This is a genomic window from Pseudomonas algeriensis (assembly GCF_048847255.1).
Lineage (GTDB): Bacteria > Pseudomonadota > Gammaproteobacteria > Pseudomonadales > Pseudomonadaceae > Aquipseudomonas.
On sequence record NZ_JBKKRK010000009.1, the window covers coordinates 173014 to 230684 of the forward strand.

The following is a 57671-nucleotide window of genomic DNA, read 5'->3' on the forward strand; positions in this document are numbered from 1 at the left end:
GGCAGCTCGGTCCACGACAGGAACGTCATGAACGCCGGCACGCCATCGCCGGCGGCCTGGCGCATCAGGTACATGCCCATGGCGTAGCCGCCCAGCGCGAAGAACAGGCCGTGGCCCAGGGAGAGCAAGCCGGCGTAGCCCCAGACCAGGTCCAGCGCCAGGGCGACAATGGCGTAGCAGAGGATCTTGCCCACCAGGGTCAGGGTGTATGCCGAGACATGCAGCGGGTTATCCACCGCCAACAGCGACAACACTGGCAGGCTCAGCAGCACGGCGAGGATCACCGCGCCGACGGCGAGGGTGACTTTGGGTCCGGCCTTTTGCGTGGCCGTAAGCATCAGGGGCTGGTTCATCAGTCGATTACCCGTCCTTTAAGCGCGAAGAGGCCTTGCGGACGCTTCTGGATAAACAGAATGATCAGCGCGAGGATCAGGATCTTGCCGAGCACGGCGCCGATCTGCGGTTCGAGGATCTTGTTGGCGATGCCCAGGCCGAACGCGGCGAACACACTGCCGGCCAACTGGCCGACGCCGCCGAGCACTACCACCAGGAACGAGTCGATGATGTAGCTCTGGCCCAGGTCCGGGCCGACGTTGCCGATCTGGCTCAGGGCCACGCCACCGAGCCCGGCGATGCCCGAGCCGAGGCCGAAGGCGAGCATGTCCACCCGCCCGGTGGGCACCCCGCAGCAGGCGGCCATGTTGCGGTTCTGGGTCACGGCGCGCACGTTCAGGCCCAGGCGCGTCTTGTTCAGCAGCAACCAGGTCAGCACCACCACGAACAGCGCGAAAGCAATAATCACAATGCGGTTGTACGGCAGCACCAGGTTCGGCAGCACCTGGATCCCGCCCGACAGCCAGGCCGGGTTGGCGACTTCCACGTTCTGCGCGCCGAACACCAGGCGCACCAGCTGGATCAGCATCAGGCTGATGCCCCAGGTGGCGAGCAGGGTTTCCAGGGGCCGTCCGTAGAGGTGGCGGATTACCGTGCGTTCCAGGGCCATGCCGATGGCGGCGGTGATGAAAAACGCCACCGGCAAGGCGATCAGCGGATAGAACTCGATGGCGTTCGGGGCGAAGCGCTGGAACAGCATCTGCACCACATAAGTGGAATAGGCGCCGAGCATGAGCATCTCGCCGTGGGCCATGTTGATCACCCCCAGCAAGCCAAAGGTGATCGCCAGGCCAAGGGCGGCCAGCAGCAGGATCGAGCCCAGGGACATGCCGCTGAACGCCTGGCCCAGCAGCTCGCCGATCAGGAGTTTGCGCTTGACCTGGCCGAGGCTGGTTTCGGCGGCGGTTCGCACGGCGGCATCGGTTTCGACACCGGGTTCAAGCAGGTTTTCGAGGCGAGTGCGGGCCAGCGGGTCGCCGGTTTCCCCCAGCAGTCGCACGGCCGCCAGGCGCACGGCGGGGTTGGTGTCCACCAGTTGCAAATTCGCCAGGGCCAGGCTCAGGGCGGCGTGGACATCTTCGTCCTGCTCGCCGGCCAGTTGCCGATCAAGGAACGCCAGTTGCGCCGGGCGGGCGCTTTTTTGCAGCTGTTGCGCGGCAGCCAGGCGCACGCCGGCATCGACGGCGAGCAGTTGATGGCTGGCCAGGGCGGTTTCGATCAGCCCTCGCAAGCGGTTGTTCAGGCGCAGGGTCTTGGGTTGGCCATCGACGGTCAACTGGCCTTGCTGCAAGGCGTTGATCAGTTCGACACGCTCAGGCTCCGGCTGCGCGGCCCAGGTTTCCAGGAGCTTGGCCTGCTGGGTCGGGTTGGCGGCGACGAAGTCTTCGGCGTCGCCGGCGTATGAGGCCATCGGCAGTAACAGTGCGATGGCGAGAATGAGGCGGTAAAGGGCGGTGGGCATATGCTAGGCCTTGCGCGAACTTCTTTCTCTGTGGGAGCGAGCTTGCTCGCGATAGCGGTGTGTCAGTCACATGTCTTCTGGCTGATCCGCCGCTATCGCGAGCAGGCTCGCTCCCACAAGGGGTGTGTGCCGGCCCGGGGATCCGGGCCGACACCATGGGCTCAGTTGCTCTTCACCGCATAGTCAGGCTTCTTGTCGTTGCCGGCGATGAACGGGCTCCACGGTTGCGCGCGGATCGGCCCTTCGGTCTGCCAGACCACGTTGAACTGCCCGTCGGCCTGGATCTCGCCGATCATCACGGGCTTGTGCAGGTGATGGTTGGTCTTGTCCATGGTCAGGGTGTAGCCCGACGGTGCGGCAAAGGTCTGGCCGGCCAGGGCTTCGCGGACTTTGTCGACGTCGGTGGACTTGGCTTTTTCCACCGCTTGGGCCCACATGTGGATGCCGACGTAGGTGGCTTCCATCGGGTCGTTGGTCACGGCTTTGTCGGCACCCGGCAAGTTCTTGGCCTTGGCGTAGGCTTTCCAGGAGTCGACGAACTTCTTGTTCGCCGGGTTATCCACGGACTCGAAGTAGTTCCACGCCGCCAGGTTGCCGATCAAGGGTTTGGTGTCGATGCCGCGCAGTTCTTCCTCGCCCACCGAGAACGCCACGACCGGTACGTCGGTGGCCTTCAGGCCCTGGTTCGCCAGCTCCTTGTAGAACGGCACGTTGGAGTCGCCGTTGACGGTGGAAATCACGGCAGTCTTGCCGCCGGCCGAGAATTTTTTGATGTTGGCCACTATGGTCTGGTAATCGCTGTGGCCGAATGGGGTGTAGACCTCTTCGATGTCCTTGTCCGCCACGCCTTTGGAGTGCAGGAACGAGCGCAGGATCTTGTTGGTGGTGCGCGGGTAGACGTAGTCGGTGCCCAGCAGGAAGTAGCGCTTGGCGCTGCCGCCTTCTTCGCTCATCAGGTATTCCACCGCCGGAATCGCCTGCTGGTTCGGCGCCGCGCCGGTGTAGAAGACGTTCGGCGACATTTCTTCGCCTTCGTATTGCACAGGGTAGAACAGCAGGCCATTGAGCTCTTCGAACACCGGCAACACGGATTTACGCGACACTGAGGTCCAGCAGCCGAACACCACGGCGACCTTGTCCTGGGTCAGCAATTGCCGGCCCTTTTCGGCGAACAGCGGCCAGTTCGATGCCGGGTCCACGACCACCGCTTCGAGCTTCTTGCCGTTGACCCCACCCTTGGCGTTGATCTCGTCGATGGTCATCAACGCCATGTCCTTGAGGGACGTCTCGGAGATCGCCATGGTCCCGGACAGCGAATGCAGGATGCCAACCTTGATGGTCTCGGCGGCCTGGACGGTCCAGGTCATGCCCATCGCGGCAATGCTTGCCGAGAGTGTAAAAGCCTTGATCAAGCTACGACGCTTCATTGTGCGATCTCCGTGGACTTATGATTTTTAAGGGCAGATGCAAACGCTGGAAGCGCTTTTGCAAGGGGTGTGCCCAGTTGGAGAAAGGCGTTGAAACGCGGGGATGGCGGCGAGGCAGGAAAATGACAATGCACCATCAGTGACCGTATCGCGGGTGTTGGTGCAATGTGCCGCTCCGCATTGGGGCGTGGATCGGAGTTGACTCAAGGTGAAATTTTCAACTGCCCGACTATGCTGACGCTTCTGCCATTGTGAAGTAGGGGAATCCGTTTGAATGACGCTGGCGTTGCGAACCATTTTCTTTTGGACGAGACGGCTGTTTTTGACGTGCTGCCTGAAGTCAGACGGGCTGAGCATCCCCGATGGATGCATGTGACGCATTTGAGGGAAGGACGGTATTCGCTGATTCTCACCGCTGGTGAACGCCTTCGAAGTAGCACGCTGAGGGTGTCTTCTGATTCAAGGTTATACGTTCGCTTTTCGGCTGCCCTGCCCAGCATCAGTTTGGATGGGCTCACCTGTGCCTTTGTTTTTTTGGATGATGGGGCCCAAGCCGAATGTCCACTTGGCATGTTTCATTTTGGAGGAGGGCCTACGCCGTCGGAATGCAGGACGGTAACGCTGGATCTGGCTTGGTTGGCCGGCAAACGTGGACGTCTCTTGATAGAGTGCGGGCCAGGTGCGCAGAACGATCCTACCGCCGACTGGCTGGCGATATCTGACTTGTGCATCGCCAGGGAGGGGGAGATGAAGGCCCTTCTGGCGAAGACACATCATTCAATGCGCATGAAAAACGAGATAGCGCATTTCAGTAGCGTCTACCGGAACGAGTTCTACTCCAAAGTGCAGGAACAACAGCGTGCTAATGCAATGGGCGTTGCTCGCAACGTGCGCCGATTGGATGGAATGGCCCCTGCGCCAGAGCGTGGTGCGCAGGCTGATGTTGTGATCCTCGAACCGTTCGAAGGTGAGGCAGCCTACTCCTATGCCACTCGTCTCCTGAGGGCGAATGTCCCGCAAACTCCGCCTGATTTCCAAGCGAGGCTGCGCCAGAAAGTCAGGGACCATGGGGAAATAAAAGTCTTGTCGATCTGCAGTGGCGCCGCGCGGATAGAGGCGGGCCTGTCGGCGGCTATTCCCGAAGGGGTGCAGTGGTCGCTGTTGGATATCAATGAGGACCTGCTGCAGATCGCTGCACAGCAGTTTCCGCCAGGCATCAGCCTCGACTTGATCGTGGCGGATGCGAACAACCTGGTGCCTATCGGTGAGCAGTGGGATGTCATTATTTGTGTTTCGGCATTGCATCATTTGGTAGAGCTGGAAAAGGTCATGTTCTTTATCTCCCGCAGTTTGAAAAATGACGGCGAGTTCTGGAGTGTCGGGGAGGCGGTGGGACGTAATGGCAATCGCTTGTGGCCCGACGCGATAGTCGCTGCTGATGCGGCGTTCTCAGCGTTGCCGGCGCGTTATCGGTTAAATGCCGATACCCAGGCCGTCGATGCAGTCATTCCAGACAAGGACCACTCGATTGGGTGTTTCGAGGGGATTCGAAGCGAGGACATTACCGCGCTGCTTGAACGCTGGCTCAAGCCTGTGGATGTTTACCGTACCAACTGCTTCCTCTGGCGAATGGTCAATCTGGCCTACAGTGGAAATTTCAATCTTGAACAAGCGCAAGATCGGGCGCTGGTCATTGATATGGTCCGAGCGGAGCTTGAGCATTTTCGTCATGGCGGGCTGGGGACCGAGCTGTTCGGCGTGTACAAAAAGAAGCATCTTTTCAACGACGGCGCATCAAGCCAATGAAGAAAAGCCCGCCGATGGCCGCGGTAGCGACCCCAATCGGCAAATCCTCCGGCGCGATCAGCGTGCGGGCCGCCACGTCCACCCACACCAGGAACAGGCTGCCGAGCAGCACGCAGGCAGGCAACAACCGACGGTGCTCGGCGCCCACCAGGCGCCTGGCGATGTGCGGCACCATCAGCCCGACAAAACCGATCGAGCCGCTGATGGACACCAGTACGCCGGTCATCAAGGACGCGATCAGGAAAATCCACAGCCGCACCTTCGCCGCGTTCAGGCCCAGGGTCACGGCGGTCTGCTCGCCGGCCATCAGCGCGTTCAAGGGCCGGGCCATGCCCAGCAGCAACACCAGCCCCAACAGCACGCTGGCGGCTGGCACGGCCAGCAGCTCCCAGCGCGCCAGGCCCAGGCCACCGAGCATCCAGAACATCACCGCCGAACTGGCGCGATGATCACCGAGGAATAACAGCAGGTTGGCCGCCGCCATCATCACGAAGGACACCGCCACGCCACACAGCAATAGCCGATCGCTCTCCAGGCGACCGTGGCGGGCAGCGATGGCCAGCACCAGCAACATGCTCAGCAATGCACCGATGAACGCGGCGAGGGGCAGGGTCAGCAGGCCGATGATTTCACCGACATGCAACACCACGATCACCGCACCCAGGGTCGCGCCGGAGGTGACGCCCAGCAGATGCGGATCGGCCAGTGGGTTGCGCGTGACCGCTTGCAGCACCGCGCCGATCAACGCCAGCCCCGCGCCCACCAGGGCTCCGAGCAGCAGGCGCGGGACGCGTATCAGCCAGACGATATGTTCCTGGCCGGGCGTCCAATACACCTCGCCGACACCGAAGGCCTTGTGCAGCAACAGGTCCCAGACCACGGCCACCGGCACCCGCGCCGGCCCGAAGCCCAGGGACACCACGCACGACACCAGCAACAGCGCGCCGAGAATCATCAGCAGGGCGGCGTAGCGACGATCGTTCATTGGCCGTGGAAACCCCGCGCCAGGGTTTGCACCGCCAGCACGTTATCGATGCCCGGGGTGGCCTGCACGTAGGGGATCACGATGAAGCGCCGGTGCTTGATCGCATCCACCGATTGCAGCGCCGGGTTCGCCAGCAAGAACTGCTGCTTCTGCTCGGCACTGACTTCGCCATAGTCGACGATCACGATGACCTGGGGGTTGCGCTCCACCACGTTTTCCCAGTTCACCCGGGTCCAACTGGTTTCCACGTCATCGAGGATGTTGCGTCCGCCGGCGGCGTCGATCAGGGCCTGGGGCATGCCCAGGCGCCCAGAGGTCATGGCGCGATCTTCGCCGCTGTCATACAGGAACACGCGCGGTCTTTGGGTTGGAAGATGCTTGCGCACCTCGGCCACCTGGGCCTGCATCGTCTCGATCAGCGCATCGGCGCGGTCCTGCACGTCGAAAATTTTCCCCAGGTTGCGCAGGTCGTTGTAGGTGTCTTCCAGGGAAGCCGGCGGACGTTTCATCACGAAGGCGCAGGATTCGGTCAACTCGTACACGTTGATGCCCAGTGGTTGCAGGGTTTGCGGGGTCAGGTCGCCGCCCACGCGCATGCCGTAGTCCCAGCCGGCGAAGAAGAAATCGACGTTGGCATCGAGCAGGGTTTCCACCGAGGGGTATTTGGCGGCCAGTTCCGGCAGGCCCTCGAGGATCTTCGCCATCTCGGGTGTCACCGATTTCCAACCGCTGATGCCGCTGTAGCCGACCATGCGCGGCTTGAGGCCCAAAGCGAGCATCATCTGCGTCATGTTGATGTCATGGCTGACGGCGTGGCGAGGGGCCTCGTTGAACACCACCTGGCGATTGCAGCTCTGGATCGTCAAGGGGTAGCGGGTGGCTTCGGCCAGGGCATGGGCACTGCCCAGCAGCAGGGGTAGCAACAGCAGCAAGCGCAAGGTCATGGTTGGGTTATCCAAGTGATTCGTGGGTAGCCGGACAGGGGATGTTCGTCCACCAGGGCTTCGACGCCGAACACCTCGCGCAACAGCTCTGCAGTGAGGACGTCCTTGGGCGTGCCGCTGGCAACGATGCGCCCATGTTCGATCACGTACAGGCGATCGCAGAAGGCGGCCGCCAGGTTGAGGTCGTGGAGGCTGGCGAGGGTGCCGATGCCCAGGCCCTTGATCAGTTGGAGCAATTGCAACTGATAGTGGGGGTCGAGGTGGTTGGTCGGTTCGTCGAGGATCAACAACTGCGGTTGTTGGGCCAGGGCGCGAGCAAGGATCACCCGCTGTTTTTCCCCGCCCGACAACGTGGCGAAGGCATGATCGCCAAAGCCTTCGAGCCCCGCCGATTCCAACGCCTGGAGCACCCATCTGCGGTCTTCTTCGTTGTCGCCATCAAACAAGCCCTTATGAGGCGTGCGACCCATGGCGACCACTTCTTTCACCGTCAGGCCAAAGGCGTCGGGAAACTCTTGCAGCACCACGGCGATGCGCTGTGCGCACCAGCGCGAGGATTGTTGCCAGAGGTTGTGATGCTCGAGTCTGACCTCCCCCTGTTCCGGCCGGCTGAAGCGATAGGCGCAGCGCAACAGGCTGGTCTTGCCGCTGCCATTGGGGCCGATCAATCCGACAAACTCCCCGGCCGCCACCTGCAGCGTGGCGTCACGCAGCTGGAACTGGTGATGGCAATGGCCATGGCCCAGGGGCGTCCAGGCGAGATTGGAAAGGGTCAGGGAGGTCATGCGTTCACTCAAGTTATTGGCTCGCAACCCCAGTCCATTGTGGGAGAGAGCCTGCTCGCGATCGCGGTGGGTCAGCCGATTAAGATGCGACTGACCGATTGCGATCGCGAGCAGGCTCGCTCCTACAGGGGAAGGTATTCATCCTTTGGGAAGCGGGCGCGATTGTAGAGGTTTCGCGCCGCTTTTCGTTAACGCGCGGTCTTCAGCTTGAAGATGAGACGATCTCAGGTTGACGATTCAAGCGTGTGACGAGCCGGTCCAGCAACCACACCACCACCAGCGAAACCCCCACCAGCGGGAACACCACCGCCAGGGCCAGCATGATGAACACCCCGGTCCTCCACGTCGGCAGGTCGTGGCGCAGCGGCGGGACGCCGAACTTGCCCAGGGGCCGGCGCTTCCACCAGATCACCATGCCGCTCACGGCGCTGAGCAGGATCATCAGGCAAACCAGCAGCACAAGGATCTGGTTCAGCGGGCCGAACATCTTGCCTTCGTGCAGCATCACGCCGGTTTCGGTGGCGCGGGCCACGACGCTGTAATGTTCCCAGCGCACATCGGCCAGGACCTTGCCGGTGTATTGGTCCACGTGCAGAGTCGCGTCGTTGCGCGGGTCATCGGCGAACACGGCGATGGTGAACACGCCCGAGGCGGTGGTTGGGAAGGTGATGCTGTAGCCGGGCTCGACCTGGCGTTCGGCGGCGATGTCCTGCACCGCCTGCAGGCTGACGGTTGGCGCGGCGGGGCCTTCGTGCATGCCGCCGTGGGCCATGTGTTCGGCATGGTCGCCGGACATCGGCATCGGCGTGTTCTCCATGGCCCATGGCACGGTCTGGCGGTGAGCGTTGTTGAGGCTGCCGGCTTCGACGTCGGACTTGGGCACGTCATTCCACATCGCCGCCGGGAAGCGGTTCCAGAGGTCCGCGTATTGCTTGCCCCAGAAGCCGGTCCAGGTCATGCCGCTGAGCAACATCACCAGCAGGAACGCGGCGCCCCAGAAGCCGACGACGACGTGCAGGTCACGCCAGAACACCCTCCCGCGCGCGCTCCAGCGCGGCCAGAGGACGCCGGCCGACGACTGCCCGCGCGGCCACCACAGGTACAGGCCGGAAACCACCAGCACCACGCCCCAGCCGGCGGCCATTTCCACCAAGCGGTCACCCACCGTGCCGATCAGCAACTCGCCATGGATCGCCCGGGCCATGGCTTGCAGATTGTTTTTTGCATCCTGCTCGCCGAGTACGTTGCCACGGAAGGGGTCGATGAAGACGTTCAGCTCGTGGCCCTTGTCGATCACCACGAATTGCGCGCTGCGTTCGGCGCTGACCGGTGGCAGGTACTGCTTGACCTGGCCTTCGGGGTAGGCCTGGCGGACCTGCTTGAGCAGATCGTCGGCTGCCAGGGTGTGATGCCCGGCCGGTACGTTCAACAGGTTGCCGTACATCAATGGGTCGAGTTGCGGCTTGAACAGGTAAATGATGCCGGTCAGGGCCAGCATGACCATGAACGGCGCCACGAACAGCCCGGCATAAAAATGCCAGCGCCAGGCCAGGTTGTAGAAGTTCGGTTTCGGTAGGCTCATTGCAAAGCGCTCCGCAGGGCAAATTCGGTTCTTCAAATGGGGGCTGAACGATGCAATCCATGTGGGAGCGAGCCTGCTCGCGAAAGCGGACCAGCCAACAATGATGTGAATGACACATCACTTTCGCGAGCAGGCTCGCTCCCACAGTTTTTTATGTTTGCTTCGGCCAAGCTGTCAGGCGCTCATACCCGCATGCAGGACAGCCTTGGGCTGTCCCGCATGCGGGTGAGCAAGCGTCAGGCTTACGCGTCGAGGGGCGGTGCGCGGGTGCGGGCGCCAGGGAAGAGCGCCGGTCGGGCATGGCCCAGGCGCGGGAAAGGGCTCGTGTAGGTGCGGGTAAACGGTGTGGCGAAGACGGTGAACGTGTGGCTGCCAGGCAACGCGGGGCAGTTGAACAGCAGGCTGCAATAACCGCATTTCTCCCACAGCGCATGATGGTCGCTCTGGGGCGGGCAATCGTCATCTGCTGGCGCTTCGTGCGCCGACATGTCCATGCCCATCTCCATGTCCATGCCTATGGATACAGGCGTGGACATGGACATGCGCTGATCCATCGGCATCGACTGGGAAACCAGCGGGCCGATAAAAATCATCAGCATGGCGAACAGGCTGATCCAGCTACCGCGGGTCAGGCTCAGTGGCTGACGGCGGTGCATGGAAAGGCTGGCGCGACGAAGTTGCATGGGCGGCTATGTCTATTGGGCGTGCATGTGCGTTTGGGTGCCGTCGGGGGCTTTTTTCTGCACCGTGACGTTCACCGTGACATCCCCGGCCTTTTCGAAATGCAAGGTCATGGGGAAACGTTTGCCGTCGCTGAGCAGGCTACGGTCCTTCAGGTCCAGCAGCATTACGTGGTACGCCATCGGTGCGAAGGTCACCGTTGCGCCTGGAGCGATAACTATGCCGTCCACCGGTTGCATTTTCATCAAGTCGTTTTGCATCACATGTTCATGGAGCTCGGCCTTGCCGGCGATGGGTGAGTCGACACTGAGCAGTTTATCCTCGGACCTGCCGCTGTTGTGGATAATGAAGTAGCCGGCGACGGTCGGCGCATTGGGCGGCAATTCCTGGGACCACGGGTGGGCGATCCCAAGCTCCCCGGCCTTGTACTGGTGAGCTTGGGCGAAGCCAACGGGAAGCAGCAGGGCGACCAGCAGGATGAGTCTGTTCAACATGGCAATTCTCCGGAACGATTCAGGGCGCAGTGTGTGCGGAAGAATCAGGCCAGAGGCGAGGCGCGGGGATTTAGACTGGGCCATTGTTGGCGTGGCGTGGGGCTGTCGAGCTTCGAATGGACGACATTGCGATGGGCCAGTTGCGCATCCAGATACAACTGCGGGGCGTGCCCGGCAATCGCCACCAACGGCGCCGGGCCTGAGCAGCACCAGCAATGCTGCATGGTCGAGTGAGGATCCTGTCGCGGCGTTCCCTGTTCGAACTTACCCAGGGAAATCGCCACCATTTTTGTTCCGCCGGAAGAGCAGAAACTGCCCCAGAGCAATTGTTCGGTTGGCGTGTCGGCGGTCGTACCGCTGCCATTGGAAAGCGGCATGGCGAGCATGTTGAACAGCACTGCGAAGCAGGCGATCCAGGCAAATGCAAGCCGTTGTCGGGACATGGGGCAATCCGCTCGGTTGGGCGATCAGGTGGCCGGTATTTAGCCTGATCGGGAGACAGAAGTAAAAAAGCCACGTGCGGTGTAGGGTCGCAGGGCTTGTGAGTAACAGTAGCAAAATATTTTCAGATGAGTGGTGCTGACGGGACAGGCTTGTAGGACTGTGCAGGTTTCTGTCAGACCCACTGCCGCAGCCCCAGCAACACCTCATCCGCCGTCCCAAACTCCCGATCCACCTCCGGCAACATTGGCCGCTTCAGTACCAATACCGGCACTCCTCGCTCCCGCGCCACGTCCAGCTTCGGTTCAGTCGCGGTACTGCCGCTGTTCTTGCTCACCAGCACATCGATCCGCCGCCGTTCGAACAGCTCACGCTCGCCCTCGATATGAAACGGCCCCCGGGCTCCAATCACTTCGCAGCGCTCATTGCCGGGGTAAACGTCCAACGCCCTCAAGGTCCAGAATTGCTCTGGCGGGATTTCATGCATGTGTTGCAGCGGCTCTCGGCCAAGGGTGAATAGAGGCCGGTGGAAGGGGCGCAGGGCCTGGATCAGTTCGGCCCAGTCGGCGACTTCGCGCCAGTCATCGCCGGCCCGGGGCTGCCAGGCCGGACGGCGCAGGGCCCAGCAGGGGATGGCACAGGCGTGGGCCGCATGGGCGGCGTTGTGGCTGATTTGGGCGGCGTAGGGGTGAGTTGCATCCAACAGCAGGTCGATGCCCTCGGCGCGGATGAATTGCGCCAATCCTGCGGCGCCGCCATAGCCGCCGACGCGCACCTGGCAGGTCAGGTCGGTGGGGATGCGGCCGATGCCGGCCAAGCTGTAGATGTGCTGGGGGCCAAGCGTGCGGGCGATGGCCAGGGCTTCGGTGACGCCACCGAGCAGCAGGACACGTTTCATTTCAAGGCTCTTCATGACAAGGCTCCGGCGTGGCCGACAATCCCACCCTGGCGGTCGATGGCGAAGACTTCGACCTGGACCTGGGCCGGTACCACGCTGCGGGCGAAGGCCAGCGCGTGCTCGCACACCGCATCGCCGAGGGCGATGCCGGCGGCGCTGGCCATTGCCAGGGCTTGCTGGCTGGTATTGGCTTGCCGGATGCCCTGTTGCAAAACCTCATCGGCGCCGATGGCGGCGGCCCATTCGGCCAGTTGTGGCAGGTCGATGCTCGAATGGCGGCTGTGCAGGTCCATGTGGCCGGCGGCAAGCTTGCTGATCTTGCCAAAGCCGCCGCAGAGGCTGAGTTTTTCCACCGGTACCTTGCGCACATGCTTGAGCACGGCGCCGACGAAATCGCCCATTTCGATCAGGGCGATTTCCGGCAGGTTATAGACCCGGCGCATGGTGTCTTCGCTGGCGTTGCCGGTGCAGGCGGCGATGTGCAGGTAGCCGTTGGTTTTCGCCACATCGATGCCCTGGTGGATCGATGCGATGTAGGCCGCGCAGGAAAAGGGCCGGACGATGCCGCTGGTGCCAAGGATCGACAGGCCGCCGAGAATGCCCAGTCGCGGGTTCATGGTTTTCAGCGCCAAGGCTTCGCCACCCTCGACATTGACCGTGACTTCGAAGCCACCGGCGTAGCCGCTTTCCTCGGCCAGCCGGCCCAGGTGATCGTTGATCATCTGGCGTGGCACCGGGTTGATTGCCGGCTCACCGACGCCCAGCACCAGCCCCGGTCGCGTCACCGTGCCCACGCCGCGACCGGCGACGAAGCGCACGCCGGGTTCGGCTACCAAGCGCACTTGGGAAAACAGCAGGGCGCCGTGGGTTACGTCCGGGTCATCGCCAGCGTCCTTGATCGTCCCGGCCTCGGCGCCTTGCTCGGTCAATCGGCAGAACTCCAGCCGCATCTGCACCTGCTTGCCCTTGGGCAAGACGATTTCCACGGCGTCGGCCTCGGTGCCGCGCAACAACAAGCGTGCCGCCGCCAGGCTGGTGGCGGTGGCGCAGCTGCCGGTGGTCAGGCCGCTACGCAGGGGGGCGGGTTGTTCGGCGGTTTCGTCACGCATCGAGGGGCTTCGTCAGGTCCAGCAAGGTAATCGGCAGCGCCTGGCGCCAGGTGTCGAACTCACCCAACGGCTGCGCCTGGGCAATGTGGATGCGGGTCAGCTCACCGCCATGGCGTTCGCGCCAGCCCATGAGGGTCATTTCGCTCTGCAGGGTCACGGCGTTGGCGACGAGCCGCCCGCCGGGCTTGAGGTGGGCCCAGCAGGTGTCGAGTACGCCTTCGCGGGTGACGCCGCCGCCGATGAACACCGCGTCCGGCCGCTCCAGGTTTTCCAACGCTTGCGGGGCGCTGCCGCGAATCAATTGCAGGCCCGGCACGCCGAGTGTGTCGCGGTTGCGTTCGATCAAGCCTTGGCGGCCCTCGTCGGCTTCGATGGCCAGGGCCCGGCAACTGGGGTGGGTGCGCATCCATTCGATGCCGATGGAGCCGCTCCCGGCACCGACATCCCACAGCAATTCACCGGGCGTGGGGGCGAGGCGGGCGAGGGTGATGGCGCGCACGTCGCGCTTGGTCAATTGGCCGTCATGTTCGAACGCGGTGTCCGGCAAACCGGCCAGGCGTGACAGGCGCTGTGTCGATGGTTCGGCCCGGCATTCGATGGCGATCAGGTTCAGGTCGGCGACGGTTTCATCGGACCATTGCGCGGCGCAACCGTCGATCCGGCGTTCTGCCGCACCGCCGAGATGCTCCAGCACAGTCATGGCGCTCGGGCCGAAGCCGCGCTCGCGCAGCAAGGTCGCCACCGCGCCGGGGCTGTGGCGATCATTGCTCAGCAGCAACAGCCTGACGCCTGTGGATAAATACCCATTGAGCACCGCCAGGGGGCGCGCCACCAGCGACAGCGTGACCACTTCCTGCAACGGCCAGCCCATGCGCGCCGCCGCCAGCGAACAAGAGGACGGCGCGGGGATGACCAGCATCTGATCACCCGGCACTTGTTTCGCCAGGCTGGCGCCCACGCCATAGAACATCGGATCGCCGCTGGCCAGCACGCACACTGCTTCGCCCTTTCGAGCCAGCAGCGGCTCCAGGGAGAACGGGCTGGGCCATAGCTCCCTTTCGCCGCGAATACACAGTGGCAACAGTTCCAACTGACGAGCGCTGCCCAGAATCCGCGGCGCCCGCAGCAATGCATGGCGAGCCGTTCGGCCCAGGCCCTTGAAGCCATCTTCACCGATGCCCACTACAGTCAGCCAGGGGGTCATCTCTGTTCCTCGAATAAATGGGGTTGTTCGGCGCACTGGTTGCGTCCGCGAACCGGGCCGCCATCATACCGCGCCCTGGCGGATCAGGCGTGGACCATCCCTTGTGGGAGCGAGCCTGCTCGCGATGCCGGCGACACATTCAACACTCATTCTTTCAGGCACACCGCTATCGCGAGCAAGCTCGCTCCCACAGTGTTCGCCTTAACTGAACAGCATTGCTTCCACAGTGGGATGTGTGATGGATACAGGATTTGTGTATGCACGATCGGCAATCCGACCAGCAAGCTTTTCATGACCCCAGGCAAAGCAGGCATAATGGCGGCCTTTCGCCGATGCGGCGCTCCTACTTGCCGGTTATAACTTGAACGAACGTCCGTCCTGCCACGTCATACGCCCCTCGGGTTGCCCCGGGTTGCTGCGTGTCGTCCAGGCGCTGGACGGTGGGATCTGTCGGATCAAGCTCGATGGCGGTTCGATCCAGGCGGACCAGGCCGAGGCCGTGGCATTGGTGGCCGAGCGGTTCGCCGGCGGTGTGATCGAGGCGACCAACCGAGCCAACCTGCAAGTTCGTGGGATCGGCCCCGAGCGCGACGCGCTGATCGAGTCTTTGCTGGCTGCTGGGCTTGGCCCTCGCAATCCGGCCGGCGATGACGTGCGCAATCTCATGCTCAGCCCCTCGGCCGGCATCGATCGGCGGATGCTCATCGATACTCGCCCATTGGCCGAACAGATCCTCACTACGTTGCAAACCCACGAACGTTTCCATGAACTGTCGGCCAAGTTCGCCGTGCAACTGGACGGTGCAGAAGCACTGGCGATGCTGGAACATCACCACGACCTGTGGTTGTCGGCGTTGGTACGCGATGGTGAGCCCTGGCTGGCCTTCGGCTTCGCTGGCGTCCCGCTGGACGAGCCGGCGGGACGGGTACCCCTGGCCCAAGGGCACGCCTTGGTGGTGGCGGTACTTGAGCTGTTCCTCGACCTGGCCCGCCCCGACCAGAACCGCATGCGTGAGTTGCTGGCTGAATTCTCCGCGGATGAATTCGTCACGCTTTTGGCCCGCCGGGTACCGCTGCAACCCTGCCCGGATTGGCGGCGGGTTGCTTCGACCGATGGCCTGCACATCGGTATTCATCCCCAGCATGACGAGGGCGTTTTCGTTGGCGCCGTGGTTCCCCTGGGCCGGCTCGATGCCGCCATGCTGCGCGGCGCGGCGCGACTGGCGCGGGAGAAGGGCGACGGCAGCCTTCGTTTCACCCCTTGGCAAAGCCTGTTGCTGCCTAACGTTCGCGCCGATAACGCCGCCGGAGTACTGGCGCGGCTTCAGGCGCTGGGCCTGTTGGTTTCGGGCGATCAGCCCCTGGCGCAGCTCATCGCGTGCACCGGGTCCAGTGGCTGCGCCAAGGCCATGGCCGACACCAAGGCCGACGCTCACCAATTGGCGGAGCGGCTGCACCGCCGTGGCCAGGCGCTGAACATTCATTTGTCCGGTTGCCCGCGTTCCTGCGCAGCGGCCCATATCGCGCCCGTCACCTTGTTGGCGGTCGCCCCCGGTCGTTACGACCTGTATTTTCGCGATGCGACGCTGCCGGGTTTCGGCGCGTTGCAGGCGCACAATCTGACTATCGAAGCGCTCGACCACTGGCTCGACGCTCATCCCCGGAGCCCCCTTGATGCTTGATTACATCCGCGACGGTCAGGAGATCTATCGCAACTCCTTCGCGATCATCCGCGCCGAGGCCAACCTGGCGCGCATACCGGCCGATCTGGAAAAACTCGCGGTGCGGGTGATCCACGCTTGCGGCATGGTCGAGGCGGTCGATGGCCTGCAGTTTTCCGAGGGCGCGGGCACGGCCGGGCGCCAGGCGCTGGCCGCCGGTGCGCCGATCCTGTGCGATGCGCGGATGGTCTCCGAAGGCGTGACCCGGGCTCGCCTGCCGGCCAACAATCCGGTGATCTGCACCTTGCGCGACGAGCGCGTGCCGGCCTTGGCCCTGGAACTGGGCAACACCCGTTCGGCGGCGGCGCTGGAGTTGTGGCGTCCGCATCTGGAGGGCAGTGTCGTGGTGATCGGCAACGCGCCGACCGCGCTGTTCTACCTCTTGGAAATGCTCGATGCCGGGGCGCCAAAACCGGCCCTGATCCTCGGCTTTCCGGTGGGGTTTGTCGGCGCCGCCGAATCCAAGGCGGCGCTGGCGGCCAACAGCCGGGGCGTGCCGTTCGTGATCATGCAAGGGCGGCTCGGCGGCAGCGCCATGGCCGCCGCGGCCGTCAACGCCCTCGCTACGGAGGTTGAATGATGCAGCAGCCTGGACGCCTGATCGGCCTCGGCGTAGGGCCCGGTGACCCCGAACTGATCACAGTCAAAGCCTTGCGCCTGCTGCGCGAATCGCCCGTGGTGGCGTACTTCGTCGCCAAGGGCAAGAAGGGCAACGCTTTCGGCATCATCGAGGCGCATTTGCAGGACGCGCAAACGTTGCTGCCGCTGGTCTATCCAGTCACCACCGAGGTGCTGCCAGCGCCGCTGTCCTATGAAGAGGTGATCGCCGATTTCTACGACACCGCCGCCGAACAGTTGGCGGTACACCTGGACGCCGGTCGCGACGTGGCGGTCATCTGCGAGGGCGACCCGTTCTTCTACGGCTCCTATATGTACTTGCACGATCGCCTGGCCGAGCGTTATGTCGCCGAAGTCATCCCCGGCGTGTGCTCGATGCTCGGCGGAGCCTCGGTGCTCGGGGCGCCGCTGGTCTATCGCAACCAGAGCCTGTCGGTGCTCTCCGGCGTCTTGCCTCACGACGATCTCAAGCGTCGCCTTGCCGACGCGGACGCGGCGGTGATCATGAAGCTGGGACGTAATTTCCCCAAGGTTCGCCAAGTGCTCCAGGAACTGGGCATGGACGGGCGGGCGCTGTACGTCGAGCGCGCGACCATGGCCAACCAGAAAATCGTGCCGTTGGATGACGTCGAGCCGATGTCTTCGCCGTACTTCTCGCTGATCATCGTGCCGGGCGAACGGTGGCAGGGTTGATGGCCGCCAAGACGCCGGCCATCGTCATCCTTGGCCCTGGCAGCCTGGCGACGGCCCGACGGATCCAGCAGCGCTACCCCGACGCCCTGATCCACGGCCTGGCCGGGCGGGTCGAGGGCGATCGGCAGTACCTGGAATTTGGCGCGACGTTGCGCGAACTCTACCAACAGGACACGCCGATCATCGCCCTGTGCGCGGCGGGCATTGTCATCCGTACCCTGGCGCCGCTGTTGCTGGAAAAAGGCGCCGAGCCGCCGGTACTGGCGGTGGCCGAGGATGGCAGCGCCGTGGTGCCGCTGTTGGGCGGCCTGGGCGGGGTGAATGACATGGCCCGGGACATCGCGGCAACCCTGCGGGTCGCGCCGGCCATCACCACCAGCGGCGAATTGCGTTTCGGCACTTGCCTGCTCAATCCGCCGAGCGGCTACAGCCTCGGCGACCTGGAGCAGGGCAAGCGCTTCGTCTCCGACCTGCTGGCCGGTGAGCCGGTGCGTATCGAAGGCGCGGCGCCGTGGCTGGATCAGGCGCAGTTGCCGCAAGACCCGCAGGCGCGGCGCACGATCCGCGTCGGCCATGCCGAGCGTGAGGCGAGCACTCACGAACTGCTGATCTATCCGCGCAGTGTCGCGGTGGTGGTGAGCGCCGAGTTGGCTGACCTGCCGGGCGCCGTTCGTGCCGCTTTGCAGCAAGCGAACGTGGCGCTTCAGAGCCTGGCGTGCCTGGTGGCAGCGGATACGCTGATGGCCAGTGTGGCCTTGCGTGAAGCGGCGCTTGAACTCGGGGTGGCGCTGCGCTTTGTGGCGACGACGGGCGATGCCGCCACCTTGGCGCGCAGTTCGGTGCCGGCGGCGAACATCCTTTCGGCGACGGACAACCTGGCCATCGCCGTTGCCGTGCAACCCTTGGATGTGGCCCAAATCGGTCGTCCGCGCGGACGCCTGGCGGTGATCGGCCTGGGGCCGGGCGCTGCCGAGTTGATGGTGCCGGCGGTGAAAGCCGAGTTGGCGCGGGCCACCGATGTGCTCGGCTACGAAACCTATGTGCGTATGGCCGGCCCGTTTCGCGATGATCAAGTGCTGCACTGCACTGACAACCGCGAAGAAATGCAGCGCGCCCGACACGCCTTTGGGTTGGCTGCACAAGGCCGTTCGGTGATCGTCGTGTCGTCCGGTGACCCGGGTGTATTCGCCATGGCGGCGGCGGTGCTCGAAGCGTTGCACGAGTCCAGCGATCCGGCCTGGCACCAGGTTGAGCTGGAGATCCTGCCGGGCGTGTCCGCGTCCCTCGCCACCGCCGCCCAGGCCGGTGCGCCGTTGGGGCATGATTTCTGCGTGATGTCGCTGTCGGACAATCTCAAGCCTTGGTCAATCATTGAAAAACGCCTCGACCTGGCTGCCGAAGCCGATCTGGCGCTGGCCTTCTACAACCCGATTTCCCGTGCGCGACCGTGGCAATTGGGGCGTGCGCTGGAGATCGTCGGCCAGCACCGCACACCGCAGACGCCGGTGGTGTTGGGGCGCGACATTGGTCGCCCGGGCCAGACCCTGCGTGTCACCACGCTGGGGCAGCTCACCGCCGAGCAGGTGGATATGCGCACGATGGTCCTGATCGGCTCCTCCACCACCTGTGTGTTCCCGCGTGCATCCGGTGGAAACTGGGTGTACACACCGCGCTGGTATGGGGCCAAACCGGCCTGAACCGCGACACTGTTTTGTGGTAGGGGGAGCTACTGTGGCGAGGGAGCTTGCTCCCGCTGGGCTGCGAAGCAGACCCCGCCCGGCGCTTGGGTGTATCAGATTGATCGAGCCGCTGCTTTTGGGGCTGCTGCGCAGCCCAGCGGGAGCAAGCTCCCTCGCCACAGGATAAAAGTGGGTTTGCGAGTGTGTTCCGATTCTTTTGCTTTAGTTGTCGTCCGTATAAATAAAAGCGCACGTTGTGGTCTTGTATTTTCTTTGAAATGCATTGAAAGCCTTCCCGGTTGAATTGTTGGTTTTTAAGCGTTAGTTTGCCTGCCTGATAAGTGGCTAGCGTGCACTTGTCACGGCTTGGTCTATGTGTAAGTTCTCGCCAAGTTACAAATATCAATGGAATGAGAAGTCGCCGGGTTTCGCTCTGGTGACGGTATTTATTTACCTGTTCTTTTGTGCTGGAACAGGTCATGGAGTGTTTTTTATGCAGGACGCGAATAAGGATAGTAGTGGTGGGGGGGAATTCGGCAATCTTTTCAAACGGGCCGACCTCGAACGAGCCCTGTTGCCCTACCAAAACAACGAGCAATACGACACGGTCATTCGTTACTACTCTGCCTGTGTCGGCATGCCGGACTCCCACAGGCTGCTTGAGCCATTGGGGCTGTTGAAGCAGGCGCTCGCCGAGCTGTTGGGCCGCCGAAGAATCAAGCGCAGCGAGGCTGCATCCATCGTCAGCCGGTCCGGGGCTACAAAGGACGCGCCACAACTGTATAACGAGATCGACCACGAGGAGGCGCGCCTTCGGTTCAGCCTCGAACAAATGAAGAAGCCGCCAATTAAAGTGCCCAAGACCTTGCACTTCGTCTGGCTCGGTGGCGGGCTTGGCGACATTCAGCGCGATTATCTCAATGTATGGCGGCAGGTGTTGGCCGGGCAAGGTTATACGCTGAATCTTTGGTATGACAGCGATGCACTAGTTGCCTGGCAAACCAATAAAATTATTGTCGAAGCCGCGAAGGCAGATGCTCTTTCACACGTAAGTGGCACGGTGAGTGCAGAAAAACTGGCGACGCTTTACGAGGAACGCGCCATTGTACTGAAGCAACAAATGTATGCGCACATCAATGCGGCGGTGGCCAAGGGTGGATCGGCCGATGAAGCCCGCATGGATTTATTGGTTCGCGCCTACGGCCAGGATGCACAGCAGTTGCAGGCATTAAGGCAACGTAACAGGCAGAGCGTCGAGACCATGGCTGAGGGTCCCCTTCAATTGCGTGACCTTGCCGCCAGCGAGGCCCCCCTGCAGTTGCGGGGTATTTATGAGCAGGAGATGCGTTTGCGCGGCAATATGGCTGCGGCGTCCGATCTGGTACGCGCTGAAGTCCTGTTCGACCAAGGTGGAAGTTACACTGATATCGATCATCTTCCCCCATTGGCGGATGTCCTGGGGGGTGTCGATATCAGTGCCCTGGGCTTTGATGCCCGCTTGGGAATCCTGCAGTTGCTGTTGAACAACAACCCACAATGGATGCCCGGTCGTATCGAGTCCTCCAGGTATTACGCCAGCATTCCCGCTGAGCAGCTGTCGGCACTGCAGGCTTTCGCGCAGGGGCGGCCAAGCCTGGGCGAGGTTTTCAAGGCGCCGGCGGATCGCCTCGTCAGGCCCTTCGCGCTGCGCGCTGCGGCAATACGTGAATCATTGACGAATGCGTTCCTGATGGCTCACCCGGGTTCGAGCATCCTGAAAAGTGTCATCGAGCGTTTCCGCTTCAACTATGAGGTGTTGGAAGCTTCCACCCGACTGGCTGCTCAACGTGGTGTTGCATTGAGCAACGCTGGTGAGATGAGTGAATTGGTGCGCGAAGTGCTGGAGACGACGTATGGGCCTTTGGAAGAACTGCCTTCGAAAGACGCGATGTTTGCCGCATTTCTGGCCGATGCCATAGCGACCTATTTTCGCGACGGCATTCATCTTGAAAGCGAAGGGACTATCTACCTCACAGGTCCCGGCGCCATGAAAGATGGCATGGCCGACTATGCCAAAGCGCACTTGGTCCCATTTGTTGCAGAAAAACTGCGTAACGAGGCAGCCATCGCCCCCTATTCAACAGTTAACGGCGTCACTGAAGAAGAGCTGGATCATTCATGGAAGGTCAATGGCGCCGAACCAGAAAAATGGGTCAGCAATGAGTGGGCGCGTTGGAAAGAGAACAAGTATCCACGTTATAACGGCGACATCGCGCAACTGCTCCAGCATTCGACGATCAAGTTCCAACAGGGCTGGCCGCTGATCGAAGGGCGAGCGGTACTGTTGACGGATGTATTGGAGCGATTGGTCGAGGGGCTTGGCGAACCCTTCGTCGAGGCGATGAGCCAGGGGCACGACGGTGAAGTCCGCTTCGAGAAGCCGCTGCCGTTGAGTTTCGATGATCGCCAGCGTATCCGGCGCCAGACAACCGATACGCTGGCTCCGGCATTCCTGAGCGATGCAAAGATGCAGAGCCTGGGGATCGACGACGTACTGGTCGATATCGCCAGCGGCACCCGGCGCTTCATAGAGGCCAGCCCGATACAGCGGCTGTCGCTGGGCGTGTTGCTGGGCTTGGACACCCTGGATAACCCGCGTTTCAATGCTTTCACCAGTGAGTTGGAAAACCTGGCCAACAGCGTTGCCGAACAGGGTATTGCCGGCCGTTACGCGGTTATCGAGCGGCAATTGTTCAAGCGTAAGACGGCCAGCTTCATGAATGGCCTGGTGAGCGACTCGGCGGATGCGCCGCTGCCGTCCGACAGCGCGCTGGAGCTGAAGAAAACGGCCTTGAAACAGGCGCGGACGTTGTTCCAGTGGGGGCGTCAAGTCGCACGGATCCAGAAAGTGGCGACCCTTGAACATCGCCTAAAGGTCGTTGAACGCTCCGCGCAGGTGCTGGACGGATTCGGCCACAACGGCGTGCAAATGATCCCCCAGGATTTGCTGCTCGATAGCGATGGCGAGGCGATTGGCGGGCGCTGCTATCCCCTGGCGTTGGTAATGAGCGCAGCGCTGGCCCAGGGTGAAGTGTCTTCCGGGCACTTGCGCGGACGCTTCTACCTGGCGGTGCTCGAACCCAGTGAGGCCGATGCCCAAGCCTTTCTGCGGTCGCTGGAAGCGTTGCGGGATGTACCGATGCCTGAGGTCGGAACACGTTTGGGGCAGGCGAATCTGGATCAGGTCAAAAACCTGCTCGAGACGCGCAGCGGCCCCCGTATGGTGATGCTCAATTCTGATAACCACTCGATGTTGGTGGCCAAGACTGTCAACGGCGAACGTGCCACCTATCATTTCTTCGACCCCAACTTCGGCCTGTGCAAGTTTGATCATGCGGATGGGCTGCAAACTGCGCTGGAACGATTTTTCCAGACAGAGGGCATGGCCCACTATTACGCGGCGTATGGTCCTGCCGCTCGACCGGAATTCGATCTGATCGACTTGCACAGCGAAAAGATCGCTGCCTTGACGCTGGCTGGCGGCTTTACCGTGGAACACCTGCTCAGGCCCGACCCCTTGCCAGGAAAACCGGTTGCAATTCGCCAACGCTTGAACAGTGCCCATGGCAGATCCTTGGCGGAAAACGCGCACTTGGGCAGCAGTTTACTGAAGCTGGATAGCCACTGGTGGGGCCAGCAGATCGCCCAGGCAACGGTCGGCTTGCAAGAGCTGCATGGCTCGACGACCCCGCTGGTGCCCTTGTTCGAAACGCTGGAAATCACGCCGGAAGGCAAATACCGGGTGAGCCTGATCGATCCAGCGCACCCACAACAGCCGGTCCGCGTGCTCAGCGACGATCATCGCCTGTTGCGGATCAAGAATTGGCTGTCGGAACAGTTTTCGACCCTGGCGCGCAAACCCGTGCAGATGGGCAGCGTCCTGGACCCGACCGAGGCCGGGAGTGTTCATACCCTCAATGCGGGTTTCACCATCCAGGCATTGATGAACGCCTTGCGCAGCCGGGAAGGCTCTGACCGAACGCTGACCACCGCCGTTCGCCTGCATGCCTACGTCAACTATGCGCAGCTGGTGCATGGCAACGTTGTGGATGTGGCGGGCCTGGTGCAGTTGGTCCGTACCGCGTTGACGGAAGAACGGCTCATCGCTCGCACGTGCGCGCCGATTGTCGGCCAGGCGCTGGGGCATGCGGCCAACGAAGGCGTCGGCGCGGTGTTGGGGTTGGCCAATGTCGGCTTTGATATCTATCAACTGAAGACGGCACGCAACGGCATTGAGACGGCGCAATTCGGGACCCAACTGGCGTTCGACTCTGCCAGCCTGGCCCTGATGGCGGGCGGCATCGGGGCAGGGTTGGCCGCCGCGTCGACTGCAGCGGCGGTACTCGGAGGCGCGGGGGTGATATTGGGGGGCTTGGCCGTCGGGGTCGCTGCACTGGCCCAGGGGTTCGCCAGCATTGCTCGCGAAGCGCAACAAGTCGGAGATTTTTTTGCCGATCTGGAGCAGGCCTATCGTGGCGATGGCTACTACCATGATCACAAGTTGGACGCGTGGGTGCCACGTTCGCCACTGCTGATCAAAAGCATTGACCTGAACGACGGAACGGTGCAGCTCGACAGTCCAAAGCTGTATCCCCTGCATGATCATTTCGGTGTGCCGGGTTTCGATCCCGATGACGCGCGGGCGATCGACATCCGTCGAGAGTTGGGGCTGCCCAGACAGATCGGATTCGCCCCGCCCAGCGGACGACCCATCGTGCTGCCCTGCACGCCGCAAACCACGTACGGTTATGAATACAAGGCGCTACCCTTTGCTCGCTGGCGCCATGATCGCGGCTTCGACACGGCTCGCCGGCTGGAAAAAAAGCAAGCGGACGGTACGTGGCTGTTCCTGTTCTCGTTCTATTCGTTTCCTTCCGATTACATTCTCAATCGTCTGAACCCGGTGTACGGCGAAACGGTCGTCCGGGTGTACCTGGATGCGGTGGAGCGCACGCTCGTGGTTCCTGTCCTGCCGCAGGCCTGGCAAGGAAAGCTGTCCTATTGGCTCAGGGGCGCCGGCGCACTCTGTACCGTGGCGCTCAATCCCGGGGTGAACCTAAGGCTTGTCGCCCCGAACCTGACGTATTGTCGCTGGGTGTTGCAGGCAACCTGGGCCAAAGGCAGTGATATCCGGGTCGAGCCGTCCGGTGAGTTGTACATCGGCTCTATCCATGTCGCTCGTGTCGGCCGGAACGAAGTGCTGATTCGCACAGCCGACCAATTGTTCAGTGTCACCAGGGATAAGCGCCAGCTGGATATAGTCGAGCAGACGGCGCCCGAAGGGCTCGATGAACAGGCGTTGCTTGACCACTACCAGGGCCTGGCGCGCGCGCATCGATTGGCGTTGCCTTATACAACGATCGACCGCTACCTGGTTCCATTCGAGGATCCTCGACAACCTCGCTATACCACGGCCTGGTATGACGCGGCCGAAGACCGTTTCCTTTACATCCGCGACGACATGGAAGTACTCGGCGAGCCACGATTGTCACTGGTCGTGGATGATTCGGCGTATTTTTACGATCCGGACGGGTACCAGATCTGGCAGGCGGATTGTGCGACGGGCCTACTCGAATGTCGTTATGTGCTACTCGTCCAGGAGGGCAAGAGCACCATTCGCAACATCGAGGCTGATGCCCAGGGAGTAATTCATGTTTTGCAGGAGCACGTTGATGACCATCAAGCCGTCCGGCAATACCGATACCTGATTCATGACGGGCAATTATCACTGAGTTCCGTCACTTGCGACACGGCACCGCAGCTGCAAGCGCTGCTGTTGACTGGCAATACGCTGGCCGAGTGGTCGTCCGTGCTGGGCAATTTCGCTCGACTGGGCGCCAACCCCTCGAACACTGGGTCTACGGCCGTCTATTGGCAACCGGCCGCGTATGTTTCGATCTGTTGGACAATTGCGCCCAACGTCCGAGACATGGCCTGGATACGCCGTAGCGATCGTTGCCTGATCCCTGCACCACCGGCCCAGCACCATGCCCGAGGTTGGGACGACTCGATCAAGAGCCTGGACGGTCTGATGCTCTTACCCATGGCCGACGACAGCGATGTGTTCTTCGTTTACCAGCGAGTCAGCCCCAACCAGACGCTCTGCCGACTGCAACGCAGCGTGACGGACGGTAAGGCGCAGTGGACGCACCAATGGATGCAGCCAGAGGGGCTCAGGCAGGTCCTGGCGGTCGAAGGGGGCTATGTGGCACTCGATGAAAACGGGCTGTTTTTCAACTTGGTTGCGCAAGGCGCGCTGCAGTTCGCCGGTGTGAGTGAGCGGTGGCTCAAAGACCGTGCCCAGTGGTGGCAGGCGCTTGAGCCGCTGGCCAAGCGCTATCCGGCCAAGGACTTCGCCATTGCCGGCGTGCGCAACACCGTCGGTGACGGCAATCTCTGTGCATGGTACGTGACGCACCGATTGTTGTTATGCGATCCGGGGCTGGACAAGGAAGTGCGCTTGCTCGGCGTGATACCGGACAACCAGTCGGTCTGGCTGTTCAATCGGTCTAACGGTGAAGTATTGAGCCAGCCGTTCTTCGACGTGCAGCAGCTTGACCAGGCTTTTGGCACCGGCTCGCAACTGTTGTCAGGCGCCAGCCTGCCGGCTTATCAACGGGAATGGGCGGGCTGGCGGTTCGCTGACGTCACGCTCGAAGGCTCCGGATTGCGCGGCATAAGCGTGGACGGTGTGGTGTTGGCGCTGCGTCATCAGGAAACGGCGACCATCACCGGGGTCAATCACGCCTGGGTGACTGTTCAGGGCGAGCACTTGGTCGAAGGTCTCCAACGATTGCTGGAAACGGCCCGGCATGACGAGTTCGTGTCGGTGGAGTCCGAGCCTGGGAGCCTGCGCTGGTATGACGTGCAAAGCGCCCGGTTGCTGCGGGTAACCGGCAAGAATCTACCCACGGACTTCACCCTGCTGGGCACTCAAGCGCAGATAAGCGTGTTATTGCACGAGCATCAGGACGGGCGGGTGCATATTTATCCGGACAAGCGAAGCATCGGGCCGTTCGATTATATCCAGCGCAACGCCCAGGTGCTGGTGGTTGAAGGAGAGAGTGTCGGCTGCGATCTTTCGCCGCTGATTCCCGACGAGGTCACCCGGTTGATTCTGCGCCTGGGCCAAGGCTCGGTGACGTGCCAGTTGACGAAGCCGGTGTGGCTGAAACTGGCGTCGGTCATTGTCGACTGTCGTCATGCCCTGGGTGAAACGCCCGCCACGCCAAGCACCTTGATCTGCGCATTCGATGAGCCGGAAAAACTCGTGTTCGAGATCGTCCAGGCGCACCTGGTCATCGTTGACCCGAACAGTGAACGCTGCTTGATTCTGCGTGATGTGTGTTCCGCCGATCCGGTATTGCGTGGCGAACTGTGCCTGGGCTTCAACGCTGCACAAGCGAGCCCGGTGTCGATGTTTGTGACGCGGTTAAAGGCGTTGGGTGCGACCAGCAGTGCAACGCTGGAGGAGCTGCTGGCGCCAGCGCCGGTCGCAGGGTAAGCCGTCTCCCGTCACGGCACCAGGTAACCTCGCACCCCGGTAAAAATGATCTGCGCCGCCAAGGCGCAGACAAACAGCCCCATCAGGCGGCTGACGATCTGCAAGCCCTGGTCGCCGAGAATCCGCTCGATGCGGCTGGACAGGTACAGCACCACGCCCACGGTAAAGCTGGCCAGGGCGATGCTGATGATGGCCATGAGTTTGTCGTCCCAGTGCGGCTGGCTCACGCCCATCACCAGCAGGGCGCCGATGGTACCGGGGCCGACGGTCAACGGAATGGTCAGCGGGACGATGGTCACGTCCTGCTGCACATTATCGGTCTGCACGGCCGACTTGCCTTGGGCCATGCCCAGTGCCGAAATGAACAACACACTGCCGGCGCCGATCCGGAATGCGTCCACGGTGATGCCGAACACGCTGAAAATCACCCGCCCAAACAAATACAGCAACACGCTGGAGATCAGCGTCGCGGTCGCGACCTTCCAGGCCAGGCGGCGTTGTTCCTTGCGCGAATAGCCGCGAGTCAGCCCGATAAAACATGACAGCACGAAGAAGGGGCTGTAGAGCACCAGCATCTTCAGATAAACGCTGAATAGTACATGGAGCATGGTTCAGACTCATTGCGAAAGACGTTGTCGGAGTCTATCAGTCTCTGAAACGACTGTCGGCATTTGATTGAATGCGGTGGAGGCGTATTTCTTATTTGTTGGGCTGTTTTTACTTGTCCGATGGGTGTTGGTTGGGCTGGATTATTTTAAAGTTACAAGTCAGGTGTTGTTGTGTTTGGTTGGCTTGATTAGTGTGAGGCTGCAAGTCACGGAATGGCTTGTCTAATTAATTTAAGGAGTAAGTTATGAGTATTGAAGTATGTGATAGTTCGGTAGCGACCTGTGTGGCTCGCCTGGAAAGTTATGATGTCTATCCTGATATTAGTCCGCGCTCGTTCTATTCCGGCGATGTTGAGCCCCCGGCCAAGGGCTCGGTCGTTGGTGAAGGCATCCTGGCTTTTGCCGGTGGCCTTGCGCCCCAGCACCAGGAAGATGCGCAGCATGCTTTTCTCTTCGCCTCACTGGTCGCCAACAAACAATTTCCGCTCGAGTCCCAGGGACGGGAGTGGTACTACAAGTTCGTCGAAGTCATGACGAATGCAGGTTGGGTCCCGACGCAGCGTTACTATGATGACCTGAACATTTCCGGTAACACCGTGCGAATGGATAAGCTGGTGTTGGATATCCTGGCCTCCGTGGTGACGGGGGTTGCCCTCGGAGGCGTGACATCGGCGTTGCTGTTGAGAGTCGCTGGAGATGCAATCACTGCATTGCAGAGGAAAGAAAAGGCGTTGACGCTTTATGAGCGAAACCTGCTGGAACATGGGGTCGGCGGAATGGCGGCCGGCACCTGTGTCGAGATCGACGGTGAAGTCAGCATGTTACTGGGTACCGTACGGTTTACTCGGCGCAACAGTTCGACCCAGGTCTTGTTTGCCGATTGGAGTAGTCGTGACGTCAAGTTATATAAAGGTGAGTCGGTGTTCAGGAAAGTTCCAGGTATTGTGGAACAAACCAGGGGCATTATTATCAGGCGGCTGGGTAGCCATGCGGTGAGCAAAATCGAAGAGTACGAAATTTAAGCTTTATTTCAATAAGGCAGCCGGGCGACGGCTGCCTTGTTTTTAGGAAAATAAATAACATGGACGAGGAATATTCGGTTTTTGTTAACGCGGCGGCGGTTGTTTTAGTTCCCTCTTCTGCGCGGGAAGCGGGAGCTGACGACCTCATGAATTCGCTCTTGCTCGCGCAATTGGTTGCCAACAAGAGTCTGCAGCGCTTACCGATCGCTGATTGGTACGGCGCTTACATGGATGTCTTGAACGTCGCCTGGGTCTCGGGTACTAAACGGCGAAAAGACCTGTGGCCAAAAAAGGAAGACGTCAACTCGCCACTCAAGTGGGCTGCAGCCTTTCCCCTGGATGATCGGCCGGATCAGCAACAGCAGATCATGGCGGTATTGGCGCGTGTCGCAGCGTTATCCGGCACGCTGCCCGCAATGGGAATCCTGCGCAAGCACGCGCAAAAACAAAGTGAAGCTGACCCGACGCTGCTCCCACCATCGTCCAAACCCGTGCGCTTGCTGGTGATTGTGGCGCAAAGTGCTGTTTCGATAACCGGTCTCTGCCTGCAATTCAACACAGGAAAAGTGATCGATGCCAACCCTTGGGGACAACGTTTTGATGCCGAGGGCATCGACGGTGCTGTATCGGTGCGTTATGTCCGGATGCAACTGAGCGAAACACTGTTTGCGCCGGCTCGTGAGGTTATCGCCCGCAAGGTTGGGGCGCTCGTGGCTGACAATGTTGTGGATATCTCCGAGGCGATCCACGATGCGGTGGCGCCTTCTGTCGAGGAGGTGGGCCGATGACGGGGTTCGCTCCATCCGCAGGGGTTGTTGGCGGCAGTATTGTTTCGTTTGCGGCAGGTCTGGCCGCTTCCCAGAGAGAAGACGTGTATTTGAGTACCTTCTTCGCGCAACGGGCCACCAGGGCTGCCTACGATGCTGGGTTATCCGGGAATTGGTTCGACTACTACTGCAATCAACTCAAATACCTGGGTTGGGACGTACCCCGTCCGCAAACGTTACCGGCCATTGAGGGCCCGCCGATGGGGGCGGGGGCGGCGCAACAGATCGAGGCCCGTTTTGGCGAAGCATTTCATGCTCCGGCCAGTGGTGCGTTAATGGCGCTCAGGCACAATCCGGAAGCGCTTGGGCTGTTCGAATCAACCACCTTGTCGCGCGATACGGGTATTTTCCAGATGATTCCTTGTGTGCCCAAAGGCGCCCATCGAATTGAAATGGGCGTCTATCATTGCCAGTTCCAGCTGCGCCGACAGGTGTCTCGGTTCTTGTTCATCGAGCGAGGCGACTGGGTGCGCAACAGCGTGGAGCAAATGACCTTCATCACTTTCAATACGCTGTACTACGCCACCTTCAGAGACAAGGTAAAACGCTCGGTGATGTCTCAAGCGTCCACCTACCTCAGCGCCCTGGAGCTTTGAAAAGGCTTTCTTGCAGGCTTGGGTCGGGTTCAATAAGTCGATGCGGTCGGTTTTTGCTGATCGCGCTGGGCTACCCAATGTTCGATCAGCTCGCGCAGTTGTGACAGCTCCACAGGCTTGGCCATGTGCCCGTCCATCCCGGCCTGGCGGGCGCGCTCCTTGTGCTCGGCCAGGATGTGCGCGGTGAGCGCTACCACTGGCGTGCGGGTGCGCTGGTTACCCATTTCCCAGGCACGCAATTGCTGGGTAGCGGAAAAACCGTCGAGGATCGGCATTTCGCAGTCCATCAGGACCAGGTCGTAGCGCTGCTCCTTCATGGCCTTGAGGGCTTCCTCACCGTTGCTGGCGGTGTCGGGTTGCAGGTTGAGCTTGCCGAGCATGCCGCGGATGACCTTGGTGGAGATGCTGTTGTCCTCGGCCACCAGGATGCGGAAGTCGCTCGGCACTTTCACCGGGATGGGCGGGCCTGCATTCACTTGCATGCTCGTCGCCTGGCCCCGGTTGCGCTGGTTCAGCTCGTCCGCCAGGGTGGTCTTGAGGGTATAGCCGGCCACCGGCTTGGCGAGGATGCGCTTGACCCCGCTGTTGCGCGCCACGATCTTGCTCGGCGCGTTGCTGATGCCGGTGAGCATGATCAACAGGATGTCGTGGTTCAGGCTCGGGTCTTCCTTGATCTTGGCCGCCAGTTGCATGCCGGTCATGCCCGGCATGTTCTGGTCCAGCAGCACCACGTCAAAATAGTCCCGCAGGTGCGCCTTGGTGCGCAGCAGTGCCAGGGCTTCCTTGCCCGAGGGCACAGCGCTGACGTTCAGGCCCCAGGCGCTGCATTGCTGCACCAGTACTTTGCGGCAGGTGTCGTTGTCGTCGACGATCAACACCCGTGCCCCTTGCAGCGGGCCATCGAGATCGGAAGTCGGGTGTTCGAGGCGATCCGGGTCCAGCGGCAAGGTCAGCCACAGGGTACTGCCCTGGTTGCTGCCGCTTTTGATGCCGAATTCCCCGTGCATCAGGATGATCAGCTGGCGGGCGATGACCAGGCCCAGATTGCCGCCCAGGCGTGTGGCCGAGAGGAAGTTCTTGCTGTGCAGCTCGGCGTGCATCAGCGTGTCGCGCTCCTCTGCGTCCATCGGCGTCCCACTGTCCTGCACGGCGATGCGCAGGCGGGGCTGATGGCTGCGCTCGTCGAGGGCGACGACGATCAGCACTTCGCCTTCGTCGGTCTTCTTCAGGGCATTTTCCAGCAGGCTCAGCAACGCCTGGCGCAGCCGCGTAGGGTCGCCGCTGATCACGCGTGGTACCTGGGGCTGGATGAAACTGATCAGCTCGACGTTCTGCTGTTCAGCCTTGGCGCGGAAGATGCTCAGGCAATCCTCGATCAGGGCATTGAGGTCGAACTGCACATCGTCCAGTTCGATCTGCCCGGATTCGAGCCGGGAAATGTCGAGGATCTCGTTGATCAGGGTTAGCAGTTCATTGCCGGCGCTATGGATCGTCTGCACGTAGTCGCGCTGCTTGACCGACAGCGGCGTGCCCAGCAGCAACTCGGTCATGCCCAGCACGCCGTTCATCGGGGTGCGGATCTCGTGGCTGATCTTCGCCAGGAATTCGGCCTTGGCATTGATTTCGGCATTGCTCGCCGCCAGGTCGCGGCTGAGGCTGAAACGGCTTTCGTTGATCGAGCGCTGGCGCTCGCCCAGGGCGACACTCATCAACAGGCCACTGATGCAGATGAAGACCAGCAGGGTGATGATCAAGCCCTGGGGAGGGACTTCCGTAAGCCCTTGCAGTGCCGGAAGGATGATCAGCGTGCCCAGGTTGAAGACCACCATGGCCGCGACGAACAGCCGGGCCGGGCGGTAGCCCTTTTGCCAGTGCCAGGCGCTGACGAACAGCATGCTCAGGCCGGCCAGGGCCACCAGGGCATAGGTCATGATATTGAGTGGCAGCGTGTTGACGAACAACAGCAGCAGGCTGCACAGCATGACGAAAACAATGTCCCCCAGCAGCAGCCGGTTCAGCGGGTGCGGGCCCAAGGGCGCGAAGAAGCGGTAGGCGAACATCAGGCCGCAGGGCGCCGTCAGCAGTAGCGCCAGGTAGGCCCCGGGCGTCTGCACCGCCGGCCAGTCGGGCAGCCAGGGGCCGGCCAGGTTCAGCAACAGCACCAGGCTGAGCATCAGCAGCCCTTCACAGGCCGCCAGCCACAGGCAACTGCGTGAGCGGGTATAGGCGTAGCGGGTAAGGTTGTGCAGGATCAGCATGGCGATGCACCCGAACAGCAACCCATAAATCAGCGTCTGGTTCTGATCGGCCGCGGCCGCGACGGCCGATTGCAACGTGACATAGGGGCGCAATTCGTGGCGCGAGGCCAGTCGCAGGTAGACATCCAGGGATTTATCGATGCGCGGCAGGGGCAGCATGAAGTCGCTGCTGGGCACCGTCGGTTCGGTATGCGGCGTGGCATTGCCACTGACTTGTTGATCAACCAGTGTGTCGCCGTCCAGCACGTAGAGGTTCAGGCGTGACAGGTCGGGTGCGAAGATGCGCAGGATCTGTTCGTGCCTGTCCGGGGCCAGACGGAAACGCAGCCACAATGCGCCACCAGGCTCGGCGGCCTTGAGGCGATCCAGGTCGATGGGGCTGAATTGATTGGTGTAGCGGGCAGAGCGGATGTCGCTCAGCGTCAGGTCGCCCTGTTCGTCGAGCAATACCGCCCAGCCACTGCCTGGCGCGGCCTGGGCCGGGAGCATGCAGAGCAGCGTCAGCAGGGTGACGGTAAAGCCTATGGCAATCCTGAGCCAGCGCACGGCGAAATCCCTTCGTAGGTTGATGCCAGATTATAACTATGCGCGGCGCCGGAACAGTCAGGCAAGGGCTGCAGACCCTTGCCTGGCTGAATGGCTGGGTTATTCCAGATTTTCGCCACGCTCACGGGCAATGGCACGGTAGCCAATGTCCTTGCGGTAGAAACAACCTTCCCAGTCAATCTCGGCGGCAAGCTTGTAGGCCTGCTGCTGAGCTGCGTCGACACTAGCGCCCAAGGCGGTGGCGCAAAGCACACGACCGCCGGCCGTGATCACTTGCCCATCCTTCAATGCCGTGCCTGCATGGAACACCTTGCCTTCCAGCCGTGCCGCAGCGTCCAGGCCCTGGATCGCGCTACCCTTGGCGTAGTCGCCCGGGTAACCACCGGCGGCCAATACGACGCCGACGCTTGGGCGCGGATCCCATTGGGCTTCGACCTTGTCCAGGGCCTGGGCCAGTGCGGCCTCGACCAGCAGGACCAGGCTCGATTGCAGGCGCAGCATCACCGGCTGGGTCTCAGGATCGCCGAAACGGCAGTTGAATTCGATGACTTTTGGGTTACCAGCCTTGTCGATCATCAGGCCGGCGTAGAGGAAACCGGTGTAGACATTGCCTTCTTCGGCCATGCCGCGCACGGTAGGCCAGATCACCAGATCCATGACGCGCTGGTGCACCTGTGCGGTCACCACCGGGGCCGGGGAGTAGGCGCCCATGCCGCCGGTGTTCGGGCCGCTGTCGCCATCGCCGACACGCTTGTGGTCTTGGCTGGTGGCCATCGGCAGGACGTTCTTGCCATCGACCATGACGATGAAGCTGGCTTCCTCGCCGTCGAGGAATTCTTCGATGACCACGCGGGAGCCGGCGTCACCGAAGGCATTGCCCGCGAGCATGTCACGCACGGCGTCCTCGGCCTCGGCCAGGGTCATGGCAACGATCACGCCCTTACCGGCGGCCAGGCCGTCGGCCTTGATCACGATCGGCGCGCCTTTTTCGCGCAGGTAAGCCAATGCCGGTTCGATTTCGGTGAAGTTCTGGTAGTCGGCAGTTGGGATCTTGTGGCGCGCCAGGAAATCCTTGGTGAACGCTTTCGAACCTTCCAGCTGCGCGGCGCCGGCAGTCGGGCCGAAACAGTCCAGGCCACGGGAGCGGAACAGATCGACTACACCGGCAACCAGTGGTACTTCCGGACCGACGATGGTCAGCGAGACATTTTTCTCGGCGAAATCGGCCAGTTGCTCCAGGGCCAGCACGTCGATGGCGACGTTCTCGCACTTGGCTTCGATGGCGGTGCCGGCATTGCCCGGAGCGACAAAGACCTTCTGCACGCGCGGATCCTGAGCCACTTTCCAGGCCAGGGCGTGTTCACGGCCACCGCTGCCAATGATCAAAACATTCATTTCAAAAAACCTCGATGACGCTGATTCGGTTTGGAGCCTAAGGCGTTTTTACGCCGTAGGAGGCTGCAATGAAGTCGGTAGATGCAAGGCGGAGTCGACCTTGATGAGCGGAGTTGCCTTATGGCAATGAGCATCATCGAGGTCGGCTCCAACGCAGCAGATGCCGACTTCAGTGCGGCCGTTCTCTTGTTAGTGGCGGAAGTGGCGCATGCCTGTGAATACCATTGCAATCCCTGCCTCGTCGGCGGCAGCAATCACTTCTGCATCACGCATCGAACCACCCGGCTGGATCACCGCGGTGATGCCGACCTTGGCCGCATTGTCGATGCCATCACGGAACGGGAAGAACGCATCGGAGGCCATGACCGCGCCCTGGACCTGCAAACCAGCGTGTTCAGCCTTGATGGCGGCGATGCGAGCCGAGTTCACGCGGCTCATCTGACCGGCGCCGACGCCGATGGTCTGGCGGTTCTTGGCGTAGACGATGGCGTTGGATTTGACGTACTTGGCGACTTTCCAGGCGAAGATCAGGTCGTTGATTTCCTGCTCGCTCGGGGCGCGCTGGGTCACGACCTTGAGGTCTTCGCTGCCGATCATGCCAATATCACGGCTCTGGACCAGCAGGCCGCCGTTGACGCGCTTGTAGTCCCAGGCCGGCGCCCGGTCGGCCGACCATTGGCCGCAGGCCAGCAGGCGCACGTTGGCCTTGGCGGCAACGATAGCGCGGGCTTCTTCGCTGACGGAGGGGGCAATGATCACCTCGACGAACTGGCGCTCGACGATGGCCTTGGCGGTCTCGGCGTCCAGTTCACGGTTGAAGGCGATGATGCCGCCAAAGGCCGACTCGGTGTCGGTGGCGTAGGCCAGCTCGTAGGCCTGGCGGATGCCGCCCTCGGCGTCCGGGCTCACCGCCACGCCGCACGGGTTGGCGTGCTTGACGATTACGCAGGCTGGCTTGACGAAGCTCTTCACGCATTCCAGCGCGGCGTCGGTATCGGCTACGTTGTTGAAGGAAAGTTCCTTGCCTTGCAACTGGGTGGCGGTGGCGATGCCGACTTCGGCGGGCTTTGCTTCCACGTAGAACGCCGCGCTCTGGTGCGGGTTCTCGCCGTAGCGCATTTCCTGGGCCTTGACGAATTGGGTGTTGAAGGTGCGCGGGAATTCGCTGCGGCCTTCGGTGCCCAGGGTTTCGGCCGCCTGGTTCACGGTGCCCATGTAGTTGGCGATCATGCCGTCGTAGGCCGCGGTGTGTTCGAAGGCCTTGAGCATCAGGTCGAAACGCTGGGCGTAGGTCAGGCCACCGGCCTTGAGATTTTCCAGCACGCTGGCGTAGTCGCTGGCGTTGACCACGATCGCCACGTCTTTATGGTTCTTGGCCGCCGAGCGGACCATGGTCGGGCCGCCGATGTCGATGTTCTCGATGGCGGTCGGCAGGTCGCAGCCGGGCTTGTTGATGGTGGCTTCGAACGGGTAGAGGTTGACCGCTACCAGGTCGATCGGCTTGATGCCGTGTTCGTTCATGATGGCGTCGTCGATGCCGCGACGGCCCAGGATCCCGCCGTGGATTTTCGGGTGCAGGGTCTTGACGCGACCGTCCATCATTTCCGCGAAACCGGTGTAGTCAGCGACTTCCACCGCGGCGACGCCGTTGTCCTGCAGCAACTTGAAGGTCCCGCCGGTGGAGAGGATCTCGACGCCCAACTGTTGCAGCTCGCGGGCGAATTCAAGGATCCCGGTCTTGTCGGAGACGCTGATCAAGGCGCGGCGGATCGGCAGGCGGGTGGTCTGGTCGGTCATTTCAGGTTCCATCAAAAGCAAGGGAAGTCAGCAAAAAAGGCGACCGTTTTTTACGCGGGCGCCTTTCTGGTTTGATTGAATGCTTAAAGTAGATCGTACTGCTTGAGTTTCTTGCGCAGGGTTCCGCGATTCAAGCCCAGCAGCTCGCTGGCCTTGGTCTGGTTGCCCTTGACGTAGTTCATCACGCTTTCGAGCAGAGGCGCCTCGACTTCGGAGAGCACCAGGTTGTACACATCCGTGACGGCAGCGCCCTCAAGGTGGGCGAAATAATTGTGCAGCGCCTTCTCGACGCTCCCGCGAAGGGTCTGGCCTTCTTCGCTGGGCGTATTGAGGTGCTGTTTCAAATTCACGTTGTCGCTCACGGGTGCTGTTCCACTCACTAAAGTCTCGGTCATCATCGTCATGCGGCCACCCCTTCGTCCCCTGTCAGGCTCTTGTAACGTTCGGCGAAAAACGCCTGAACGTCGGCGCATTGTGCTTGCGTACCATCCAAACGATTGAAACGGGCGCGAAACTCCCTGGCGCCCGGCAGGGTTGCGAGATACCAGCCCACATGCTTGCGAGCGATGCGTACGCCCATGACTTCTCCGTAGAAGGCATGCAGCGCGGCCAGATGCTCTAGCAGAATACGTTCCACCTCGGACAACTGCGGCGCAGCGAGCTTTTCTCCCGTGCGCAGGTAATGTTCGATTTCACGAAAAATCCATGGCCGCCCCTGGGCGGCCCGGCCGATCAACAGGCCGTCGGCACCGGTCGCGTCCAGCACGTACCGGGCCTTCTCGGGCGAGTCGACATCGCCATTGGCGAAGACCGGAATGGACACCGCCTGCTTGATCGCGGCTATGGTGTCGTACTCGGCTTCGCCGGTGTACAGGTCGGCACGGGTGCGGCCATGGACCGCAAGCGCCGTGATACCTGCCTGTTCGGCGATCTTCGCCACCGTCAGGCCGTTCTTGTTCTCCCGGTCCCATCCGGTGCGGATCTTCAGGGTCACCGGCACATCGACCGCGGCGACAACCGCCTGCAGGATCTCGGTGACCAGCGCTTCGTCTTTCAACAGTGCCGAGCCTGCGGCCTTGTTGCAGACCTTCTTCGCCGGGCAGCCCATGTTGATATCGATAATCTGCGCCCCCAGCTCTACGTTGGCTCGGGCCGCTTGCGCCAACATCTGTGCATCACCACCGGCGATCTGTACCGAGCGCGGCTCGGGATCACCTTCGTGGATCATGCGCAGGCGCGATTTGCGGGTGTTCCACAAACTCATGTCGCTGGTGACCATTTCCGAAACCACGAGTCCTGCGCCCAATCGTTTGCACAACTGACGGAAGGGCTGGTCGGTGACGCCCGCCATAGGGGCCAGGACCAGACCGTTCTGCAATGTATATGGGCCGATGCGTACCGCCGACATAGGAGTTCCCTGAAGTGGGGCCGGATCATGAGACTTCGAAAAAGGGTTGGCATGATACCCGCTCTCGATGACTGGATAAAGGTCGAATTGGATAAAATCTGAACAGCTATTCCGTTATCGCCAGCGGTTTGGTCCGGGTCGGGCGAGTCAGAATGCCGTCGTCAATCGATCGACCCTGCAGCCTTCATTCGGGCGAATGGAAGCTCAGGCTGTAGTTCACCGCCTTCGGTCCCGGATCGAGGATGTCCAGGGCGATATGGATCGGCGTCTGCGGCGGCATTTCCCCCCGGCCTTCGAGATCGCCGCCCAAATACTCACCCGGCTTGAAACGGCGACTGGCGATCAGGTGGCCGTTGAGGTCGGCAAAGCGCAGCTCCAGCAGTGGGAAGGGCTGGGAGAAGGGCGCGCGGTTGTAGATGATCGCATCCACCACCAGGGCTGCGCTGAACTCTGGATGGCTGCGCACCACCAGGTTGCTGCTCTTGATCTTGGCGATGTCGACCTTGGAGGGGACGTCGCAGCCGATGGCCGGGCAGATTTGCAGGAACCACGGGCGGTACTGGTCCTGGCGAGCCAATTCCTCGAAGTGATAGGCGATGTACTGACCGCCCAGGGCTGCGGCGGCGAGCAGCACCAGCAAACCCCAAAGCAAGCGCCGGCCCCAGGGCGAGCGGCGTTTGCGCCAATCCAGTTGCAGCGGGTCGTCGTCCAGGTCCTGGAGGGCTTCGGCGCGTATGCCGGGCTCCTGGCGATCACGTTTCTTGCGCGGTGTCACCAGCGGCTCCGGCTCGTCGTCCAGGTCGTCCGTGGCGGACAGTCGCTCCAGGTGCTCGTCGGTCTCCTCGTCCGGCGCCAGGCTCAGCGGGGCGACGGGCTCATCGTCCGGTTCCAGCGGCTCGAGGGCCAGGGACAAGGATGGCTCGGTTCGCGGCGGGCGGGCCGGTTCATGGGGTTCGAACGGTTCGAGAGGGGGCTGGATGGCGGTCTCGGCGCGCTCGGCGGTAGATTCGCTGTACAGGCTGTCAGCCCAGGACTCCTGGTCGCTCGAAGGATGCTCGCGCAGTGCGCTCAGGTTGTCTTCGCGGCGCCGTCCGAAGGTGTCGGGTGCGCGTTTGTCGCGCCGTTCCAGACGAGCCAGTTCCTTGTCCAGGTCATCGAGATCCAGTTCGGCGGCAGTCCATTGTTTCTGGCTGATCGCCCGTGGCGCTTCGACCACGGGTTTTGCCGGGGAAGCTGGAGCAGTAGCGACGTCCTTGGTGGCGCGTTGCTCCAGCAATTGCTTCGCGGCATTGAACACTTGCAGGCACGAGCCGCAACGAACCACCCCGCGTGCCACGCTCAATTGAGCATGGCTGACGCGAAAACTGGTGTGGCAATGCGGGCACTGAGTGACGAAGCTGTCGGTCATGCGGCAATCCGGTCGATACAGGCGGTCATTCTAGCGCCGACGTCCAGTGATGCGCACCCAGCCATCGCGATTGGCGATCGGGTCCAGGTTGAAATCCGCGGCATAAGCGGCAGCGACTTCTTCACCCTGTTCGGCGAGGATGCCCGACAATGCCAGGCGTCCGCCCGGTTTGACAAGGCTCGACAATTGCGGCGCCAGGGACACCAGCGGGCCGGCAAGAATGTTCGCCACCAGCACGTCGGCCTGTACTTTCGGCAGATCCTCGGGCAAGTACAGCGGGAACAGCGCTTCGTCGATGTTGTTGCGCCCGGCGTTGTCGCGGGAGGCTTCCAGGGCCTGGACATCGATGTCGGTGCCGACCGCTTCCTTGGCACCCAGCAGCAGGGCGGCGATGGCCAGGATCCCCGAGCCGCAGCCGAAGTCGAGCACATTGCAGCCGTCCAGGTCCTGGCCGTCGAGCCATTCCAGGCACAGCGCGGTGGTGGGATGAGTGCCAGTACCGAAGGCCAGGCCCGGGTCCAGCAGCAGGTTCACCGCGTCCGGTTCCGGCGCTGCATGCCAGCTCGGCACGATCCACAGGCGCTGGCCGAAACGCATGGGTTGGAAATTGTCCATCCAACTACGTTCCCAATCCTGGTCTTCAATCACTTCGCTGTGATGTTCGGGCAACGGGCCGCCGGTGAGCAGCTCCAAATGGGCGAGCACGCTGGCCGCCTCGGTGCCGCCTTCGAACAGCGCCAGCAGGTGGGTGTGGGACCACAGCGGGGTGGTGTTGAGCTCAGGCTCGAAGATCGGCTGGTCCTCGGCGTCCATGAAAGTCACCGATACGGCACCTACTTCAAGAAAGGCGTCTTCGTAGGTTTCGGCTTGTTCCGGGCTGATGGCCAGGCGTACTTGCAGCCAAGGCATGGCGGGCACCTTTGAAAAATCGATAGGAGGCAGCAGGAGGCTGCAAAGGCGCGCAGTGTACGCCAGGTCGCTCCCAAAGTGGATAAGCGAGGCCTGGACGGGCCCGGTTGGTGTTTCGATATATATATGTATGACATTGGCCTGCCGCAGGGCGGATAAGGTGCGCATCCACACAACAGGGAAGGATGTGCATGGACGACATGGCCGAGTGGCAACAAGACAGGGATGGCGCGACGTCGTTATCTGACCGGAAAGAGGCATCTGCCCAGGCGATTCTGGAAAAGCTGACGGGCTGGCAGACTGTTATCGAGGCAAAGATGCAGGCCCAGAATACTTTTCTGGAGGAGCTGGAAGTTTATCTGCTGGTCGGGCTGCGTACCCATTATCGTCATGGCAACATCGATTCAGACTTCATTGGCACGCTGCTCGACGCGGTGTTGCAACGCAAGATCGACCCGTCGCCCGCGGTTTATGACGAGCATCAGGATGCGCCTTATCGCTGGGAAGGGGGCGCTGATCTGGGGTTCTCGGCTGAACGTCGGGATATCCTCGAGCAGGTCCTCGAAGGGACCGCTTCGACCATCCTCAACCATTACGAGGACTATCTTCGGAGCCATTGGAAAATGGCCGGACACGATGCTGCGCTCGAAAGCATCGTCCAGGAAAAACTCAACGAGCATGTGGCGGCAATCGACGCCATCCTTCAACCGCAAAGGTTGGTTGGGTTGGATGTCGAGCAACTGCGCGCAAGGATAGAGGAGCTGCAACAATCCTGGCGCCACATGGGGAAAGCGAATGCGCTGGCGACCCCTCGGGAGCGACGGGCATTGGAAGCGATAATGCGTGCGCAATTGCCTGATTGGCTACGGGGGTTGGGTGCAGCCGACCGTAAACGGTTGGAGGCGTTGAGCGAACATGCTGGGCAAACCCAGGCAATGGTCGATGAATTGCTCGACGGCTTGGGCTCCCTGGAAGCGTTCGCTCGGCGCCAGGCCCAAGGCTACATCAGGCGCGAGCTGGACATGGAAGTCGAACCTGACAGGGTTCGCGTGCAGCTGCAGTGGCGAGCGGTCATTGGCCAGCCTGTGCGAACCTATAACCTGAGTGAACTGGTGGCGGCGGGGCCGGTCAGGCCCGATGCGGTGACGGTGCGCCTGGTGGAGAATGGCGGCATGCTGCGCAACGAGCCCCTTGCCTCGGCATTCGTGGGGCAGATGTTGTCGAGCCTGGACGCACCTGCCGGTTACTTTTCTGCATTGTCGAGTCGGTACAACCGCGCGGACCTCAAGGACGCCCTGCTCGATTGGTTCATGGCGCGATTGCGACACAGCGCATTTGTCGCGCGGTGCGCGGGTCTAGTCACGGTGTCCAGCCACGATGAGCTCTACACTTTGCTGAACAGCTCATTTGCTGGACAAGGCGTGGGTGGATTGCAGGTTACCAATGTCGAACTGCCCAATTCGTTCCGATGCGCCGATCTGCTGCTGTTCTACCACGACGATGCACAGGGACAAGTCAGCGCCCCCCTGCTGTATGCCCCTGGTAAGCCCGATGGGCAGGAGTGGATCGCCCTGCCTTCGCTTCGGGCCGTGAGCGCCGAGATCGGTAGCTGGATTGCGAGCGAAACGGGTCGTGAATACCTGTTGCAGCAGATCTCCCCGGTTGAACGTGACAGCGCTCGGGAATATTTTGTCGGCGTGAGGCAAAAGCCGACCACATGGGATTTGAGCAGGGACCCCAGAGGGACGCAAAAAGGGCTCAGGCATTGTCTTGAGCAGGCTGTCCTGACAGGGCTGAACCACAATCTGCAGCAGGTGGAGTGGCACGACTCGCCTCGCTGGTACTCGGCCTTGCCACTTGAATCGCGGCGAAGCATCAGTGGCTTGAAACAAGAGTCCCTGGTCCATCAGCAGGTCTTCGATGAGCAGTTGGCTGGTTATGAACTTTTTGTCGACTTTGCCAAGCGTACCGTCACGCAAGCGATTGCTCCGTATATGCGCAGCAAGGGCGTACGAGAACCGGTGGATCCGGAAACGGTTCTTATCGACTACTTCCCGGGGCTGGGAAGTGACAGGAGGGTAGCCAGCCTGCTGGAACTCGCGATTTATGGGTACGACGACAACGCTGGGATAGACAACCCGAAACAAGGTGTGCGCTCGTCCGTTGGGCAGGATTTGGGCCAGGTCCGCAGCGCCGACCTGGCGCTTTATGTTCGTGGGGCCTACCTGGGCGAAAAATACACCAAGGAAATCCGTGCCAGGTTTCTCGATGCCAATGACCCGCAATACCAGAAGCGTCGCGATGCCTGTCGCTACATGCTGCTGGCGAAGATGGATCGCGACCTACGTATCGCGTATGGCCGGTCAGTGTTGAGCACCGACGCGTTCAACTGGCTCACGCGGCAAGTCACGTTGCTGAGCGACAGGAGACCGGCTGGCGGCCCCATCTATCCAGCGACGGCGGTCACGCGTGAAGGTGTGTTCAAGTTTACGGTCAACGGTCATGTCGTGTTGGGCGTCTACGTTTTCGCCTACTTCGAACCGAAGGGCTCCTACTGGCTGTACACGCCCGATGCCCCGGACGGCATCCGTTTTCGCAACTACCTGGCCTTCACCGGGCGCACCGCGGCGCAACTGCACGATTATGTCGTGGAGCGGGTGGCATTGATCGCGCGCGGTTCCGTCGAACAATCGTTGCGGGCATTGGGGGCAGGTACCACGCGCGTCGATACCCTGCGTGAATTCAGCCGTGTGGTCGATATCGACGCTGAGTTCGATGCCTGTATCGAGCGGGCTATCGCCGACGTGGAAGATATCACCACCCGTCGTGCAGAGGCCATCACGCAGCAGATTCAGAAAGGGCTGCTCTTTGCGGCTGCGCCGGTGTGCATGGTCTTCCCGCCGTTTGCCCTGCTGTTGGATATCGTATTTATCGGCCTCAGCTCCAAGCAGGCAATCGAGGCGCATAGGCAGGGCGATACCCAGGAGGCTCTCGAGCATTGGCTGGAGGTTTCCTGGGGCGCGCTGCTGGCGGTGCCAGGGGTGACCGGCATGGCTGCATTGCTGCGCCGTTCGGTGATGAGTCTCAAGCGTGCGGCCAAGCCGTTGTCTTTGTCGGCGCAACGTCTGAAAGGCGCTGCGGTATCCGCTGTGAACAAGGATACCGGGCCGCTGGTCCAGCCCATCCGTTTGAAGCCAAGGCAGGCGGTCGACGCAACGCCTGAAAATCTGCAATGGGTGAGCGAGGAGGGGATTTTCTACGGCACCTACCGCAGTCCGCCCAGCGCATCGCAGCCACGAAGTACCTATTACATACGCAGCCGGGGCCGGTACTTCCAGGTAAAGGAGGACGCTTACTTTGGCGGTCTATGCCTGGTGGATGCCAGTCGTCCCGGCGCGCTATACAACATGCCCATACGCAGGATGACGAATGGCAAGTGGACGCATAACAGCGTTGGCTTGAGAGGGGGTAATGATGGCGTGCGTAACCTGGGGCGAGTCGACGATCTACGGGAGGCGTTCCCGGGGCGCGTCGATCCTGACGTGACAAGAGGCGCGTTGCAGGGCGAGGCCGTAGTAGCACGCTTCAATGAGGCGACGGCTGATGGGTATCTGTTCTCGCTCAACGCCCAGACATGCGTGATCGCTTCGTTATATAACCCCGTTACCCGAGTGGGGGCGGTCATTCATTTCGATCACAATATTGGCAGGCTCATAGAGGAAGGTGTCGAGGCTCTGTTGCGGCGCCTTGGCGGATCCGCAAAGGATATCCGCGTCACGCTTGTAGGTGGGGACTGGTTGACGGGTCTGGACATTGGCGAGCCGGTCAGGACCGTGATGCGGCGCAAAGGTCTTGAGCCAACCTGGGACTTCTGGTCGTATTCTTCCTGCTTCGGTAATACCTATGGTGTATCGCTGAACCTCAAGAGCGGCATCACTTCGGTCTTCAAGATGTCGCAGACCCAAGTCGAGCGTTATTACGCCCCAGTGCTGTCACGGGCCAAGTACAGTACCGATCCGGTATCGATACGTGCGCGTAGATTCATGACGCGCACGCGCAGCGAACCTTTGATGGCAAACGCCAACGGTGCCGTCCGCACCCGCCAGGGCAGGCCGGCGACAACGGCGCAACTTGCGATGAACAGGTTCTCGATGGTGAGCCTGAACTGAGTGGGTCTTCTAGCCCGACGATGGGCAAAAAAAGACCCCGGGCCAAACGGACCGGGGTCTTTTCACATCCCTTGGAGCATCAGTGCTGGTTGCCCAGCTTGTGTTCCAGGTAATGAATGTTGACGCCACCCTCACAGAAACCCTCGTCGCGGACGAGATCGCGGTGCAGCGGGATGTTGGTCTTGATCCCGTCCACCACGATTTCATCCAGCGCATTGCGCATGCGCGCCATGGCTTCTTCACGGGTCGCCCCGTAGGTGATCAGCTTGCCGATCAGCGAGTCGTAGTTCGGCGGAACCGCATAACCGCTGTACAGGTGCGAATCGACGCGAACGCCGTTGCCACCTGGTGCGTGGAAATGCTTGACCGTGCCTGGGCTCGGCATGAAGGTCTTCGGATCTTCAGCGTTGATCCGGCACTCTAGCGAGTGGCCGCGAATAACGACGTCATCTTGAGTGAACGACAGTTTGTTGCCGGCGGCGATGCTGAGCATTTCCTTGACGATGTCGATACCGGTGACCATCTCCGAAACCGGGTGCTCCACCTGAACACGGGTGTTCATTTCGATGAAGTAGAAACGACCGTTTTCGTACAGGAACTCGAAGGTGCCGGCGCCACGGTAGCCGATGTCGATGCAAGCCTTGACGCAGCGAGCCAGGACTTCCTGGCGAGCCTGCTCGTCGATGCCCGGTGCCGGTGCCTCTTCGAGGACCTTCTGGTGACGACGCTGCAGCGAGCAATCGCGGTCGCCCAGATGGATGGCCTGGCCCTGGCCGTCGGACAGAACTTGCACTTCGACGTGGCGTGGGTTGGTCAGGAATTTTTCCAGATAGACCATCGGGTTGCCGAACGCCGCGCCTGCTTCGGAGCGGGTCAGTTTTGCCGAGGAAATCAGGTCTTCTTCCTTGTGAACCACGCGCATGCCGCGACCACCGCCGCCGCCGGCGGCTTTGATGATCACCGGGTAGCCGACTTCGCGGCCGATGCGCAAAGCGGTTTCTTCGTCTTCAGGCAGCGGGCCGTCGGAACCCGGAACGGTGGGTACGCCTGCGGCGATCATGGCGTGCTTGGCGGAAACCTTGTCGCCCATCAGGCGGATGGTCTCGGCTTTCGGGCCGATGAAGGCAAAACCGGAGTTTTCGACCTGTTCGGCGAAGTCGGCGTTTTCCGCCAGGAAGCCGTAGCCAGGGTGAATGGCGGTGGCGCCGGTCACTTCGGCGGCGGCGATAATCGCCGGGATGTGCAGGTAAGAGTGCGCAGCCGACGCGGGACCGATGCAGACGGATTCGTCCGCCAGGCCCAGGTGCATCAGTTCTTTGTCGGCCTTGGAGTAAACGGCGACGGTCTTGATGCCCATCTCTTTGCAGGCACGCAGAATCCGCAGGGCGATCTCACCGCGGTTAGCGATCAGAACTTTTTCCAACTTCGCAGTCATCAAAGGCTCTCCGCGGTTCAAACGATGGTGAACAGCGGTTGGTCGTACTCAACCGGCTGGCCGTCTTCAACGAGGATGGCTTCGATCACACCGCTGGTTTCAGCTTCGATGTGGTTCATCATCTTCATGGCTTCGACGATGCACAGGGTGTCGCCTTTCTTCACGGTCTGGCCAACTTCAACGAAGGAAGGCGAGGTTGGGGAAGACTTGCGATAGAACGTGCCCACCATTGGCGAGCGGGCAACGGTGCCGTTCAGCGCTGGCGCGGCAGGTGCGGCTGGCGTTGCGGCGGCGGCCGGAGCTGCTGCGGGAGCAGGCGCGGCGGCTGGAGCCTGCATCGGTGCAGGTGCATAGAACTGCTGGGCCGGGGTCTTGCTGTGACGGCTGATGCGTACGGACTCTTCGCCTTCCTTGATCTCGAGCTCGTCGATGCCGGACTCTTCCAGCAACTCGATCAGTTTCTTAACTTTACGGATATCCATGAATCATCAACTCCCAAGGGTCGGTCAGGGGCGTTTAACGCTTGTTGTTCAAGCTGTTGCCTGTTTTTCAAGCTGCTCTAGGGCGGCCTCCAGGGCCAGTCGGTAACCGCTGGCGCCAAGGCCGCAGATCACTCCCACCGCTACATCGGAGAAGTAGGAGTGATGGCGGAAAGGTTCGCGTTTGTGCACGTTGGACAAATGCACTTCGATGAATGGGATGCTCACCGCCAGCAGCGCGTCACGTAATGCGACGCTTGTATGTGTAAAAGCTGCTGGATTGATCAAAATGAAGTCCACGCCTTCGCCACGCGCGGCATGGATGCGGTCGATCAACTCGTATTCGGCATTGCTTTGCAGATAAAGCAAATGATGGCCGGCGTCCCGGGCCCGCTGTTCCAGGTCCTGGTTGATCTGGGCCAGCGTCACGGCGCCATAAACGCCCGGTTCACGGGTGCCAAGCAGGTTCAGGTTGGGTCCGTGCAGGACCAATAGGGTCGCCATCTGCTGTTCCTTGTTATCTGTGAGCAGGTGTCAGAACCCGGAGACTATGCCGCAAAGCCTTTATGACTGTCCAGTTCTCGGCAATAGCCAGCACGTTGACCGATGTTTACGCGAAGTTTGTGACTGAGCTTTATCATCCGGTCATTCGGTTGAACTGACCCACCGCTATCGCGAGCAGGCTCGCTCCCACAGGGGGATGTGCGGTGAGCATCTTCCTTGGACCATACCCAATAAATGAGGGAGCGAGCCTGCTCGCGATGACGCCGGCACATTGATTACCCATGCAAACTGAGCCACCGCTATTGCGAGCAGGCTCGCTCCCACAATGGGTTTGTGGTGTTTGCTGAGGTCATACCCGAAATGCCTGGACTGCGGTGTGCAACCGCCCGCCGAGCACCAGGAGGTTGTCGCCTTGCTCGCGACCCTGGCCGATGCGCAGCAGGTTATCCCCGCCCAGTTGGTGAATGCGCTCGCTGTGGTCGCGGATTTCGCTGACAGCGCCGCTTTGCTGAGCCGTGACATCGGCGATTCGCACGGCGGTATCGGCGATGGTCTGAATGGCTGCGACGATTTCATCCAAGGCGCCGTCAGCCGCCTGGGCCTGGCTGGCGGTGGCCTCGGCGTGTTCAACCTGGGCGCGCATGCCATCCACTGATTGGCGCGCGGCCAGTTGCAAGCGGGCGATCAGCGCCTGGATTTCCGAGGTGGCGCCAGCGGTGCGTTGGGCCAGGGAACGGACTTCTTCAGCCACCACCGCAAAGCCCCGGCCCATTTCCCCGGCGCGGGCGGCTTCGATGGCGGCGTTGAGGGCAAGCAGGTTGGTCTGGTCGGCAATCGAGCGGATGACCGTCAATACGCCACCAATGGTTGCCGACTCCTCGGCCAGCTGTTCGATCATTTGCGCATTGCCTTGCACCTCGCCCACCAACGCATGGAGGCCGGCGAGACTCAAGCCGATGACTTGCTGGCCATGTTCCACGGCGTTACCGGCGCTGCGACTGGCCTGCGCGGCCTGGCTGGCATCGCCGGCCACTTGCTGGATGGTCGCCTCCAGTTCGCCGAGCGAATCACGGATCAATGCGGTGTCGCCGGCCTGGTCCTCGGCGCCACTGTGCAGTTCGCCGCTCAACTCGGCCAGGGCGCGGCTACTGCCAGCGACCTGTTCGGCGTTCACCCGAATGGTGCCCACCAGGTCCACCAGATAAGCGCGCAGGCGATTGAGGGACGCCTCGATGTCTTGCATCTCACGGTTGCTGGCGCCCATGTGGATGCCCCGGCTGAAGTCGCCTTCGGCCCAGGTGGACAGGGCCGGCGCCAGGTGCGTCAAGGTGCGGGCCAGGCGCCGTTGCAAGGTGTCGATGAGCAGCGCGATCAGCAGGATCAAGCCGATCATCACGCCCTGGATCAAGCGAACCTCCCTCTGAATCTGCCCATGCTGGGCACGTACCGCCGGTTCCAGGGTGTCGATGGCCGTTTGTGCATCAGCGATTTTCAGGTGGGTGGCGCGGCTCAGTTCGGTGCGCTTTTGGATCAGCTCCCGAGTGCGGGTCAATTCCGCGGGGTAGCGGCCGAGCAGGCTGTTGAGCTCACGCTTGAGACCGATGCCGGCGTCCTCGCTGACAGTTTTTTCCTGGGTTTGCAGGCCCATCAGCGCGGCAAAGTCATCGCTACCCGATTCGCTGCTGGCGGTTACGCCCAGCAGAGGCAGGCTCTCGAGGCGTTCTGCTTGCACACGGATGCCTGCCAGTTCCCGTTCGACATCGGCGGCCAGTTCGCTGCGACCGCTGCTGACCAATTTGTCACGGGTAAGGGACAACCGACCCAGGTGCTGTGAAGCGGCGAACAATGGAGGTGAGTAGGCCGGGGCGCCACTGGCGTACTGGGCGAGTCGATCAAGACTGGCGCTCAGTTCCCGTTCGGCCTGCAACAACAGGGCCTGTGGGTCGCCGGCCAGCTTGCCGGCGGCCAGCAGGTCGGTCTTGCTGAAGTTGTCGAGGTTGGACAGGCTTGGGCGCAGGGTCTTGGCCAGGTCCGGTGGGAACTGGTCCAGCTCCTTTTGCAGGCTTTCCAACGCTTGGGTAGCCGCGCTGAGGCGCAGGGCGTCGCCGCTGGCCAGGTAGTCCTCGATGTTGCGCGCCACTTCGCTCTGGAACTGCCGCGACAGGCCGAGGTAGCGTTCCATCAACAGGTAGGGTCGCTCCAAGGCAATCTGCGACCACCAAAGGGTCGCGCCAAGGCCAAGGCATACGGCAACTAAGAAAAGGGTGTTGAGATTGGTCAGCAGCTTCAGGCGCATCAAGGGTCTACCGGGGGCAGAATCGAAGTGCCTGAAGTTATTGCGTTTGCGTTACACGTTTATGACCGAATCAGTGGAATCCGATGAAAAGGTGGCACTTTGCTTTGATTGTCTGGCGCTCTGTACCCGGTTGCGTCCGGCATGCTTGGCGCGGTACAGCGCTTCGTCCGCCTGGCTGGCCATCATCAGGCTGTCGGACGCTTCGCTCATTTCCACCACGCCGGCGCTGAAGGTGCACCACAGGTCCTGGGGTTGGGCCGGGTAATGGATTTCGGCGAAGCGTTGGCGGATTTCGTCCAGCACCTGGCAGGCTGCATCAATATCGGTGTCGGGCATGACGATCGCGAACTCTTCGCCGCCATAGCGCCCGATGAAATCGGTCTTGCGCAGGCGCTGCTTGAGAAACAGCGCCAGGCTCTTGATCACTCGGTCCCCCATGGGGTGGCCGTGGCTGTCATTGACCCGCTTGAAATGATCGATGTCCAGCATGGCGAAACTCAAGGGCTTGCCTTCGCGGCGGGCGCGAAAACTGCAGTCCTCGAGCAATTGCAGGATATGGGTGTGGTTGTAGAGGCCGGTGAGGCTGTCGCGCACCATTCGCGCCTTGAGATTGCGCGCCCGGGCCGCGCGGTTGCGCACGGTGGTGATCAGGTGCCGGGGTTTGATCGGCTTGGTCAGGAAGTCGTCGCCGCCTTCGCTCATGGCGTCGAGCTGCTTATCCAGGTCGTCTTCGGCGGACAGGTAAATGATCGGCACGCTGACATAACGGTCGTTGTGGCGAATTACCTTGGCCAGTTCCGTGCCGGTGCAAGCGGGCATGTACATATCGAGAATGATCAGGTCGGGCTGGAAGTCCGCCAGTTCGGCCATTGCCTGGATCGGCTCGATCAACGTCCGGGTGATGATGCCGGCGCTGTTCAGCAGCCGTTCGGTGTGCAAGGCCTGGGCGCGGGAGTCATCGATGATCAGCACTTTATAGGGCTCGTACTGGGCGACGCAGGTCAGCACTTCTATTTTTTCCAGCAGGCTCGACGCCTCGAGCGTGCCGGTTAGAAATTCCTGGCCGCCGGCGCGCACCGCCGCCAGGCGGGTGGGCGTATCGGTTTCAAGCAGGCTGAAAAAGAGCAGCGGGATGGCCTGGTCGAGGCCTTCCTGGGCTTGGGCCGCCAACGTCAGGCCCACGCCAGGGCCGCTGAAATCCACGTCCATGACGATCGCCGCGGGCAGGCGCTCGACCATCGCGGAGCGGAACGCGGCGATACTGTTCAACGCATGGGCGCTGAGACCAAAGAATTCCAACTGCTTGGCCAGCCGTTCCGCGCGGTCATGGTCTTGCAGCATCACGTAGATGGGCTTGCGCAGCGGCGGCAGGAAGGTCTGCTCGAGTTGATCGCCGTGGCGCAGGCCGGTGCGGGACAGGCGTTGCATCAAACGGTTGATGTCGCTGATCAACTGGCTGCTCAGGCGGCCGCGATTGGCATCCACCGCTTGCAGCGACTGGCTGATGCCGTGGGCAAGCTGGCAATGCTCGGGCTGTTCGAAACGCTCGGCAAAGCGCAGCAGGCGCAGATTGGCTTCGCTGAGCTCAGACAGGTCGTTACTCGACCACTCGCTGCGTTGCAGGCGCTGCCATATCTCAAGGATCTGGCGAGCCTGATGAATTACCCGCTGGGCAAAGTGGTGCTTGAGGCGCTCACGGCTGGGGTCTTCTGACTCGGTCATATCCTGACTACTAGTTAGGGGGCATGCTGAGGTCGACTGGTGGCTCTATGCTAGCACCTCTTTTCCCTTACATGAGTGTCGTACGTCAATAAACTGCCAAGAGATGCGATTCAGTTTTAGACCGCACGGTCTTCGATTGGCGGCCTGTCATGCAGCGGGGGCCGAGAATAAAGGCTTTTGGGGCTTTTTTGGACTGTTTGTCCAGTTGCTTCGTTGGGTGCGCAAGCACGATTCGATTCGCTGATATCGAGTCAGCTCGCTACCAAATCATGACTGGCAGGGTTAAGGGAAACCCTTAGGTGGCTCCTGGTCTGGTGGCGGTAATTGTCCTATAAGCCCAACGACGGATGCCGGCCAAGGCACGTTGATGTAAGGTTGTGGTCGAACCGTGAACTCAAGTGATTGAAGGAACATCGCCATGCTGGACTGGAAAAACCGCGCGGGCAGCGCGCCTGAACGCGCCGCCGAGCCGAAATCGGACACCCGCAGCTACCTGGGCGGGCTGTTTTTCAGCCGGGCACTGGCCACGCTCATTGGTTTGTATCTGCTGGTGACCATTGCGGTGGGTTGGTATTGGAGCCAGGAGCCGGCGCTGTTTCCCGTGCAGCAGAACGCCCAGGCGGCGGCCGAGAAGGACGGCAGGCAAATGGTGGTCGGCTACACCACCGTCGAAACCCTCAAGACCGTGGCCGGAACCTTGCTGACCAAGCAGGGTGGCTACATTTCCAATGACCGCTTCCCGCCGGGCCTGTGGATGGACAACATGCCGAGTTGGGAATACGGCGTGCTGGTGCAGGTTCGCGACCTGAGCCGCGCCTTGCGCAAGGATTTCGCCCGCTCGCAGTCACAGTCCGCCGAAGATGCGGACCTCGCCAAGGCCGAACCGCGTTTCAACTTCGACAACCGCAGTTGGGTGCTGCCCTCCAGTGAGTCGGAGTACCAGGAAGGCATCAATTCCTTGAGTCGTTACCAGGCGCGCCTCTCCGATCCAGGCCAGAAGAGCGCATTGTTCTATGCCCGCGCCGACAACCTGAACAACTGGCTGGGCGATGTCGGCACTCGCCTGGGGTCGTTGTCCCAGCGGCTGTCCGCCAGCGTCGGCCGGGTCAAGCTCAACACGTCGCTGAAAACCGAAATCCCGGCGCCCGGCCAAGTGCCGCAGGTCGACGAAGAAGTGGTTGAAACCCCATGGCTGCAAATCGACAACGTGTTCTACGAAGCCCGTGGTCAGGCCTGGGCGCTGTCTCATTTGCTGCGCGCCATCGAGGTGGACTTCGCCGACGTGTTGGCCAAGAAGAACGCCACGGTCAGCGTGCGGCAGATCATTCGTGAGCTGGAAGCCTCGCAAGAGCCGGTCTGGAGCCCGATGATCCTCAATGGCAGCGGTTTCGGTGTATTGGCGAACCACTCGCTGGTCATGGCCAACTATATTTCCCGCGCCAATGCGGCGGTCATCGACCTGCGTCAGTTGCTGAACCAGGGCTGATCGATGGACGAAAGCACCCGGGAGGCGGCTCACCGAGCGGCTTCGGATGCCGAGCTCATCGCCTGGGTCGACGAGCATGACAACCTGCTCGGCAGCCTGGTGCGCTTGGATCTGCGCGAGCGCGGCCTGATCGGGCGGGGCACCTACATCATGTTGTTTAATTCGGCCGGGGAGTTGTGTGTCCATCGGCGGACGCTGAGCAAAGCCATCTATCCCGGTTACTGGGATGTCGCGGCCGGCGGCATGGTGCAGGCGCACGAGAGCTACGCCGAGTCGGCGGCCCGCGAGCTTGCCGAAGAGCTCGGTGTCAGCGGCGTGGAGCTGGTCGCCCACGACCATTTCTATTTCGAAGACACCGGCAGCCGCCTGTGGTGCTCGGCGTTCTCGGCCGTGTGGGATGGCCCGTTGGTGCTGCAGCCCGAAGAAGTGCTGGAGGCGCGTTTTCTGCCCGTCGAGCAGGTGCTCGATGAAATCCGCCACAAGCCTTATTGCCCGGACTCCCTGGCGGCTCTTGGGCGCTATTTGCGCGCCTGCGAAGCCGGTGTCGCAAAGAAGCTCTAAATTGGCGCCGATTGGCCCTTAGCAAGTCGCCTTTTTGCCGTTACACTGCGCGACTTTTCAAGCTTGGCCGACATCGTTCGGCCCAGTTGCGCTGCCCCTGCCTGAGTGGGGCTTCGCGGTCGAGGCTTTCGCCCCTTGACCAGTCTTTGTCCTCCGAAGAGGATTGCCGGTGGCCAAAAAAGCCGCATCCTTCGCCGCCCTGGGTGGCCTGGTATTTTCTACCGACGCCGGTCGTCATTGCCCCGATTGCCGCCAACCGGTGGATGCCTGCATCTGCAAACAGACAATCATCCCCGAAGGGGACGGTATCGCTCGCGTGCGCCGCGAAAGCAAAGGTCGCGGCGGCAAGACGGTGACGACCATTACCGGTGTGCCGCTGGCCGAAGACGCCCTCAAAGAACTGGCGACGACGTTGAAAAAACGCTGTGGCACGGGTGGCGCGTTGAAGGACGGCGTCATCGAGATCCAGGGCGATCACGTCGAGCTGCTGTTGGCGGAACTCACCAAACACGGTTTCAAGGCAAAGAAATCCGGCGGCTAGCAGCCTCTGTGAAAACCACCCCGGCTTGATCCGAACCCCGGTTCGGGGTCGCCCGCATGGTTTTCACAGAGCCTGTTCTGAACGGGTTCTAAACTCAGCGCTGCGGGCAGGGTCTACCGTGCTTACAGGCAAATCGTCATTTCCATTCTCTACACTGCGCCAGCCTGCGACCGGGTGGGTGCATTTTGACTTCTTTATAGGGGACTTCGATGTCCGTACGACGCACACGCAAAGACGATGGCAGCCAATGGACAGTTGCGGACAGCCGCAGTGTTTACGGGATTCGCCATTGGGGGGCCGGGTATTTCGCGATCAATGAAGCCGGTCGCGTCGAAGTCCGTCCGAACGGCCCCGACAGTTCGCCCATCGATTTGTACGAGCAAGTCGACCAGTTGCGCCAGAGCGGCCTTTCGCTGCCCTTGCTGGTGCGCTTCCCCGACATCCTGCAAGACCGGGTGCGTCAGCTCACCGGCGCGTTCGACAGCAACATCGCGCGCCTGGAATACCAGAGCCAGTACACCGCGCTTTACCCCATCAAGGTGAACCAGCAGGAAGCGGTGATCGAAAACATCATCGCGACACAGAACGTGTCGATCGGCCTGGAAGCCGGCTCCAAGCCCGAGCTGCTGGCGGTGCTGGCCCTGGCGCCGAAGGGCGGGACCATCGTCTGCAACGGCTACAAAGACCGCGAGTTCATCCGCCTGGCGCTGATGGGCCAGAAGCTGGGCCATAACGTTTTCATCGTGATCGAGAAAGAATCCGAAGTCGGCCTGGTGATTGAAGAAGCCGCGTCGCTCAAGGTCAAGCCACAGGTCGGCCTGCGGGTTCGCCTGTCGTCCCTGGCGTCGAGCAAGTGGGCCGACACCGGTGGCGAAAAATCCAAGTTCGGCTTGTCGGCCGCGCAGCTGTTGTCGGTGGTCGAGCGCTTCCGTGGCGCGGGCCTGGACCAGGGCATCCGCCTGCTGCACTTCCACATGGGTTCGCAGATCGCCAACCTGGCGGACTACCAGCATGGCTTCAAGGAAGCGATCCGTTATTACGGCGAGCTGCGCAACCTTGGGCTGCCGGTGGATCACATCGACGTCGGCGGGGGCCTGGGCGTGGACTACGACGGCACGCACTCGCGCAACGCCAGCTCCATCAACTACGACATGGACGATTACGCCGGTGTCGTGGTGGGCATGCTCAAGGAGTTCTGCGATGCCCAGAGCTTGCCGCATCCGCACATCTTTTCCGAAAGCGGTCGTTCGCTGACCGCGCACCACGCCATGTTGGTGGTGCAAGTGACCGACGTCGAGAAACACCACGATGACGTCCCGGTCATCGAGAACAAGGAAAGCCTGCCGGAAACCGTGCAGTGGCTGGTGGACCTGCTGGGCCCGACCGATATCGAGATGGTCACCGAGACTTACTGGCGAGCCACCCATTACATGAGTGACGTGGCAGCCCAATACGCCGATGGCAAGCTGACCCTGGCGGAAAAAGCTTTGGCCGAGCAGTGCTACTTCGCGGTGTGCCGTCGCCTGCACAATTCGCTGAAGGCCCGCCAGCGTTCGCACCGCCAGGTGTTGGACGAGCTCAACGACAAGCTGGCCGACAAGTACATCTGCAACTTCTCCGTCTTCCAGAGCCTGCCGGACACTTGGGCGATCGGCCAGGTATTGCCGATCCTGCCGCTGCATCGCCTCGACGAAGAGCCACTGCGCCGTGCCGTGCTGCAAGACCTGACCTGCGACTCCGATGGCAAGATCAAGCAGTACGTCGACGAGCAGAGCATCGAGACCAGCCTGCCGGTCCACTCGCTCAATCCAGGCGAGGATTATTTGTTGGGTATTTTCCTGGTGGGTGCCTACCAGGAAATCCTGGGTGACATGCACAACCTGTTTGGTGACACCGACTCGGTGAACATCTACCAGAACGCCGATGGCAGCGTGTACCACGCCGGTATCGAAACCCACGACACCATCGAAGACATGTTGCGCTATGTGCACCTGTCGCCGGAGGAGTTGATGACTCACTACCGTGACAAGTGCGCCAGCGCCCGGATCACGGCGGCCGAGCGCACTCAGTTCCTGGATGCGCTGCGACTGGGGCTGACGCGTTCGTCCTACCTTTCTTCCTGACGGTGGCCCCTTGCGGGGCCGCTGTTGCAGGCTAGAGCGATTCATCGTGGCGAGGGTAGCTCGCTCCCGCTGGCGCGCAATGGTCCCGAATGGGGCCAGATGCGCCCAGCGGGAGCAAGCTTCCTCGCCACGTTGTTTCTGCATTGCAAACCCGTGCGCCGCGTTTATCGGCCTATTGATGCCGTTTAGCTGACGGCGTCCTAATTTCATGTAGTCCCTTTCCTAAATAGTCCTTGAGCCCTCTACTCGTCCTCTGCTGTCGGCGAGAATGCCCGGTCGCCCCTCCTGTAGAGAAAACGCCGATGTCCGATCCAGCCTGCGAGCTACCTTTTCGTCTGGAGATAGCCGGTCTGTCCGAACCTTTCGTCGTCGTAGCCTTAACAGGCAATGAAGCCATCAGCGAACCCTTCGTTTTCGAAGTGGAGCTGTCGGTCAGCGACATGGCGCTGGACATGGCCGGGTTGCTGTACCGCAACGTCTGGCTGAGCTTCGGAACCAAGGATCAAGGCATCCACGGGCGACTTCACGAAATCGTCCACCGCCATGGCGAGAGCTGCCGGGTACGCATCGGGCCGAAGCTGGCGAGCCTTGCGCAGCGTTTCAGTCAACGGGTCTTCAATGCCTGCTCGGTGCCACAGATCATCCGCCAGGTCCTGGGCGGGCATGGTATCAACGGCCGCAGCCTGTGCCTGGATCTGAGCAACGCTTATCCTTCGTTGGATCTGTATACCCAGTACCGCGAATCCGACCTGCATTTCCTACAACGAATGTGCGCCCAGGCGGGTATCCACTTTCATTTCGATCACACCCGGGACGGGCAATGCCTGGTTTTTGCGGATACGGCGGGCAACGTTCCGACGATGGACAAGGCTTTGTACAGTGTTGAAGGGCGGGCCCGCGCAGTGCGTGCGTTCACGGTGAAGGCGGATATCCACGGAGCGTTGGTTGCCCAGGGCCGTAGCGATCTGATGCACTTGCACGCCGGCCAGATCCTGTCGCTGAAGGGCCATCCTCATGGAAAGTGGAACCAGGGCTGGTTATTGACGCAGGTTGAACACCACGGTCATGCGGGCGGTTATGGCAATCTTTTCCAGGCCATTCCCTGGGGGATGCCCTTCCTGGTGGACAGGGCGCCGGACAAGCCTGTCATGGTGAGCAGGCAACGCGGCTGGGTCGTGGAAGTGGATGAGCCGCGAGTGGCCGGGCGAGTGGCGGTGCAGTTCGACTGGGCCTATCAGGGAGAGGGCGCCATCCCCAGTCATTGCTGGCTGCCCTTGGCACCCGAGCTTGCGGCGCGTGGCGTGGGGACGATTGCCGAGGGCACCGAGGTTCTGGTGAGTTTTATCGAGGGCGACCCGGACCGTCCCCTGGTCAGCGCATTCCTGGGTGGCGCCCCCGGCGCGCAGTCAACGCAGGCGCTTCCTCCCGCCGCGCCCGCCGGGGAAATTCCCGGGGCTTCTGGAGTCGATTCATCCTTGTTGTCCGCAATCAAGGATGGTGAGCCACTGGTCTTGCTGTGCCTTTTGCCAGGCGGGGGGCGTTTCAGCCCTTGTGCGCAGCCGGTGTGTACCTGTCGCATGGTGATGGGACAGGGCGCGGGCGCGGCGCCATGAATGTGGCCACCTTGCCGGGTCCCGCTCCCCAATGGCTGCTGTTAGACGTTCCGGACGCGCCCGAGGCCGCACAACGCCTGAAGGAACAATTTTCCGAGGTGCCGCGTTTTGCCCTGTTCGAGGGAACCGAGTTCGACGGAGCGAGATCACACGGCCCGTTGTTGGTGGATCTTAGGCAATCGCCTGCGCTGGCCAGCCTGTGCCATCTGGACGCTCGATCCTGGCCCGGGTTGCTGTTGGTGACCTCGACGCCAGCCGAGTCCTTGCTAGTACATTTGCGGCGCATGCTGACGGTGACGCTGGGCCTGCATTACAAGGCCTTCCTGAGTTATTACAACCCGCACACCGCCAGCTATTTCTTCGATGCCTGCGATCCCCGGGAGCTCAGTTGCTGGCTGGGACCGATCAGCCTGTTGCGCTGGTTCGGTGGCACCTGGTCCGATCGGACGATGGGGTGCCAGGGGTGGCAACAGCTCTCCAATCCCAGGCTTGCGGTGCCTGCGCTGGAAAACGAGCATGGCCTCAGCGACAGGCAACAGGTGAAATTGCAGGAGTGCTTCCTGGAACGTCACGTCTGGCGATGGTCTCGCTCCACCGGCCATGACTTTTGGGTGCTCTGGGACTACGTGCAACAGGGGCGCAAGCTGGGGTTCAGCGAGCAGGCCGTTCTCGACGGCTGGTTATGGCTGCGCTTGCAATACCCCGATGCCGAGCCCGTGCCGGGGCTGCCTGGTGGTTCCCAGCGAGAACGTCTCGATCATTTGCGACGCCTCTGGCAAGGCAAACAGGGCTGAACATCATCGAGTTTCGGCATCGACCCAGCCGCCCCGACGGTGCAAGAGCCAGGCGACCGTCCCGAGCGTCAGGCTGCGCACCGTCATGAACAACAGGAAGGTGATCCACAGTCCGTGGTTGCCGAGTCCTTGCAGCGCCCAGGCCAGCGGCAACACCAGCAACAGGGTCAGGAGCATGCCGTTGCGCATTTCCCGGGCGCGGGTGGCGCCGATGAACAGGCCATCGAGCAGATAGCTCCACACGGCAATCAATGGCAGCGTTGCCAGGTAGGGCAGGTAGCGATAAGCGGTGTCGCGCACGTCGGCGATGTCGGTCTGCATGTCGATGAACAAATGTCCGGCCAGCAGAAACAGCAGTGCGAACCCGACGCTCGCGATCAAGGACCAACCGCAGGCGACCACCAGCGAACGGCGCAGGGCCAGGCGGTCGCGAGCGCCAATGGCGTGGCCGCACAGCGCTTCCACCGCATGGGCCAGGCCATCCAGGGCATGGGCGGTAAGCAGCAGGCCATTGAGCAGCAGCGCATTGGCCGCCACCGTCGCGTCCCCCAGCCGCGCGCCTTGCACGGTGATCAGGAAAAACACCGATTGCAGCACCAGGCTGCGTATGAAAATGTCCCGGTTTACCGCCAGCAGCGGTCGCCAGCTCTGCCACAGGCTCAGGGCGGCCCAGGCGATCCGCCCTGGCCAGGCGCGCAGCGTCCTTCGGG

43 protein-coding genes (2 of these 43 only partly in view) are annotated in these 57671 nt (G+C 61.6%); 16 read left to right on the forward strand and 27 right to left on the reverse strand.

Features of this window, described 5'->3' with window-relative positions; translation table 11 throughout:
• From urtC to urtA, 3 genes are all read right to left on the reverse strand, one after another.
• On the reverse strand, window positions 1-353 hold the 5' end (the start) of the coding sequence (urtC, locus tag ACLK1G_RS15765; RefSeq protein WP_420766248.1) for an urea ABC transporter permease subunit UrtC. It extends 727 nt beyond the left edge of the window; the window shows 353 of its 1080 coding nt (coding positions 1-353); its start codon is at window positions 351-353; its stop codon lies beyond the left edge, outside the window.
• Window positions 353-1855 (reverse strand): urea ABC transporter permease subunit UrtB, encoded by a 1503-nt coding sequence (gene urtB, locus ACLK1G_RS15770; protein WP_420766249.1) that lies wholly within the window; start codon window positions 1853-1855, stop codon window positions 353-355. The genes urtC and urtB overlap by 1 nt, the downstream gene beginning before the upstream one ends.
• Before the next feature lie 161 nt (window positions 1856-2016).
• The gene (gene urtA, locus ACLK1G_RS15775; protein ID WP_420766250.1) at window positions 2017-3282 is read right to left on the reverse strand and encodes an urea ABC transporter substrate-binding protein; all 1266 of its coding nucleotides are present in this window, start codon (window positions 3280-3282) and stop codon (window positions 2017-2019) included.
• Between the two features lie 270 nt (window positions 3283-3552).
• Here urtA and ACLK1G_RS15780 point away from each other — a divergent pair, with 270 nt between their 5' ends.
• Entirely contained in the window at window positions 3553-5088 is a 1536-nt protein-coding gene (locus ACLK1G_RS15780; RefSeq protein ID WP_420766251.1) for a class I SAM-dependent methyltransferase, read from the forward strand.
• On the opposite strand, the gene ACLK1G_RS15785 is transcribed toward ACLK1G_RS15780, so the two are convergent.
• The 10 genes from ACLK1G_RS15785 to cbiE form a co-directional block, all read right to left on the reverse strand.
• Entirely contained in the window at window positions 5063-6073 is a 1011-nt protein-coding gene (locus tag ACLK1G_RS15785) for a FecCD family ABC transporter permease (protein ID WP_420766252.1), read from the reverse strand. The genes ACLK1G_RS15780 and ACLK1G_RS15785 overlap by 26 nt on opposite strands.
• Complete coding sequence (locus ACLK1G_RS15790) at window positions 6070-7017, reverse strand: ABC transporter substrate-binding protein (protein WP_420766253.1); 948 nt, start codon at window positions 7015-7017, stop codon at window positions 6070-6072. Before ACLK1G_RS15790 ends, ACLK1G_RS15785 begins: the two co-directional genes overlap by 4 nt.
• Window positions 7014-7802 carry an ABC transporter ATP-binding protein gene (locus ACLK1G_RS15795; protein WP_420766254.1) on the reverse strand — a complete coding sequence of 263 codons (789 nt, stop codon included), beginning with the start codon at window positions 7800-7802 and terminating at the stop codon, window positions 7014-7016. Before ACLK1G_RS15795 ends, ACLK1G_RS15790 begins: the two co-directional genes overlap by 4 nt.
• A gap of 202 nt (window positions 7803-8004) precedes the next feature.
• Window positions 8005-9384 carry a PepSY-associated TM helix domain-containing protein gene (locus ACLK1G_RS15800; RefSeq protein WP_420766255.1) on the reverse strand — a complete coding sequence of 460 codons (1380 nt, stop codon included), beginning with the start codon at window positions 9382-9384 and terminating at the stop codon, window positions 8005-8007.
• Window positions 9385-9626: 242 nt separating this feature from the next.
• On the reverse strand, window positions 9627-10067 hold the full coding sequence (locus tag ACLK1G_RS15805; RefSeq protein WP_420766256.1) for a DUF2946 domain-containing protein: 441 nt from the start codon (window positions 10065-10067) through the stop codon (window positions 9627-9629).
• Window positions 10068-10079: 12 nt separating this feature from the next.
• Window positions 10080-10559: a copper chaperone PCu(A)C gene (locus ACLK1G_RS15810; protein ID WP_420766257.1), complete on the reverse strand. Its 480-nt coding sequence runs from the start codon at window positions 10557-10559 to the stop codon at window positions 10080-10082.
• Window positions 10560-10603: 44 nt separating this feature from the next.
• Window positions 10604-11002 carry a DUF2946 domain-containing protein gene (locus ACLK1G_RS15815; RefSeq protein WP_420766258.1) on the reverse strand — a complete coding sequence of 133 codons (399 nt, stop codon included), beginning with the start codon at window positions 11000-11002 and terminating at the stop codon, window positions 10604-10606.
• Window positions 11003-11175: 173 nt separating this feature from the next.
• Window positions 11176-11898: a cobalt-precorrin-6A reductase gene (locus tag ACLK1G_RS15820; protein WP_420766317.1), complete on the reverse strand. Its 723-nt coding sequence runs from the start codon at window positions 11896-11898 to the stop codon at window positions 11176-11178.
• Window positions 11899-11909: 11 nt separating this feature from the next.
• Complete coding sequence (locus ACLK1G_RS15825) at window positions 11910-13007, reverse strand: cobalt-precorrin-5B (C(1))-methyltransferase (RefSeq protein ID WP_420766259.1); 1098 nt, start codon at window positions 13005-13007, stop codon at window positions 11910-11912.
• Window positions 13000-14211 carry a precorrin-6y C5,15-methyltransferase (decarboxylating) subunit CbiE gene (gene cbiE / locus ACLK1G_RS15830; RefSeq protein ID WP_420766260.1) on the reverse strand — a complete coding sequence of 404 codons (1212 nt, stop codon included), beginning with the start codon at window positions 14209-14211 and terminating at the stop codon, window positions 13000-13002. The genes ACLK1G_RS15825 and cbiE overlap by 8 nt, the downstream gene beginning before the upstream one ends.
• Before the next feature lie 361 nt (window positions 14212-14572).
• On the opposite strand from cbiE, the gene cobG reads away from it, so the two are divergent.
• The 5 genes from cobG (at window position 14573) to ACLK1G_RS15855 (ending at window position 26464) form a co-directional block, all read left to right on the forward strand.
• Window positions 14573-15892: a precorrin-3B synthase gene (cobG, locus tag ACLK1G_RS15835; RefSeq protein WP_420766261.1), complete on the forward strand. Its 1320-nt coding sequence runs from the start codon at window positions 14573-14575 to the stop codon at window positions 15890-15892.
• Window positions 15885-16511, forward strand: coding sequence for a precorrin-8X methylmutase (locus ACLK1G_RS15840; protein ID WP_420766262.1), 627 nt, complete (start codon window positions 15885-15887; stop codon window positions 16509-16511). The genes cobG and ACLK1G_RS15840 overlap by 8 nt, the downstream gene beginning before the upstream one ends.
• Window positions 16511-17242 (forward strand): precorrin-2 C(20)-methyltransferase, encoded by a 732-nt coding sequence (locus ACLK1G_RS15845; protein WP_420766318.1) that lies wholly within the window; start codon window positions 16511-16513, stop codon window positions 17240-17242. Before ACLK1G_RS15840 ends, ACLK1G_RS15845 begins: the two co-directional genes overlap by 1 nt.
• Window positions 17242-18939 carry a precorrin-3B C(17)-methyltransferase gene (gene cobJ, locus ACLK1G_RS15850; protein WP_420766263.1) on the forward strand — a complete coding sequence of 566 codons (1698 nt, stop codon included), beginning with the start codon at window positions 17242-17244 and terminating at the stop codon, window positions 18937-18939. The genes ACLK1G_RS15845 and cobJ overlap by 1 nt, the downstream gene beginning before the upstream one ends.
• 475 nt (window positions 18940-19414) lie before the next feature.
• Window positions 19415-26464: a TcdA/TcdB pore-forming domain-containing protein gene (locus ACLK1G_RS15855; RefSeq protein ID WP_420766264.1), complete on the forward strand. Its 7050-nt coding sequence runs from the start codon at window positions 19415-19417 to the stop codon at window positions 26462-26464.
• An 11-nt stretch (window positions 26465-26475) separates the two neighbouring features.
• On the opposite strand, the gene ACLK1G_RS15860 is transcribed toward ACLK1G_RS15855, so the two are convergent.
• Complete coding sequence (locus ACLK1G_RS15860; RefSeq protein WP_092171337.1) at window positions 26476-27072, reverse strand: MarC family protein; 597 nt, start codon at window positions 27070-27072, stop codon at window positions 26476-26478.
• Between the two features lie 245 nt (window positions 27073-27317).
• Here ACLK1G_RS15860 and ACLK1G_RS15865 point away from each other — a divergent pair, with 245 nt between their 5' ends.
• The 3 genes from ACLK1G_RS15865 to ACLK1G_RS15875 are packed head-to-tail and all read left to right on the forward strand — an operon-like array spanning window position 27318 to window position 29517.
• The gene (locus ACLK1G_RS15865; RefSeq protein ID WP_420766265.1) at window positions 27318-28094 is read left to right on the forward strand and encodes a hypothetical protein; all 777 of its coding nucleotides are present in this window, start codon (window positions 27318-27320) and stop codon (window positions 28092-28094) included.
• Window positions 28095-28153: 59 nt separating this feature from the next.
• Entirely contained in the window at window positions 28154-28882 is a 729-nt protein-coding gene (locus tag ACLK1G_RS15870) for a hypothetical protein (RefSeq protein ID WP_420766266.1), read from the forward strand.
• Complete coding sequence (locus ACLK1G_RS15875; RefSeq protein WP_420766267.1) at window positions 28879-29517, forward strand: hypothetical protein; 639 nt, start codon at window positions 28879-28881, stop codon at window positions 29515-29517. Before ACLK1G_RS15870 ends, ACLK1G_RS15875 begins: the two co-directional genes overlap by 4 nt.
• Window positions 29518-29546: 29 nt before the next feature.
• Here the strand turns inward: ACLK1G_RS15875 and ACLK1G_RS15880 are convergent, their stop codons facing one another.
• The 7 genes from ACLK1G_RS15880 to prmA all read right to left on the reverse strand — a co-directional run bounded on the left by ACLK1G_RS15880 (window position 29547) and on the right by prmA (window position 39238).
• On the reverse strand, window positions 29547-32321 hold the full coding sequence (locus ACLK1G_RS15880) for a hybrid sensor histidine kinase/response regulator (protein WP_420766268.1): 2775 nt from the start codon (window positions 32319-32321) through the stop codon (window positions 29547-29549).
• A gap of 99 nt (window positions 32322-32420) precedes the next feature.
• On the reverse strand, window positions 32421-33716 hold the full coding sequence (gene purD / locus ACLK1G_RS15885; protein ID WP_420766269.1) for a phosphoribosylamine--glycine ligase: 1296 nt from the start codon (window positions 33714-33716) through the stop codon (window positions 32421-32423).
• Between the two features lie 189 nt (window positions 33717-33905).
• On the reverse strand, window positions 33906-35513 hold the full coding sequence (gene purH, locus ACLK1G_RS15890; protein WP_420766270.1) for a bifunctional phosphoribosylaminoimidazolecarboxamide formyltransferase/IMP cyclohydrolase: 1608 nt from the start codon (window positions 35511-35513) through the stop codon (window positions 33906-33908).
• 83 nt (window positions 35514-35596) lie between these two features.
• Window positions 35597-35917 (reverse strand): DNA-binding transcriptional regulator Fis, encoded by a 321-nt coding sequence (gene fis / locus ACLK1G_RS15895; protein WP_007921650.1) that lies wholly within the window; start codon window positions 35915-35917, stop codon window positions 35597-35599.
• Window positions 35914-36921 carry a tRNA dihydrouridine synthase DusB gene (gene dusB / locus ACLK1G_RS15900; RefSeq protein ID WP_420766271.1) on the reverse strand — a complete coding sequence of 336 codons (1008 nt, stop codon included), beginning with the start codon at window positions 36919-36921 and terminating at the stop codon, window positions 35914-35916. Before dusB ends, fis begins: the two co-directional genes overlap by 4 nt.
• 184 nt (window positions 36922-37105) lie before the next feature.
• A complete protein-coding gene (locus ACLK1G_RS15905) occupies window positions 37106-38329 on the reverse strand; it encodes a DUF3426 domain-containing protein (RefSeq protein ID WP_420766272.1) in 1224 nt (407 codons plus the stop codon).
• Between the two features lie 30 nt (window positions 38330-38359).
• Entirely contained in the window at window positions 38360-39238 is an 879-nt protein-coding gene (gene prmA / locus ACLK1G_RS15910; protein WP_420766273.1) for a 50S ribosomal protein L11 methyltransferase, read from the reverse strand.
• Between the two features lie 191 nt (window positions 39239-39429).
• On the opposite strand from prmA, the gene ACLK1G_RS15915 reads away from it, so the two are divergent.
• Window positions 39430-43407, forward strand: coding sequence for a dermonecrotic toxin domain-containing protein (locus ACLK1G_RS15915; protein WP_420766274.1), 3978 nt, complete (start codon window positions 39430-39432; stop codon window positions 43405-43407).
• Window positions 43408-43486: 79 nt separating this feature from the next.
• On the opposite strand, the gene accC is transcribed toward ACLK1G_RS15915, so the two are convergent.
• From accC to ACLK1G_RS15940, 5 genes are all read right to left on the reverse strand, one after another.
• Window positions 43487-44842 carry an acetyl-CoA carboxylase biotin carboxylase subunit gene (accC, locus tag ACLK1G_RS15920; protein ID WP_420766275.1) on the reverse strand — a complete coding sequence of 452 codons (1356 nt, stop codon included), beginning with the start codon at window positions 44840-44842 and terminating at the stop codon, window positions 43487-43489.
• 17 nt (window positions 44843-44859) lie between these two features.
• Window positions 44860-45324 carry an acetyl-CoA carboxylase biotin carboxyl carrier protein gene (gene accB / locus ACLK1G_RS15925; RefSeq protein WP_420766276.1) on the reverse strand — a complete coding sequence of 155 codons (465 nt, stop codon included), beginning with the start codon at window positions 45322-45324 and terminating at the stop codon, window positions 44860-44862.
• A 48-nt stretch (window positions 45325-45372) separates the two neighbouring features.
• The gene (gene aroQ / locus ACLK1G_RS15930; RefSeq protein WP_420766277.1) at window positions 45373-45825 is read right to left on the reverse strand and encodes a type II 3-dehydroquinate dehydratase; all 453 of its coding nucleotides are present in this window, start codon (window positions 45823-45825) and stop codon (window positions 45373-45375) included.
• 349 nt (window positions 45826-46174) lie between these two features.
• Complete coding sequence (locus ACLK1G_RS15935) at window positions 46175-46723, reverse strand: methyl-accepting chemotaxis protein (RefSeq protein ID WP_420766319.1); 549 nt, start codon at window positions 46721-46723, stop codon at window positions 46175-46177.
• A gap of 1449 nt (window positions 46724-48172) precedes the next feature.
• Window positions 48173-49843 carry a diguanylate cyclase gene (locus ACLK1G_RS15940; RefSeq protein WP_420766278.1) on the reverse strand — a complete coding sequence of 557 codons (1671 nt, stop codon included), beginning with the start codon at window positions 49841-49843 and terminating at the stop codon, window positions 48173-48175.
• A 418-nt stretch (window positions 49844-50261) separates the two neighbouring features.
• On the opposite strand from ACLK1G_RS15940, the gene ACLK1G_RS15945 reads away from it, so the two are divergent.
• The 6 genes from ACLK1G_RS15945 to ACLK1G_RS15970 all read left to right on the forward strand — a co-directional run bounded on the left by ACLK1G_RS15945 (window position 50262) and on the right by ACLK1G_RS15970 (window position 56961).
• Window positions 50262-51329 (forward strand): DUF2333 family protein, encoded by a 1068-nt coding sequence (locus ACLK1G_RS15945; protein ID WP_420766279.1) that lies wholly within the window; start codon window positions 50262-50264, stop codon window positions 51327-51329.
• 3 nt (window positions 51330-51332) lie between these two features.
• Complete coding sequence (locus ACLK1G_RS15950) at window positions 51333-51890, forward strand: NUDIX hydrolase (RefSeq protein WP_420766280.1); 558 nt, start codon at window positions 51333-51335, stop codon at window positions 51888-51890.
• Window positions 51891-52059: 169 nt separating this feature from the next.
• Window positions 52060-52431, forward strand: coding sequence for a translation initiation factor Sui1 (locus ACLK1G_RS15955; RefSeq protein WP_420766281.1), 372 nt, complete (start codon window positions 52060-52062; stop codon window positions 52429-52431).
• A 209-nt stretch (window positions 52432-52640) separates the two neighbouring features.
• Entirely contained in the window at window positions 52641-54554 is a 1914-nt protein-coding gene (gene speA / locus ACLK1G_RS15960; RefSeq protein ID WP_039593533.1) for an arginine decarboxylase, read from the forward strand.
• 302 nt (window positions 54555-54856) lie between these two features.
• Window positions 54857-56167 (forward strand): type VI secretion system Vgr family protein, encoded by a 1311-nt coding sequence (locus tag ACLK1G_RS15965; RefSeq protein WP_420766282.1) that lies wholly within the window; start codon window positions 54857-54859, stop codon window positions 56165-56167.
• Window positions 56164-56961: a DUF4123 domain-containing protein gene (locus tag ACLK1G_RS15970; protein WP_420766283.1), complete on the forward strand. Its 798-nt coding sequence runs from the start codon at window positions 56164-56166 to the stop codon at window positions 56959-56961. The genes ACLK1G_RS15965 and ACLK1G_RS15970 overlap by 4 nt, the downstream gene beginning before the upstream one ends.
• Window positions 56962-56964: 3 nt before the next feature.
• On the opposite strand, the gene ACLK1G_RS15975 is transcribed toward ACLK1G_RS15970, so the two are convergent.
• A protein-coding gene (locus ACLK1G_RS15975; RefSeq protein ID WP_420766284.1) for an MATE family efflux transporter crosses the window boundary here: on the reverse strand, window positions 56965-57671 show its 3' portion. 643 nt of this gene lie beyond the right edge of the window; only the last 707 of its 1350 coding nucleotides appear in the window; its start codon lies beyond the right edge, outside the window; its stop codon occupies window positions 56965-56967.

Excerpts from the sequence above, each read along its gene's own strand:
- urtB (WP_420766249.1), bottom strand. The coding sequence starts at position 1,855 with ATGCCCACCGCCCTTTACCGCCTCATTCTCGCCATCGCACTGTTACTG.
- urtA (WP_420766250.1), bottom strand. The coding sequence starts at position 3,282 with ATGAAGCGTCGTAGCTTGATCAAGGCTTTTACACTCTCGGCAAGCATT.
- ACLK1G_RS15785 (WP_420766252.1), bottom strand. The coding sequence starts at position 6,073 with ATGAACGATCGTCGCTACGCCGCCCTGCTGATGATTCTCGGCGCGCTG.
- ACLK1G_RS15790 (WP_420766253.1), bottom strand. The coding sequence starts at position 7,017 with ATGACCTTGCGCTTGCTGCTGTTGCTACCCCTGCTGCTGGGCAGTGCC.
- ACLK1G_RS15795 (WP_420766254.1), bottom strand. The coding sequence starts at position 7,802 with ATGACCTCCCTGACCCTTTCCAATCTCGCCTGGACGCCCCTGGGCCAT.
- ACLK1G_RS15800 (WP_420766255.1), bottom strand. The coding sequence starts at position 9,384 with ATGAGCCTACCGAAACCGAACTTCTACAACCTGGCCTGGCGCTGGCAT.
- ACLK1G_RS15805 (WP_420766256.1), bottom strand. The coding sequence starts at position 10,067 with ATGCAACTTCGTCGCGCCAGCCTTTCCATGCACCGCCGTCAGCCACTG.
- ACLK1G_RS15810 (WP_420766257.1), bottom strand. The coding sequence starts at position 10,559 with ATGTTGAACAGACTCATCCTGCTGGTCGCCCTGCTGCTTCCCGTTGGC.
- ACLK1G_RS15815 (WP_420766258.1), bottom strand. The coding sequence starts at position 11,002 with ATGTCCCGACAACGGCTTGCATTTGCCTGGATCGCCTGCTTCGCAGTG.
- ACLK1G_RS15820 (WP_420766317.1), bottom strand. The coding sequence starts at position 11,898 with ATGAAACGTGTCCTGCTGCTCGGTGGCGTCACCGAAGCCCTGGCCATC.
- ACLK1G_RS15825 (WP_420766259.1), bottom strand. The coding sequence starts at position 13,007 with ATGCGTGACGAAACCGCCGAACAACCCGCCCCCCTGCGTAGCGGCCTG.
- cbiE (WP_420766260.1), bottom strand. The coding sequence starts at position 14,211 with ATGACCCCCTGGCTGACTGTAGTGGGCATCGGTGAAGATGGCTTCAAG.
- ACLK1G_RS15840 (WP_420766262.1), top strand. The coding sequence starts at position 15,885 with ATGCTTGATTACATCCGCGACGGTCAGGAGATCTATCGCAACTCCTTC.
- ACLK1G_RS15845 (WP_420766318.1), top strand. The coding sequence starts at position 16,511 with ATGCAGCAGCCTGGACGCCTGATCGGCCTCGGCGTAGGGCCCGGTGAC.
- cobJ (WP_420766263.1), top strand. The coding sequence starts at position 17,242 with ATGGCCGCCAAGACGCCGGCCATCGTCATCCTTGGCCCTGGCAGCCTG.
- ACLK1G_RS15855 (WP_420766264.1), top strand. The coding sequence starts at position 19,415 with ATGCAGGACGCGAATAAGGATAGTAGTGGTGGGGGGGAATTCGGCAAT.
- ACLK1G_RS15860 (WP_092171337.1), bottom strand. The coding sequence starts at position 27,072 with ATGCTCCATGTACTATTCAGCGTTTATCTGAAGATGCTGGTGCTCTAC.
- ACLK1G_RS15865 (WP_420766265.1), top strand. The coding sequence starts at position 27,318 with ATGAGTATTGAAGTATGTGATAGTTCGGTAGCGACCTGTGTGGCTCGC.
- ACLK1G_RS15870 (WP_420766266.1), top strand. The coding sequence starts at position 28,154 with ATGGACGAGGAATATTCGGTTTTTGTTAACGCGGCGGCGGTTGTTTTA.
- ACLK1G_RS15875 (WP_420766267.1), top strand. The coding sequence starts at position 28,879 with ATGACGGGGTTCGCTCCATCCGCAGGGGTTGTTGGCGGCAGTATTGTT.
- purD (WP_420766269.1), bottom strand. The coding sequence starts at position 33,716 with ATGAATGTTTTGATCATTGGCAGCGGTGGCCGTGAACACGCCCTGGCC.
- purH (WP_420766270.1), bottom strand. The coding sequence starts at position 35,513 with ATGACCGACCAGACCACCCGCCTGCCGATCCGCCGCGCCTTGATCAGC.
- fis (WP_007921650.1), bottom strand. The coding sequence starts at position 35,917 with ATGACGATGATGACCGAGACTTTAGTGAGTGGAACAGCACCCGTGAGC.
- dusB (WP_420766271.1), bottom strand. The coding sequence starts at position 36,921 with ATGTCGGCGGTACGCATCGGCCCATATACATTGCAGAACGGTCTGGTC.
- ACLK1G_RS15905 (WP_420766272.1), bottom strand. The coding sequence starts at position 38,329 with ATGACCGACAGCTTCGTCACTCAGTGCCCGCATTGCCACACCAGTTTT.
- prmA (WP_420766273.1), bottom strand. The coding sequence starts at position 39,238 with ATGCCTTGGCTGCAAGTACGCCTGGCCATCAGCCCGGAACAAGCCGAA.
- ACLK1G_RS15915 (WP_420766274.1), top strand. The coding sequence starts at position 39,430 with ATGGACGACATGGCCGAGTGGCAACAAGACAGGGATGGCGCGACGTCG.
- accC (WP_420766275.1), bottom strand. The coding sequence starts at position 44,842 with ATGACTGCGAAGTTGGAAAAAGTTCTGATCGCTAACCGCGGTGAGATC.
- accB (WP_420766276.1), bottom strand. The coding sequence starts at position 45,324 with ATGGATATCCGTAAAGTTAAGAAACTGATCGAGTTGCTGGAAGAGTCC.
- aroQ (WP_420766277.1), bottom strand. The coding sequence starts at position 45,825 with ATGGCGACCCTATTGGTCCTGCACGGACCCAACCTGAACCTGCTTGGC.
- ACLK1G_RS15935 (WP_420766319.1), bottom strand. The coding sequence starts at position 46,723 with ATGATCGAACAGCTGGCCGAGGAGTCGGCAACCATTGGTGGCGTATTG.
- ACLK1G_RS15940 (WP_420766278.1), bottom strand. The coding sequence starts at position 49,843 with ATGACCGAGTCAGAAGACCCCAGCCGTGAGCGCCTCAAGCACCACTTT.
- ACLK1G_RS15945 (WP_420766279.1), top strand. The coding sequence starts at position 50,262 with ATGCTGGACTGGAAAAACCGCGCGGGCAGCGCGCCTGAACGCGCCGCC.
- ACLK1G_RS15950 (WP_420766280.1), top strand. The coding sequence starts at position 51,333 with ATGGACGAAAGCACCCGGGAGGCGGCTCACCGAGCGGCTTCGGATGCC.
- speA (WP_039593533.1), top strand. The coding sequence starts at position 52,641 with ATGTCCGTACGACGCACACGCAAAGACGATGGCAGCCAATGGACAGTT.
- ACLK1G_RS15965 (WP_420766282.1), top strand. The coding sequence starts at position 54,857 with ATGTCCGATCCAGCCTGCGAGCTACCTTTTCGTCTGGAGATAGCCGGT.
- ACLK1G_RS15970 (WP_420766283.1), top strand. The coding sequence starts at position 56,164 with ATGAATGTGGCCACCTTGCCGGGTCCCGCTCCCCAATGGCTGCTGTTA.